Origin of the sequence: Bradyrhizobium sp. LTSPM299 (genome assembly GCF_000938235.1) — a bacterium.
Classification (GTDB): domain Bacteria; phylum Pseudomonadota; class Alphaproteobacteria; order Rhizobiales; family Xanthobacteraceae; genus Bradyrhizobium.
In genome coordinates this window covers 167,349-225,019 of sequence record NZ_JYMU01000050.1, presented here as the reverse complement: position 1 = coordinate 225,019, position 57,671 = coordinate 167,349, and the positions used below count along the sequence as shown (strand labels likewise).

50 protein-coding genes, 1 tRNA gene and 1 pseudogene (2 of these 52 cut by a window edge) are annotated in these 57,671 nt (G+C 63.7%); 28 read left to right on the top strand and 24 right to left on the bottom strand.

All coding sequences use genetic code 11. From position 1 onward, the window contains the following. Positions 1-1,002, top strand: the 3' portion of a protein-coding gene (locus UP10_RS27335; protein ID WP_044585437.1) for an IS110 family RNA-guided transposase. The gene continues 147 nt to the left of window position 1, outside the view; only the last 1,002 of its 1,149 coding nucleotides appear in the window; its start codon lies beyond the left edge, outside the window; the stop codon is at positions 1,000-1,002. A gap of 431 nt (positions 1,003-1,433) precedes the next feature. Here UP10_RS27335 and UP10_RS27330 read toward each other — a convergent pair whose 3' ends face one another. From UP10_RS27330 to UP10_RS27290, 9 genes and pseudogenes are all read right to left on the bottom strand, one after another. Next, positions 1,434-2,303 (bottom strand): MBL fold metallo-hydrolase, encoded by an 870-nt coding sequence (locus UP10_RS27330; RefSeq protein ID WP_044590306.1) that lies wholly within the window; start codon positions 2,301-2,303, stop codon positions 1,434-1,436. 175 nt (positions 2,304-2,478) lie between these two features. Beyond that, positions 2,479-3,090, bottom strand: a complete 612-nt coding sequence (locus UP10_RS27325; RefSeq protein WP_044590305.1) for a glutathione S-transferase family protein — start codon at positions 3,088-3,090, stop codon at positions 2,479-2,481. 143 nt (positions 3,091-3,233) lie between these two features. Further along, positions 3,234-4,076: a fumarylacetoacetate hydrolase family protein gene (locus tag UP10_RS27320; RefSeq protein WP_044590304.1), complete on the bottom strand. Its 843-nt coding sequence runs from the start codon at positions 4,074-4,076 to the stop codon at positions 3,234-3,236. Positions 4,077-4,216: 140 nt separating this feature from the next. Continuing rightward, positions 4,217-5,065, bottom strand: coding sequence for an MBL fold metallo-hydrolase (locus tag UP10_RS27315; protein WP_044590303.1), 849 nt, complete (start codon positions 5,063-5,065; stop codon positions 4,217-4,219). 30 nt (positions 5,066-5,095) lie between these two features. Next, complete coding sequence (locus tag UP10_RS27310; protein WP_044590302.1) at positions 5,096-6,085, bottom strand: NADPH:quinone reductase; 990 nt, start codon at positions 6,083-6,085, stop codon at positions 5,096-5,098. Beyond that, positions 6,082-6,864, bottom strand: a complete 783-nt coding sequence (locus UP10_RS27305) for an SDR family oxidoreductase (protein ID WP_044590301.1) — start codon at positions 6,862-6,864, stop codon at positions 6,082-6,084. The genes UP10_RS27310 and UP10_RS27305 overlap by 4 nt, the downstream gene beginning before the upstream one ends. Positions 6,865-6,995: 131 nt before the next feature. Next, on the bottom strand, positions 6,996-7,511 hold the full coding sequence (locus UP10_RS27300) for a CvpA family protein (RefSeq protein WP_044590300.1): 516 nt from the start codon (positions 7,509-7,511) through the stop codon (positions 6,996-6,998). Positions 7,512-7,662: 151 nt separating this feature from the next. Next, positions 7,663-9,293: pseudogene (locus UP10_RS27295) on the bottom strand (GMC family oxidoreductase). A gap of 100 nt (positions 9,294-9,393) precedes the next feature. Continuing rightward, a complete protein-coding gene (locus tag UP10_RS27290) occupies positions 9,394-10,827 on the bottom strand; it encodes a coniferyl aldehyde dehydrogenase (protein ID WP_044590299.1) in 1,434 nt (477 codons plus the stop codon). A 311-nt stretch (positions 10,828-11,138) separates the two neighbouring features. On the opposite strand from UP10_RS27290, the gene UP10_RS27285 reads away from it, so the two are divergent. Continuing rightward, positions 11,139-11,215, top strand: a tRNA-Met gene (locus UP10_RS27285). 106 nt (positions 11,216-11,321) lie between these two features. Here the strand turns inward: UP10_RS27285 and eutC are convergent. From eutC to UP10_RS27255, 6 genes are all read right to left on the bottom strand, one after another. Next, positions 11,322-12,119 carry an ethanolamine ammonia-lyase subunit EutC gene (eutC, locus tag UP10_RS27280; protein ID WP_197086902.1) on the bottom strand — a complete coding sequence of 266 codons (798 nt, stop codon included), beginning with the start codon at positions 12,117-12,119 and terminating at the stop codon, positions 11,322-11,324. Next, complete coding sequence (locus tag UP10_RS27275; protein ID WP_044590298.1) at positions 12,119-13,516, bottom strand: ethanolamine ammonia-lyase subunit EutB; 1,398 nt, start codon at positions 13,514-13,516, stop codon at positions 12,119-12,121. The genes eutC and UP10_RS27275 overlap by 1 nt, the downstream gene beginning before the upstream one ends. A gap of 11 nt (positions 13,517-13,527) precedes the next feature. Beyond that, positions 13,528-14,355 carry an ABC transporter permease gene (locus UP10_RS27270; RefSeq protein WP_044590297.1) on the bottom strand — a complete coding sequence of 276 codons (828 nt, stop codon included), beginning with the start codon at positions 14,353-14,355 and terminating at the stop codon, positions 13,528-13,530. Positions 14,356-14,361: 6 nt separating this feature from the next. After that, positions 14,362-15,573, bottom strand: coding sequence for an ABC transporter permease (locus UP10_RS27265; RefSeq protein ID WP_063775398.1), 1,212 nt, complete (start codon positions 15,571-15,573; stop codon positions 14,362-14,364). Positions 15,574-15,636: 63 nt separating this feature from the next. Next, a complete protein-coding gene (locus UP10_RS27260) occupies positions 15,637-16,686 on the bottom strand; it encodes an ABC transporter substrate-binding protein (protein ID WP_044590295.1) in 1,050 nt (349 codons plus the stop codon). Continuing rightward, on the bottom strand, positions 16,683-17,840 hold the full coding sequence (locus UP10_RS27255; RefSeq protein WP_044590294.1) for an ABC transporter ATP-binding protein: 1,158 nt from the start codon (positions 17,838-17,840) through the stop codon (positions 16,683-16,685). The genes UP10_RS27260 and UP10_RS27255 overlap by 4 nt, the downstream gene beginning before the upstream one ends. Positions 17,841-18,085: 245 nt before the next feature. On the opposite strand from UP10_RS27255, the gene UP10_RS27250 reads away from it, so the two are divergent. Together UP10_RS27250 and UP10_RS27245 are read left to right on the top strand one after the other, a co-directional pair. Continuing rightward, positions 18,086-19,471: an aminotransferase-like domain-containing protein gene (locus UP10_RS27250; protein WP_044590293.1), complete on the top strand. Its 1,386-nt coding sequence runs from the start codon at positions 18,086-18,088 to the stop codon at positions 19,469-19,471. Between the two features lie 6 nt (positions 19,472-19,477). Next, positions 19,478-20,725 carry an NAD(P)/FAD-dependent oxidoreductase gene (locus UP10_RS27245; RefSeq protein ID WP_044590292.1) on the top strand — a complete coding sequence of 416 codons (1,248 nt, stop codon included), beginning with the start codon at positions 19,478-19,480 and terminating at the stop codon, positions 20,723-20,725. 115 nt (positions 20,726-20,840) lie between these two features. Here UP10_RS27245 and UP10_RS27240 read toward each other — a convergent pair whose 3' ends face one another. Together UP10_RS27240 and UP10_RS27235 are read right to left on the bottom strand one after the other, a co-directional pair. Next, the gene (locus UP10_RS27240) at positions 20,841-21,485 is read right to left on the bottom strand and encodes a putative serine hydrolase (RefSeq protein ID WP_082077270.1); all 645 of its coding nucleotides are present in this window, start codon (positions 21,483-21,485) and stop codon (positions 20,841-20,843) included. 19 nt (positions 21,486-21,504) lie between these two features. Next, entirely contained in the window at positions 21,505-21,924 is a 420-nt protein-coding gene (locus tag UP10_RS27235) for a winged helix-turn-helix transcriptional regulator (RefSeq protein ID WP_044590290.1), read from the bottom strand. Between the two features lie 270 nt (positions 21,925-22,194). Here UP10_RS27235 and UP10_RS27230 point away from each other — a divergent pair, with 270 nt between their 5' ends. Then, positions 22,195-23,316, top strand: a complete 1,122-nt coding sequence (locus UP10_RS27230; protein WP_050043821.1) for an L-dopachrome tautomerase-related protein — start codon at positions 22,195-22,197, stop codon at positions 23,314-23,316. A gap of 4 nt (positions 23,317-23,320) precedes the next feature. Here UP10_RS27230 and UP10_RS27225 read toward each other — a convergent pair whose 3' ends face one another. After that, positions 23,321-23,752 carry a winged helix-turn-helix transcriptional regulator gene (locus UP10_RS27225; RefSeq protein WP_050043820.1) on the bottom strand — a complete coding sequence of 144 codons (432 nt, stop codon included), beginning with the start codon at positions 23,750-23,752 and terminating at the stop codon, positions 23,321-23,323. 147 nt (positions 23,753-23,899) lie between these two features. On the opposite strand from UP10_RS27225, the gene UP10_RS27220 reads away from it, so the two are divergent. Continuing rightward, entirely contained in the window at positions 23,900-24,298 is a 399-nt protein-coding gene (locus tag UP10_RS27220) for a hypothetical protein (protein WP_044590289.1), read from the top strand. Positions 24,299-24,310: 12 nt separating this feature from the next. Further along, positions 24,311-25,975: an amidohydrolase gene (locus UP10_RS27215; protein ID WP_044590288.1), complete on the top strand. Its 1,665-nt coding sequence runs from the start codon at positions 24,311-24,313 to the stop codon at positions 25,973-25,975. A gap of 3 nt (positions 25,976-25,978) precedes the next feature. Here the strand turns inward: UP10_RS27215 and UP10_RS27210 are convergent, their stop codons facing one another. Next, complete coding sequence (locus UP10_RS27210; RefSeq protein ID WP_044590287.1) at positions 25,979-27,133, bottom strand: OpgC domain-containing protein; 1,155 nt, start codon at positions 27,131-27,133, stop codon at positions 25,979-25,981. Positions 27,134-27,488: 355 nt separating this feature from the next. Between UP10_RS27210 and UP10_RS27205 the strand changes: the two genes are divergently transcribed. Beyond that, positions 27,489-28,550: an asparaginase gene (locus tag UP10_RS27205; protein ID WP_245321888.1), complete on the top strand. Its 1,062-nt coding sequence runs from the start codon at positions 27,489-27,491 to the stop codon at positions 28,548-28,550. A 57-nt stretch (positions 28,551-28,607) separates the two neighbouring features. Here UP10_RS27205 and UP10_RS27200 read toward each other — a convergent pair whose 3' ends face one another. After that, positions 28,608-29,858 (bottom strand): ROK family transcriptional regulator, encoded by a 1,251-nt coding sequence (locus UP10_RS27200; RefSeq protein ID WP_044590285.1) that lies wholly within the window; start codon positions 29,856-29,858, stop codon positions 28,608-28,610. A 280-nt stretch (positions 29,859-30,138) separates the two neighbouring features. Here UP10_RS27200 and xylB point away from each other — a divergent pair, with 280 nt between their 5' ends. The 4 genes from xylB to UP10_RS27180 all read left to right on the top strand — a co-directional run bounded on the left by xylB (position 30,139) and on the right by UP10_RS27180 (position 35,194). After that, the gene (xylB, locus tag UP10_RS27195; RefSeq protein WP_044590284.1) at positions 30,139-31,617 is read left to right on the top strand and encodes a xylulokinase; all 1,479 of its coding nucleotides are present in this window, start codon (positions 30,139-30,141) and stop codon (positions 31,615-31,617) included. Then, entirely contained in the window at positions 31,614-33,149 is a 1,536-nt protein-coding gene (locus tag UP10_RS27190) for a sugar ABC transporter ATP-binding protein (RefSeq protein WP_044590283.1), read from the top strand. The genes xylB and UP10_RS27190 overlap by 4 nt, the downstream gene beginning before the upstream one ends. After that, complete coding sequence (locus UP10_RS27185; RefSeq protein ID WP_044590282.1) at positions 33,142-34,179, top strand: ABC transporter permease subunit; 1,038 nt, start codon at positions 33,142-33,144, stop codon at positions 34,177-34,179. Before UP10_RS27190 ends, UP10_RS27185 begins: the two co-directional genes overlap by 8 nt. Before the next feature lie 67 nt (positions 34,180-34,246). Continuing rightward, positions 34,247-35,194 (top strand): ABC transporter substrate-binding protein, encoded by a 948-nt coding sequence (locus tag UP10_RS27180; RefSeq protein WP_044590281.1) that lies wholly within the window; start codon positions 34,247-34,249, stop codon positions 35,192-35,194. A gap of 156 nt (positions 35,195-35,350) precedes the next feature. Here the strand turns inward: UP10_RS27180 and UP10_RS27175 are convergent, their stop codons facing one another. After that, complete coding sequence (locus tag UP10_RS27175) at positions 35,351-36,319, bottom strand: SDR family NAD(P)-dependent oxidoreductase (RefSeq protein ID WP_044590280.1); 969 nt, start codon at positions 36,317-36,319, stop codon at positions 35,351-35,353. A gap of 136 nt (positions 36,320-36,455) precedes the next feature. Between UP10_RS27175 and UP10_RS27170 the strand changes: the two genes are divergently transcribed. The 3 genes from UP10_RS27170 (at position 36,456) to htpG (ending at position 39,925) form a co-directional block, all read left to right on the top strand. Next, positions 36,456-37,055, top strand: coding sequence for a TetR/AcrR family transcriptional regulator (locus tag UP10_RS27170; RefSeq protein ID WP_044538205.1), 600 nt, complete (start codon positions 36,456-36,458; stop codon positions 37,053-37,055). Between the two features lie 84 nt (positions 37,056-37,139). Further along, on the top strand, positions 37,140-37,952 hold the full coding sequence (locus UP10_RS27165; protein ID WP_044590331.1) for an MBL fold metallo-hydrolase: 813 nt from the start codon (positions 37,140-37,142) through the stop codon (positions 37,950-37,952). A 104-nt stretch (positions 37,953-38,056) separates the two neighbouring features. Beyond that, complete coding sequence (htpG, locus tag UP10_RS27160) at positions 38,057-39,925, top strand: molecular chaperone HtpG (RefSeq protein WP_044590279.1); 1,869 nt, start codon at positions 38,057-38,059, stop codon at positions 39,923-39,925. A gap of 92 nt (positions 39,926-40,017) precedes the next feature. Here htpG and UP10_RS27155 read toward each other — a convergent pair whose 3' ends face one another. After that, positions 40,018-40,683, bottom strand: coding sequence for a DUF2278 family protein (locus UP10_RS27155; protein WP_044590330.1), 666 nt, complete (start codon positions 40,681-40,683; stop codon positions 40,018-40,020). A gap of 197 nt (positions 40,684-40,880) precedes the next feature. Between UP10_RS27155 and UP10_RS27150 the strand changes: the two genes are divergently transcribed. Further along, positions 40,881-42,032 carry a DUF3095 domain-containing protein gene (locus UP10_RS27150; protein ID WP_044590278.1) on the top strand — a complete coding sequence of 384 codons (1,152 nt, stop codon included), beginning with the start codon at positions 40,881-40,883 and terminating at the stop codon, positions 42,030-42,032. Positions 42,033-42,209: 177 nt separating this feature from the next. Here the strand turns inward: UP10_RS27150 and UP10_RS27145 are convergent, their stop codons facing one another. Both UP10_RS27145 and UP10_RS27140 read right to left on the bottom strand, forming a co-directional pair. Beyond that, on the bottom strand, positions 42,210-42,653 hold the full coding sequence (locus UP10_RS27145; RefSeq protein ID WP_044590277.1) for a DUF2147 domain-containing protein: 444 nt from the start codon (positions 42,651-42,653) through the stop codon (positions 42,210-42,212). 104 nt (positions 42,654-42,757) lie between these two features. Next, positions 42,758-43,300, bottom strand: coding sequence for a GNAT family N-acetyltransferase (locus UP10_RS27140; RefSeq protein WP_044590276.1), 543 nt, complete (start codon positions 43,298-43,300; stop codon positions 42,758-42,760). Between the two features lie 159 nt (positions 43,301-43,459). Between UP10_RS27140 and UP10_RS27135 the strand changes: the two genes are divergently transcribed. The 12 genes from UP10_RS27135 to ftsH form a co-directional block, all read left to right on the top strand. After that, the gene (locus tag UP10_RS27135) at positions 43,460-44,059 is read left to right on the top strand and encodes a superoxide dismutase (protein ID WP_044590275.1); all 600 of its coding nucleotides are present in this window, start codon (positions 43,460-43,462) and stop codon (positions 44,057-44,059) included. A 250-nt stretch (positions 44,060-44,309) separates the two neighbouring features. Then, positions 44,310-44,696, top strand: a complete 387-nt coding sequence (crcB, locus tag UP10_RS27130) for a fluoride efflux transporter CrcB (protein WP_245321887.1) — start codon at positions 44,310-44,312, stop codon at positions 44,694-44,696. A gap of 1,137 nt (positions 44,697-45,833) precedes the next feature. Beyond that, complete coding sequence (gene tolQ / locus UP10_RS27125) at positions 45,834-46,547, top strand: protein TolQ (protein WP_044590273.1); 714 nt, start codon at positions 45,834-45,836, stop codon at positions 46,545-46,547. Between the two features lie 34 nt (positions 46,548-46,581). Then, positions 46,582-47,049 carry a biopolymer transporter ExbD gene (locus UP10_RS27120; RefSeq protein WP_044590272.1) on the top strand — a complete coding sequence of 156 codons (468 nt, stop codon included), beginning with the start codon at positions 46,582-46,584 and terminating at the stop codon, positions 47,047-47,049. Between the two features lie 35 nt (positions 47,050-47,084). Continuing rightward, the gene (gene tolA, locus UP10_RS27115) at positions 47,085-48,020 is read left to right on the top strand and encodes a cell envelope integrity protein TolA (protein ID WP_044590271.1); all 936 of its coding nucleotides are present in this window, start codon (positions 47,085-47,087) and stop codon (positions 48,018-48,020) included. A gap of 72 nt (positions 48,021-48,092) precedes the next feature. After that, complete coding sequence (tolB, locus tag UP10_RS27110; RefSeq protein ID WP_044590329.1) at positions 48,093-49,418, top strand: Tol-Pal system beta propeller repeat protein TolB; 1,326 nt, start codon at positions 48,093-48,095, stop codon at positions 49,416-49,418. A 185-nt stretch (positions 49,419-49,603) separates the two neighbouring features. After that, positions 49,604-51,928: a putative bifunctional diguanylate cyclase/phosphodiesterase gene (locus UP10_RS27105; protein WP_044539481.1), complete on the top strand. Its 2,325-nt coding sequence runs from the start codon at positions 49,604-49,606 to the stop codon at positions 51,926-51,928. Positions 51,929-52,098: 170 nt separating this feature from the next. Beyond that, the gene (locus tag UP10_RS27100; RefSeq protein WP_044590270.1) at positions 52,099-52,836 is read left to right on the top strand and encodes an N-acyl amino acid synthase FeeM domain-containing protein; all 738 of its coding nucleotides are present in this window, start codon (positions 52,099-52,101) and stop codon (positions 52,834-52,836) included. A 310-nt stretch (positions 52,837-53,146) separates the two neighbouring features. After that, positions 53,147-53,641 (top strand): peptidoglycan-associated lipoprotein Pal, encoded by a 495-nt coding sequence (gene pal / locus UP10_RS27095; RefSeq protein ID WP_044539479.1) that lies wholly within the window; start codon positions 53,147-53,149, stop codon positions 53,639-53,641. A gap of 254 nt (positions 53,642-53,895) precedes the next feature. Next, the gene (gene ybgF, locus UP10_RS27090; protein WP_044590269.1) at positions 53,896-54,918 is read left to right on the top strand and encodes a tol-pal system protein YbgF; all 1,023 of its coding nucleotides are present in this window, start codon (positions 53,896-53,898) and stop codon (positions 54,916-54,918) included. 51 nt (positions 54,919-54,969) lie between these two features. Then, on the top strand, positions 54,970-55,992 hold the full coding sequence (gene tilS, locus UP10_RS27085) for a tRNA lysidine(34) synthetase TilS (RefSeq protein ID WP_044590268.1): 1,023 nt from the start codon (positions 54,970-54,972) through the stop codon (positions 55,990-55,992). A 256-nt stretch (positions 55,993-56,248) separates the two neighbouring features. Next, positions 56,249-57,671, top strand: the 5' portion of a protein-coding gene (gene ftsH, locus UP10_RS27080; protein WP_044539476.1) for an ATP-dependent zinc metalloprotease FtsH. 500 nt of this gene lie beyond the right edge of the window; the window shows 1,423 of its 1,923 coding nt (coding positions 1-1,423); its start codon is at positions 56,249-56,251; its stop codon lies beyond the right edge, outside the window.

Here is a 57,671-nt window from a genome sequence, read left to right as displayed (position 1 = left end):
CACGCCGAACTGCTGGCGTTGATCGAACGGACCCGCGCCCGGGCGGCGGAGAAGCTCGGATCGGTACCGCGGGTAGTGAGCTGCTATGAGGCGGGCTATGACGGCTTCTGGCTGCATCGGCTATTGGAAGCAGCCGGGATCACGAACTTTGTGTTCGACCCTGCGAGCATTGCGGTGGAACAGCGGGCGCGGCGGGCGAAGACGGATCGGATCGACGGCGAGCTTCTGCTGCGCACCCTGATGGCCTATTTGCGGGGTGAGCCGCGGGTGGTTCGGATCGTTCGCGTGCCGAGCGTGGAAGCCGAGGACGCCCGGCGCGCCAGCCGCGAACGCGACCGGCTGGTCACCGAGCAGACGGCCCATACCAACCGGGTCAAGGCGCTGCTGCGCCTGTTGGGACTGGCGGTTGGCAACCCGCGGCGCCGAGACTGGCTCGCCTGGCTCGCGCGACAGCGCGACTGGCAGGGCCAGCCGCTACCGGCACATCTTCTGGCCGAGGCCAAGCGCGAGCATGTGCGGCTGATGCTGGTGCGCGAGCAGTTGGCGGCGCTGGAAGAAGAACAAGCTGCACAAGCCCTTCCCGTTCCGGCACCGATCGCGGAGCGACGAGATCTGTTGCTCCGCCTCAAGGCGCTCGGTCCGGCCTTCACCGCAACCCTGGTGCACGAGCTGTTCTACAAGGACTTCCGCAACAGGCGCGAGGTCGCCGGCTATTGCGGCCTGACGCCCAGTCCATGGCGCAGCGGCGGCATCGATCGCGAGCAGGGCATCAGCAAGGCCGGCAATCGGCGTGCCCGCCACAAGGCGATCGAACTGGCCTGGCTCTGGCTCCGCCATCAGGGTGACAGCGCGCTTAGCCGCTGGTTCCGTACCCGCACGGCCAACGCCGGCAAGCGCGCCAAACGCATCGCCATCGTCGCACTGGCGCGCAAGCTGATCGTGGCGCTGTGGCGTTACCTCACCACCGGCCTGGTTCCCGAGCAGGCAACCATGAAGGCATAAAACAAACCACGTCACCACGCGCCGCGGCTTCGCCGCGCTCCGTGCGGGATGGATGATGACCGTGCCACCCTAGGGCTTCAACCGCCGTTTCGTAGATGGGTCTCATCCTCGCCAGGCTTCCTCGCCGCAAGCATGCGGAAGGTGGGTACGGATCAAACAATCCGACCGGATATGAGGTGATGCAGTGAGCTGCTGCAAACTTCGCAAGCCAATCCTCGCCCGTTGCCCGGTCGTCGCGCTGCGCTACGCATGGCTCCGCGCGCCGCCCTCTTACTCCACAATCCTGATCCAGACCCGAAGGACAGCCTTGACTCACAAATCCCCATATGAGGGTGGGCAAAGGCGCGCAGCGACGTGCCCACCATCGACGCTGTGCTCGGGATGGTGGGCACGCTTCGCTTTGCCCACCCTACGCGCCGACGTTGCCTACGTCACGCCACCTCACACACAAACCCGTTCCCCTTGCGCCGGATCTTCCCGGTCGATGGCGAGGGGAAATGCGCGGTGCAGCACAGCGTCTCGGTGTCGCAATAGCGCTCCAGGAAGCTGCGGCGGGTCTTCGCAGCGAGCGTTTGATCGACGTCGAATTTCGCCGACAGTTCCGGATAATGCGTCTGGATCGGCGAGTGCATCAGGTCGCCTGAAAACACCGCGTCGTCCTTGCCGCGGCCGAAAGTAAAGGCGACATGGCCCGGCGTGTGGCCGGGCGTCGGCAGGATGCGTGTGTGATCGCCGATCGCGAAATCGTGGTGCACGATCTCGGCCTTGTTGGCTTCGACCACCGGAAGCACGCTGTCGACGAACGGCGCGACCTCCGTCTTCGCGTTGGTTTCGGTCCAGTAGTCGAACTCGGCTTTGTCGAACACATAGCGCGCGTTCGGGAAGGTCGGCACCCAGCGGCCTTTCTCCAGCCGCGTGTTCCAGCCGACGTGATCGACATGCAGATGCGTGCACATCACGTAGTCGATATCGCCGACGGAAAAACCCGCGGCGGCAAGTCCGCTCAGATAGGTGTCATCGGTCTTCATGTTCCAGGCTGGCCGCAGCGGCCGCGGCTTGTGATTGCCGATGCAGCTGTCGATCAGGATGGTGTGATGCGGCGTCTTCACGACATAGGACTGGAAAGCCAGGATCAGCGTATCGCTGTCGTCGAGCGCGCCGGCGGCCTTCATCCATGCGCGATTTTCGGTGAGCAGTTCGGGCGTCAGCCCGGGCAACATGTCGAGCGCCGGCAGGAACGTGGTCTCCTGCTCGACGATCCGATGGATGGTGATGTCACCGACGGTGAATTTCAGGCTCATGGCATTCCTTAAGTAGATCAGCGCGCGTCGCGCACGGCGGGAATGACAATTTTGGCAAGGATATCCATCGCCGCAAGGCCTTCCTTCGGTTGGCCGTATCGGGCTGCCACCGTCATCATCACAAGAGCGAGATCGGGAAGCTGTCGCGCATGCTCAACCTCCCACGCCCCCCGCCTTACGCCGCCGGCGGCACCGAGATCTTCACCGACGGACGCTCCAGCGCCTTCTGGTAGAAGGCGTCGAGCTTCGGATAGGCCTTGCGCCAGCCGCAATCGGCGAAGCGGAAGTCGGCGTAGCCGAGCACGCAAACAAGCCCGATCTGCGCGATGTCGAACGAGCCGTTCAGGACCTCCGGCCGGTTCTCGAACCGCGCCATGCCGGTCCACGCCCGGTTCCAGTGGTCGTCATGCCAAGCCTGCCACAGCGTGCCCTGCGGCCGCACCATCTTCTCGTAGCGGCACAGCAGCATCGAATCGAGCATGCCATTGATCAGCGAGTGATCGGTCTTCACCTTCCAGCGCCGCGGGCCGTAGCCCGGGATCAAACCGCCGCCGCCGATCTCGTTGAGATACTCGACGATGACGTAGGAATCGAGAATCACATCGCCATTGTTGAGGATCAGTACCGGCAGCTTCTTCAGCGGCGTGATCTTCGAATATTCGTCATTGGCCTGGCCCGGCGCGACGCTGGCCGGCACGAATTCGATCTTGTCGATCAAGCCCAACTCGATCGCCGCGATGCGCACCTTGCGGGCGAACGGGGAGGCGGGAGAGAAGGTGAGTTTCATGGGATGCCCCTGTATTATCGGATTAGAGCGTCATTGCGAGGAGCGAAGCGACGAAGCAATCCATGCATCCGCACACGTGGAAGAATGGATTGCTTCGCTTCGCTCGCAATGACGTAGTTGGCGCGGGTGTTCGGCGCCGTGCCTCACGCCGCGATGATCTCCTGGCGCTGTTCGCCGAGACCCTCGATGCCGAGCGTCACGATGTCGCCGACATTGAGGAAGGTCGGCGGCTTCATGCCGAGGCCGACGCCGGGTGGCGTGCCCGTGGTGATGATGTCGCCGGGCAGCAGCGTCATGAACTGCGAGACGTAGGAAATGCACTTCGCCATCGTGAAGATCATGGTCTTGGTCGTGCCGGTCTGGCGGCGCTGGCCGTTGACGTCGAGCCACATCGACAGGCTCTGCACGTCGGCGATTTCGTCCCTGGTGACGAGCCAGGGGCCGACCGGGCCGAAGGTGTCGTGCGACTTGCCCTTGGTCCACTGCCCCAGCCGTTCAGTCTGGAAGTTGCGCTCGGAGACGTCGTTGCAGACGCAGTAGCCGGCAACGTGGTTCAGCGCGTCTGCTTCCGAGATGTACTTGGCGCGGGTGCCGATGATCGCGGCGATTTCGACTTCCCAGTCGAGCTTGGTCGAGCCACGCGGCTTTTCGACTGCGTCGTTCGGGCCGCTCAGGGACGTGTTCGCCTTCATGAAGATGATCGGTTCGGTCGGGATCGCTGCGCCGGTTTCCTTGGCGTGGTCGGAATAATTCAGGCCGATCGCCACGAACTTGGAGATACCGGTGACGGGCGCGCCGAAGCGCGGCTTGCCGGAGACGGCGGGCAGGGAGCCGGGATCGAGGGCGGCCAGCTTCTTCAGCACATCAGGCGCGTAGGTCTCGCCGGCGAGGTCCTTGATATGGGCCGAAAGGTCGCGGAGCTGGCCGGATTTATCGATCAGGCCGGGTTTTTCCGCACCCTTTTCGCCATAACGAACAAGCTTCATGTTGATCTCTCCCTACGGTTTCTGACGATCGTTAGCTGGTATACCTCGGCAAGCTTCATGGAACAGCGCGGCGGGAAATTCAATGGCCCTGAGCGCGCTGCATTGCAGCCAAGCCTTATTTCAAGGCTGTTTTGGCCCAATCAACTCAACGCGATGAATTTGAAGGCATCGCCGTCGCGCTTGATATGGCCGGCACCAAAGTGCCCGCCAATCACCAGCGTCGGGGTGTCGACAAAGCGCGCAAACAGCTCGCGCCGTGTCACGGCCGACTGCTTCGGGTCGGAATCGACGGTCGCCGACCAGTCGAGGTGATACATCTGGCACGGGTGATGGGCAGCATCGCCGGTCAGCAGGGCTTGCTGTCCGCCGGAGGCGATGTGGATGCTCATATGGCCCGGGCTGTGGCCGGGGGTGGGGATCAGCGTGATCTCGTCGGTCAGCCTAATGTCGCTCGGCACAAGCTCGGCCTTGCCGGCGTCGGCGATCGGCTTCACGGAGTCGGCGAACACCGCAGCGTGCGCGGGATCATCGCTGTGGTCGCGCCAGTGCTCGAACTCGGTCTTGCCGAACACGTAACGCGCGTTGCCGAAGGTGGGTACCCATTGCCCGCCGACCAGCCTTGTGTTCCAGCCGACATGGTCGACGTGAAGATGCGTGCACAGCACCGTGTCGATGCTGTCAGGCGCAAAGCCGGCCGCGGTCAGCTTCTCCAGGAATGGCTCGTTGCGGTTATTCCAGGTCGGCACATTGCGGCCCTGCTTGTCGTTGCCAAGCCCGGTGTCGACGATGATGCGATGCTCCGGCGTTTCGACCAGCAGTGAATGGATCGACATCTTCAGCCGGCCGTCCGCATTGGCGAAATGCGGGATCAGCCAGGGCAGGTTCTGAATTTCCTCCCGGCCGGCGAGCGGAAGGATGAAGCGGGTGCTGCCGACCGTCTCGAGCTCGACGATCTTGGTGATCCTGACCTTGCCGACCGTCCATTGCATGCGGCGCTTCCCTGTTTGTTATCTCGTTTATTATCTTGCGCAATCGACGATCACGGTACCGATCTTGTCGCCCTTCTCGACCGCGAGATGGGCCAGTGCGGTCTCGGCCAACGCGAATTGTCCGGCGATATTGTGCACGCGGGTGCCCGAGGCGAGCCATTTGGTGATGTCCTCCTGCGCGGCCGCGAGCAGCGGCGGCGGCAGTGCGAACAGCACCAGCGAGCGCAGCGTGATGCACTTCTCCATCAGCTCGCGCATCGGCACGACGGGTGTGCGGTTGCCGTTGGTGGCGTACACCGCGATCGTGGAGTTGAACGCCATCAACTTCAGCGTGGTCGCAAGGTTGCCGCCGAAATCGACGTCGACCACGCGGTCGACACCGCGGTTCTCGGTGAACGCCATCACCCGGGCCACCACGTCCTCGGTGCGGTAGTTGACGACGAAGTCGGCACCGGCCAGCCGCGCCTCCATGTCCTTGACCTCTGAACTCACCGTCGCGATGACGCGTGCGCCGCCCCACTTTGCGAGCTGCACCGCGTAATGGCCGACTGCACCGGCGCCGCCGGTGACCAGCACGGTTTGCCCTGCGATCGGCCCGTCCGCGAACAGCGCGCACCACCCAGTCATGCCGGGGATGCCGAGCGTCGCGCCTGCGGCAAAGGAGACGTCCTCGGGCAGCGGCGTCACCAGATAGTCGGCGAGCGTGATGTATTCGGCAGCGGTGCCGAAGGCCCGGCCGTTGCGCTGGCCGTTGAACAGCCAGACGCGGTCGCCGAGCGCAAAGCGCATCACGCCTTCGCCCACCTGGTCGATGATTCCGGCGCCGTCGCTGTTCGGGATCACGCGCGGAAAGTCCATCGCGCGATAGTTGCCGCTGCGGCGTCCGACATCGGCCGGATTGACGCCGGAGGCCTCGAGCTGGACGCGGACCTCGCCAGGGCCGGCGTCGGGTGTCGGCATCTCGCCGACGGTGAGTACCGTCGGCGCCGCGCCGGTCTGTTCGTACCAGACCGCCCTCACAAGGTGCCCGGGTAGGCGCCGCCATCGAGCAGGATGTTTTGCCCGGTGATGAAGCCCGCCTTGGCGCCGCACAGGAAGGCGCAGGCGTCGCCGAACTCGTCGGGCTGGCCGAAGCGGCCGGCCGGATTCAGCTTGGCACGCTCGGCCAGGATCTGCTCGATCGGAACGTTGCGCTTTTCGGCCTCGGCCTTGCCGGTGCTGCGCAGACGATCGGTCTCGAACGGGCCTGGCAACAGGCCGTTGATGGTGACGTTGTTGATCACGGTCTTGCGCGAAAGGCCGGCAACGAAGCCGGTGAGGCCGGCGCGGGCACCGTTGGACAGGCCGAGGATTTCGATCGGCGCCTTCACTGCCGCCGAGGTGATGTTGACGATGCGGCCGAACTTGCGCGCCATCATGCCGTCGACGGTGGCCTTGATCAGCTCGATCGGCGTCAGCATGTTGGCGTCGATCGCCTTGATCCAGTCGTCGCGGGTCCAGTTGCGGAAATCGCCGGGCGGCGGGCCGCCGGCATTGTTGATCAGGATGTCGGGATCGGGGCAGGCCTTCAGCACGGCCTCGCGTCCGGCCGGCGTCGTGATGTCGCCGACGATCTCGGTGACGGTGACGCCGGGATGGGCCTTTCGGATTTCATCGGCGGTCTGCTTCAGCGCCTCGGCGCCGCGCGCGGTCAGCGTGACGTGGACACCCTCATTGGCGAGCGCGATCGCGCAGGCGCGCCCCAGTCCCTTGCTCGATGCGCAGACGATGGCACGGCGGCCCTTGATTCCGAGATCCACGATTGCACTCCCTTTGATGTCGGGTCAGTTTGTAAAGGTTCGATGGCGCCAGTCTAGCCAGACCCGGCGCTGCCGATAAGGGATGTGCAATGCATAAGTGCATGCCGGGCGGGAAACAGCCGGCGTGCGGCTTAAATACGCCGCTCCCGCCTCAGCCGCTCGATCGCCATGGTGGCTTCGGGCGGCAACGACCGGATTCCGGTCTGGCCGACTGCCGAAAACAGCGGCCGCAGCTGCGAGCCGTTGAGGAATTGCGGCTGGTTGGCCGGTGGCACCAGCTGGTCGAAAACCAGCACGAGGGTGGTCACGACGAGGCCGGTCCTGACGGCCCCAAGCAGCGCGCCGCCGAGCCGGTCGCCGATCCCGACCTCGGAACCGATTGTGTCGTTAAGCATCGTCCGCGCCAGATGTCCGAGCACGACGCCGATCACCAGAAAAAGGCCGAACAACAACACGCCGTTGGACGGAAAGGGCGACGTCGGCAAGTCAGCGATGCGGGGCCCGATCATCGACATCACGGTAACGGCAATCGGCATTGCGACGAGATAGGCCAGGATAGTGACCGCACTGCGCAACAGGCCGGTGCTGAAGCCGGTCACGACCGCGAACAGCAATCCAAGGGAAATGACAGCGTCGAAAGTGTTCATGGAAACCTGCCCGAACCGCCGCGGCACTGAATTGACTTCGTAGCCCTACGCCGCCGTCATTGCGAGCGGAGCGAAGCAATCCATGTCTCCGCTTGCGGCACTATAGATTGCTTCGCTCCGCTCGCAATGACGTGGAAGGACTACCGCAACCTCACCCCGCCCGCATCTCTTCCTTGATCATATCCGCGGCCTTCTCGCCGATCATGATGGTCGGCGCATTGGTGTTGCCGCCGATCAGGGTCGGCATGATCGAGGCGTCGACCACGCGCAGGGCTTCGAGGCCATGCACGCGCAGTTTCGGATCGACTACGGCAAGGGGATCGTCAACGCCCATCTTGCAGGTGCCGACCGGGTGATAGACGGTGTCGACGCGCGCCGCAGGATGTTGCGGATGTCGTCGTCGCTTCGCACGTCTGAAGTGAACATGTCCTTCTGCTGCAGGGCGCGTAGCGATGGGGTTTCCATCAGCCGCCGCGTGGTCTTGTAGCCTGCGACCATCGCCTCGAGGTCGGCATCCTCGCCGAGGAAATTCGGATCGATCAGCGGCGCTTGCATCGCATCGCTGCTCGCAAGTGCGACGCTGCCGCGGCTCTTCGGCCTGAGCAGGCAGACATGGCAGGAGAAGCCGGTGCCGCTATGGCGCTTGCGGCCGTGGTCGTCGACCATGGCCATGCCGAAATGCAGCTGGATGTCCGGGATATCGAGATCGGGCCGCGTCTTCAGGAAGCCGCCACATTCGGCGAAGTTCGAGGTGAGGGGACCGCGGCGCTCCCGTCGGTATTGCAGGATGGCGCGGATCAGCCGCGGCATACCCTTCAGCGAGATGCCGGCGAAGTTCGGATTGTCGGACGCGTAGCCGAAGATGAAGTCCGGATGGTCCTGCAAATTCTGTCCCACGCCGGGCAGATCATGCACGCTGGCAATGCCCTGTTTGCCGAGCGCGGCCGCGTCGCCGACCCCCGAGAGCATCAACAAATGTGGCGACTGGAATGCGCCGGCGGCGAGGATCACCTCGCGCCGCGCGCGGAGTTGCTTCAGCTCCTTGCCTTGTCTGTATTCGACGCCGACCGCGCGCTTGCCCTCGAACAGGATGCGTGTCGCCTGCGCGCCGGTTTCGACGCGCAGATTGGCGCGCTTGTCGATATGCGGATGCACATAGGCGCGCGCCGCGCTCCAGCGTTCGCCGTTCTTCTGCGTCACCTGGTAGATGCCGACGCCTTCATGGTCGTCGGCGTTGAAATCCTCGCGGATGCGGAACTGGGCTTCCTGCGCTGCCTGCAGGAAGGTCTGCTGGATCGGATTGCCCGAGCGCAATTTGTTGACCGCGAGCGGCCCGCCTTTGCCGTGATATTCGCCGTCGAAATCGGAATTGTTCTCCGAACGCTTGAAATAGGGCAGCACGTCGTCGAACGACCAGCCGCTGTTACCGAGCGATGCCCAATGGTCGTAATCCCAGCGATGGCCGCGGATATAGACCATGGCATTGATTGCCGAGGAACCGCCGAGCCCCTTGCCGCGCGGCTGGTAGCCGGTGCGGCCGTTGAGGCCCTTCTGCGGCACGGTGTTGAAGACCCAGTTGTTGACGGTGCCCGCGACCATCAGCACCAGCGCGCCCGGCGTGGTGACGACCCAATTGTCGTTCCTGCCGCCGGCATCGAGCAGCGCGACCGACGTCGCCGGATCCTCCGACAATCGCCCCGCCACCGCGCAGCCGCCGGAGCCTGCGCCTACCACCACGAAATCGAATGTCTCAGTCACGTGTCCCCCAGTCTTCTTTGTCATTCCGGGGCAATGCGAAGCATCGAGCCCGGGATCCATTTAGCCACCAAGTCTGCGGCTTGATGGATTCCGGGCTCGCGCTGCGCGCGCCCCGGAATGACGACTACGACAACAACCGCATCAGCTTCTCCAGCCGCGCGATCTTCGCGCCATAGGGCGGATAGAGATCGGCCAGCCGGTTGAAGCGCGAGCGATAGAACACCGGTTTCAGCTTGGTCAGCGTCCGAAATCCCCATTCGCCGTGATAGGCGCCGGTGCCGGAGGCGCCGACGCCGCCCATCGGCTGGTGGGCCTGTGCGAAGTGGAACAGGCAGTCGTTGACGGTGACGCCGCCGGACACCGTGCGCGCCAGCACCTCGTCGCGCGCGGCGTTGTCAGTGCCGAACCAATACAGCGCGAGCGGGCGGTCGTGCCTGTTGATGTAGGCGATCGTATCAGGCGCATCGCGGTAGCCCATGATCGGCAACAGCGGTCCGAAGATCTCCTCCTGCATGACAGTCATGTCAGGCGTCGCATCGACAATGATGGTCGGCGGAAACTTGCGCTTGCTCTTCCATTCGGGATCGTTCGGCGCGGCCGGCTGCAGGATGGTCGCGCCCTTGGCGGCGGCATCGGCCACCAGACTCTCAAGTCGCGCGTAATGGCGGTCCGAAACGATGGAGGTGTAATCGGGATTGACCGGATCAGTACCGAACATGTGCTGGATATGGCCGTTGAGCCGCATCGCGAACGGCTGCACGGAGGCTTCCGGCACCAGCGCATAGTCGGGCGCGATGCAGGTCTGGCCAGCATTGAGCAGCTTGCCATAGGCAATGCGCTGGGCCGCCTCGTCGATGTCGGCGGAGCGGTCGATGATCGCCGGCGACTTGCCGCCGAGTTCGAGCGTCACCGGTGTCAAATTGCGTCCAGCGGCCTCCGCGACCAGCCGGCCGACCCGGGTCGAGCCGGTAAAGATCAGATGATCGAACGGCAACGCGGCAAAGGCCTTGGCGATGTCGTCGTCGATGTCGGTCACGACAAGCTCAGTGGCGTCGAATTTCCTGGAGACGACCTCAGCCAGAAGCTCGGAGAATCGCGGCACCAACTCGCTCGGCTTGATGATCGCGCGGTTGCCGGCCGCGATCGCGGCCACCGCGGGCGCCAGCGTGAGCTGCAGCGGATAGTTCCAGGGCGCGATGATTCCGACCACGCCGAGCGGCTGCGGGATCAGGCGATTCCGCCCGGGTGCGAATTGCACCGTGGTCGCAATCTTCTGCGGGGTTATCCAGCGCTTGAGGTGCTTGGCGGCGTGCTTGATCTCGCCAAGCACCAGCATGGTTTCGGCGATCACGGTCTCGACGGTGCAGCGATGGCCGAAATCGGCCGAGATCGCGGCCTCGAACCGCGTCTCGTTCTCGGTGACCGCGGCCCGCAGCCGTCTCAGCCGGTCGAGCCGCGCCTGCAATGTCGGCGCAGGCTCGCTCCGCGATAGCTCGATCTGGCGTTGGAAGGTATCTTCGAGCGCGTGCAGCCCGGGACTCTTCAATGGCCGGTCCATGGCATTTCCCCTCGGATGACGTTTCTTGGGCGTTTTGTTGCTGCCAAGCTCCGCTTTTGCGCGGTTTCTGGCAAGGCCTGGTTCCCGGAGGCGATTATGACAGGAAACCGGGCGATTTCCGCGTCACAAAAACCTCAAAAACCCGCTCGCGGGGCTTTCCAAACCACACCTGCGTTGGTACATACCCCTCGCACCCGATGGCTTCGGCCCGGGTCGCCTTCTCAGGAAGCCCTCCGGATGGATCGATCGGCGCAATTAGACGCGTTGGCCGACCGCCTCAGGCCCTCTTCTGCAAGGCACGCACGGTTTAACGCGGGGTGGAGCAGCCCGGTAGCTCGTCAGGCTCATAACCTGAAGGTCATAGGTTCAAATCCTATCCCCGCAACCAAGTTGATAAAAAACCCCAGCAATCTCAAATGATTGGCTGGGGTTTTTGTGTCGAATATCGACCGGACCAACATCAATAACTTGGCCCGTGGGTTCGGCCCATTCGCTTATTCTCGCGGTCCGGCCACCAGGATTGGTTCTGCTGCGCGCAAATCGTTCAATTGGACGCCCGTCACGGCATGCTTGAACGCGAGTTCGATCAAGCCGACGATCTGCATCGCCGCGTCTTCCGGCGCCAGGCCAGCCGGACGGATATTGGATATGCAATTTCGGCTCGAATCCATCAAGCCGATCTGAGGCCGCCACGTAATATAGGCACCGAGCGAGTCGGCCGCCGACAGACCCGGACGTTCGCCGATCAGGACGACGACCAGCTTGGCGCCGAGCAGTTCACCGATCTCGTCACCGATTGCGACCCGCCCCTGTTCGACAAGAACGAGTGGTCCGATCGTGAGGCCTTGGGCCAACAAAAATCGCTGCAGATGATCGAGCAACGGCAGAAGATTGACCTCGATGGCCGATGCGGAGAGGCCGTCGGCGGCGACGATCGCGATATCGTTGCCGCGTTGCTGGCCGTCGATGGCAAGACGCCCGGTGGGTGAAAGGCGACGCCCCAGATCCGGGCGGCGCAGATATTCTGCCCGATCGGCAGCGGCGCTCCGCACTCGAACGACACTCCAGTCTCGTTCCCGAAGCGCTTGCCCGATAGCCTCGAAATCAAGCGTGGCGTGAACGGCGTCACGCGCGCGGGCGTGATCGAGCATGAACCGAAGGCCCGTCGCAGTCAGTTGTCCGGATCCGGCTCGCCCGAGCGCGATGCGCGCCGGCGTGAAGCGGCGCAGGCGCGCCAGTTTGTCGGTCGTTACGAGCGGATCGGTCTGATCTGGAGGGTCGTCCGGCATCATCAGGCTTTCATCGTTTCGATCAGCGCAATGGCCGGGCCGATCGCTCCGGACGCCGCCTTCTCAAGCAGACGGCCGTCCCCGTCGGCGAGGCCCATCCGACGCAACCAATCCTCGAACTCAGGAGCGCATCGCCGACCGAGAGTCTGGCGAACGTAGAGGATGTCGTGAAACGCCAGGCTTTGATAATTCAGCATGACGTCATCGGCGCCGGGCACCGCAATAACGAAGGTGACGCCTGCGGCGCTCAGCAGCGTCAGCAGCGCATCCATGTCGTCCTGGTCGGCTTCGGCATGATTGGTGTAGCAGACATCACATCCCATCGGCACGCCGAGCAGTTTGCCGCAGAAGTGATCCTCGAGCCCGGCCCGCGTGATTTCCTTGCCGTTATAGAGATATTCGGGACCTATGAAGCCGACGACCGTGTTGACGAGCAGCGGATTGAACCGCCGCGCAATGGCGTAGGCGCGCGCTTCCATCGTCTGCTGGTCGATTCCAAAATGCGCGTTGGCGGATAATGCGCTGCCTTGCCCGGTTTCCAGATACATGACGTTCTGGCCGACCGTGCCGCGCCGCAGTGAAAGCGCGGCATCATGGGCCTCCGCGAGGACCGACAGGCTGATCCCGAAGCCTCGATTGGCTTTTTCCGAGCCCGCTATGGACTGAAAGACGAGATCAACCGGGGCGCCGAGATTGATGGCCTGGATCGCGGTCGTTACATGGCCCAGACAGCAGGTCTGTGTCGGAACATCGAGGCGTTCCCGGATATTATCGAGCAGGCTGACGATGCGTACATAGTCCTGCAAACTATCGGTCGCGGGATTGACGCCGATCACCGCGTCGCCGACTCCGAACAGGAGCCCGTCAAGCAGGCTGGCCGCAATTCCGCGGGAATCGTCGGTCGGATGGTTCGGCTGCAGTCGCGTGGAGAGTCGGCCGGCTGATCCGATCGTGTTGCGGAAGGCTGTAATGACGCTGCATTTTGCCGCGACCACGACGAGGTCTTGCGCACGCATGATCTTGGATACCGCGGCGGCCATTTCCGGGGTCAGGCCGGGGGCCAGCGCCGTCAGATGGCTTGTCGTGGTCCGCATGTCGAGCAGCCATTCGCGGAACCCACCGACGGTCAGATGCGACACCGGTTCGAATGCCGTCAGAACATGGCTGTCGAGGATCAGACGAGAAACCTCGTCCTCCTCATACGGCACGAGATCGACATTCAGGAAGGTTTTGAGAGGAAGATCAGCCAGCGCCATCTGGGCGGCGACACGCTCGATGGCGCTCTGCGCCGCGACGCCGGCCAGAGCATCACCGGAGCGGGCTGGCGAAGCTTTGGCAAGCAGCGTCTTGAGGTCGTGAAAGGTCCAGCGCGTACCGTCAACCGTCGTGTGATAAGACATGCAACGACGCCTCACTCGGCCAGGGCGCTGGCGTTCTGTCGCGATCGACGGGCGAGCAGATTGGCGACGATCAGCAACAGGATCGACAGGCCCATCATCAATGTGGCGGCCGCCGTGATCGCCGGGCTCAATTGCTCCCGCAGGCCCGTGAACATTTCGAGTGGCAGGGTGCGCTGCTGGGCATTGGCTAGAAACTGCACGACGACGACCTCATCGAAGGACGTCACAAAGGCGAAAGCGGCGCCCGACAATACGCCGGGCAGGATCAGCGGCAGCATGACCCGGAGGAATCCGGTCAGCGGTTTCGCCCCGAGAATGGAAGTCGCCCGCATCAGATTGCGGTCGAACCCCGTGAGGCTTGCGCCGACGGTCACCACGACAAAGGGGCTCGCCAGAACGGTGTGGGCGAGGATGATGCCGAAGTAGGTGTTGGCTAGCCCGACGCGCGCATAAAACAGATAGGTGCCGACCGCCGTCACGACGACCGGGACGATCAGAGGCGAGATCAGCAAAGGCACGACGAACCGCCGCGCCGGGAACTTGGGGTCAGACAGGCCGATCGCGGTCAGCGTTCCCAGTACGGTCGCCAGGACGGTTGCGCCCAATCCGATCAGCAGGCTGTTGCCGATGGCGGCGCGCCAGCGCGGCGTCCCCAGCACGACTTCGTACCACCGCGTCGAAAAGCCGGCGAGCGGGAAGGTGAAGAACGAACCGCTGTTGAAAGACAGAGGCACCGGCACGAAAATCGGCACGACGAGGAAGATCAGCACCAGGACGCACCAGAACCAAAGCGCGGCGACGCGGACCCATTCGGCGGTCGTTGGGTATGGCGACAACATGGCGTTTCATCCCATCTTGAAGAGATCGAGACCGAGGTATCGCGTCAGGGTCACGTAGAGGCCGAGGGTGGAGGCGAGCAGCACGAAGCTCAACGCCGCCGCCATCTCCCAATTGAGTTCGACGTTGACGTAATTGGCGATGAAATTGCTGATCAGCTGGTCGCTCGCTCCGCCGATCAGCACCGGCGTGATGTAGTAGCCGAGGCACAGGATGAAGGTGAGCAGGCAACCGGCGAGAACGCCCGGCATGACTTGCGGCAGATAAACCCGCCAGAATGCGGTGAAAGGCCGGGCCCCGAGCGATTGGGCCGCTCTGACCAGCGAAGGCTTGACCGAGCGCATCACGCTGTAGATCGGCAGCAACGTGAAGGGCAGCTGGATATGCGTCATCGCGATGATGAGCCCGGTGCGGCTATACATCAATTCGAGGCGGTCCGACGTCAGGCCGAGCCAGAGCAACAGGTCGTTGAGCAGGCCAAATTTTTGCAGAATCACGGTCCAGGCGGCAGTGCGCACAAGGATCGATGTCCAAAACGGCAGCAGCACGAGAACGAGGACGACGCCGGCAATCGCGGGGCGAAGACTGGTGATCACGAAGGCGAGCGGAAAGGCAAGCGCCAGCGTTGCGAGCGTGACAATCGTTGCGATCAGAAAGGTCCGGCCGAAGACGCGGAGGAAGACCGCCTGGTCGGCGGGAACCGCGCCGATGGTTCCCCGCTCGGTCCATCGCAGGTCGAAGGCGCTGAGGAGATAGAACGAGGTGAACCGGTTTGTGCCGGTGCGGATCGCCGCCCAGCTTTGCTCTTCACCCAGAAGCGGCGCGGCCTTGATCATCGCCTCCTTGCCCGCGGCCTGATCCTGCGCGGCAATGCGCGCTGCACGGAGCACCTGGCTGCGCGCGCCGGGCAGGCGGGTGTTGAGGGCCTTGGCGAATTCATAAACGGCGCCCGCCGCCTGCGCCTGCTTCAGATCGGCCGCCCAGGCGAGGAAGACCGGCTCGCCGGGCACACCCGCGCTACTGTCCTGTCGCAGCGCCTCGGCGGTGCGGGGAAGCGCGTTGGCGATGGTCGGCTCGTAGACGGCGCGTGACAGCAGCGCGATGATCGGCGCGCCGAAACTGAACAACAGAAGCAGGAGGAGCGGGGCCGCCAACGCAAGCGGACGCAGGCTCTCCCGTTGATCCGTCGCGCTGATCCTCGGCATGGCAATCGATGACATGAGGCGCCCCTCGTGTGGCGTTAGGGATCGGGCGGCGCCCGATCGGAGTTTTGCCGCAGTACCCTATTGGGCGAGCCAGGCGTTGAAGCGCTTCACCAGATCTTCGCCATGGTCGCCCCAGAATTCGACGTCGCCGACCAGATAGAGCTTCATGTGGTCCGGCGCGGTGGGCAGCTTCGGAAGGACGTCCTTGGGGACGAACGGCGTCGCATCCGACAGCACCGGACCATAGGGGATGAAGCGGCCGAGCTGCGCGCCCACCTCAGGTTGGGCTGCATAGGCGAGATATTTGTAGGCGAGATCGATGTTCTTGGCGCCCTTCGGAATCGCGATCATGTCATATTCGACGATCTGGTTGTCCCAGACGATCGCGAATGGGCGCTTTTCCTGATCGATCGCGCTTTGAATGCGTCCGTTCCACGCCGTCGTCATCACCACTTCCTTCGAGGCGAGCAGTTGCGGCGGCTGTGCGCCGGCATCCCACCAGACGATATCCTTCTTGATCGTATCGAGCTTCTTGAACGCACGGTCGACGCCGGCGGGCGTCGCGAGCACTTTGTAGACGTCGGCAATCGGCACGCCATCGGCCATCAGCGCCCATTCGAGGTTTTGCGCCGGCGCCTTGCGCATGGCGCGCTTGCCCGGGAATTTCTTGGTGTCGAAAATATCGAGCACCGAACTCGGCGCCTCTTTCAGCACGGTCGTGTCATACGCCAACACGTCACCATAGACATCGATGCCGACGCCGCAATCGAGCGCCGTGCCTGGCAGGAATCTCGAACGATCGGCGATCTTCGAATAGTCGAGGCGGATCAGAACGCCGGCGTCGCAGCCTTGCAGGACCGTCGAGGTCTCGACCGTCACGAGGTCGATCGGCACATTACCGGTCTCGACCATCGCTTTGATCTTGCCGAGTTCGCCGGTGTATTCCTGTTCGTTGAACTTGATGCCCGTCGTCTTGGCGAACGGCTCGAACCAGGCCTGCCGTAGCGCCGCTTGCCATGCGCCGCCGGTCGCCATGACAGTGAGCTCTTCGGCGCTGGCGGGCTGTACTTGCGAAATGATCGCGGCGCTCGCCAAGGCAAGCAAGCTCGTCCTGCATACTCGTTTCATGAAACGCTCCCTGTGTTCGCTGTGTTGCCGTCCGGCACGGCGCCTGCCGGAAAAGCCCGGCAATCGGCGGCAGGCCAGCAGAGGTCGATCGTTTCGCCCGCCGTCATCATTGCTTCGGGTCCGACTTTTACGGTCAGGACCTGCCCGCTCGCCAGCCGGGCGAGCAGGCGCTGATGGTCGCCGTGATAGATTCGGCCGTCGACCGTTGCCTGAAACCGGTTGTCCGATTCCGCGCCGGCGCCCGACAGCCCGATCCGCTCGGGCCGGATCGTCAATTGGACCGGCGCGCCGGGACGAACGTCTCCGATCGCCATGGCGGTCGTCTTCAATCCGGTCGGCAGCGCGACTAGACATTGATCGCCGACGACGCGTTCGACGACACCGTCCAGCGCGTTGTTTTCACCGATGAAGCCCGCGACGAACGCGGTCGCCGGCTTGTTGTAGAGTTCTTCCGGCGTTCCGATCTGGTCGATGGCGCCGTTTTCGAAGATGGCGACGCGATCCGACATCGTCAGCGCTTCGCTCTGGTCGTGCGTCACGTAGACGATGGTGACGCCGAGCATCTGGTGGATCTGCATCAACTCGATCTGCATATGCTCGCGCAGCTTCTTGTCGAGCGCGCCGAGGGGCTCGTCCATCAGAACGAGGGTTGGCTGGAAGACGAGCGCGCGGGCGAGTGCGACACGCTGCTGCTGACCGCCGGAGAGCTGCGCCGGCTTGCGATCCTTGAAGCGCTCCAACTGCACCATTTCGAGGGCGCGCACGACGCGCGGCCCGATCTCGGCCTTCGGCATCTTTCTCACGGACAAAGGGAAGGCGACGTTATCCGCCACGCTCATATGCGGAAACAGCGCGTAGTTTTGGAACACCATGCCGATGTTTCGCTCATAGGGCGGCAGGCGGTCGACCGATTTGCCGTCGAGCGTAATCACGCCCTGGCTGGGCCGTTCGAAGCCGGCCAGCATGTTCAAGGTCGTGGTCTTGCCGGAGCCTGACGGTCCGAGGAACGTCAAAAACTCGCCGCGGCCGACATTCAGATTCAACCGGCGGACGGCGTGAAAATGGCCGTACATCTTCTCGACGTCGATGAATTCGACGAATTTGGCATCGCCTTGTCCCGCGTTCTTGCGACCGTCGATTGGCTTGCCTGTCATCACAGCACCCGTCCCTCGGCCGTCGGTGGCCCCCAGCCGCTCTTATATGATCACACAATAGGCAGTTGGGTGACCATACAATACGAGAATTTCGTCGTCAAGGCCATCGCGTGACACAATTTTCGACATTACAATGCAGATATTGAAACCGTTGTGCATGCATACAAGTCCGATTGTGTGATGCTTTTCTCCATGTTATGAAGGTCTTGGTGAAGTCAAGAATGCCCCGGGGCGCCAAAGCCGTAATGCTCGAAAATCTGCAATTGCCGGACAACGATCGACCAATTTATCAGCGTTTGGCGGATGCCATCGGTGAGCGCATTGCCCGCGGCGAACTGGCTGAGGGCGACAGGCTGCCGCCGCATCGGGAAATTGCGCGCCTGCTCGGCATCAATGTCACAACCGTCACCCGCGCCTTCTCGGCATTGCAACAGCGCGGCCTAGTTGAGGCGCGTCCTGGCCGCGGAACACTCGTCGCTGCGAAGGAGACGGAGGACGGCGCCTTCAAATCCGCTCCCAGCGACGAGGCCGGTCTGATCGATCTGTCCGTCAACAGGCCGGCGACTTCGGCCTATCGCGAAGCGCTGGCGCTTCTTCTGCCGTACATCGCAAAGGATCGCCGATTTAGCGCCTTACAGGACTATCATCCCCCTGAAGGCCCGCTATGGGCGCGCGCTGCGGTGGCGGATTGGCTCAATGGCGTAGCGGGCGATGGTGACGCCGGTCGTGTCGTTCTGACCGACGGCGCCCAACATGGCCTTGCCTGCGTGTTACGGGCTTTGACGCAGCGCGATGATGTCGTCCTCGCCGATTCCATCACCTATCAAGGCATCAGCGCCCTTTGCCGGTCACAAGGCGTCGACCTGCGCGGCGTGTCGATTGACCGCGAGGGTATGCGGCCGGATGCTTTCGAGGCGGCTTGCTCGACCTTGCGCCCTCGCGCGGTTTTCCTCGTACCCAGCTTGCACAACCCGACAACCGTCACATTGAGCGAAGAGCGCCGGCGCGCGCTCGCGGCGATCGCGCGCCGCCACAACGTGCTGATCATCGAGGATGATGTCTACCGTCCGCTGCTCGATCGCGCCGTTCCATCTTTCGCCGCCCTGGAACCCGAACTCACCGTCCACATCAGCGGCCTGTCGAAATGCATTGCGCCCGGCCTGCGCTATGGGTTTGTCGTCGCGCCACGCGCGGTTTTAGGCAATGTCGCGGCGGCGTTGCGGATCGATTGCTGGAGCATCAGTCCCCTCACAGCACTGGTTGCCACCATTCTGCTGGAAGAGGGAACTGCGAGGCGGATCATCGAATTCCAGCGCGAGGAACTGCGCCGGCGGCAGGCCATCTTGCGCGATGCGCTCGCGGCATTCGATGTTCAGACGCAGGAGACGTCGCCGCACGCCTGGTTGCATTTGCCTGAACCCTGGCGAGGCGCCGCTTTCGCGCGCGCCTGCCGTCAGCGCGGCGTCGGCGTGCTTCCCGCGGATGCGTTCGCTGTGGGACGCGAGACTCTCGCCCATGCCGTGCGCATCAATGTGGGCGCCGCGCCGTCATCCGGCGAATTGCGGCAGGCGCTTTCGATCATGGCCGACCTGCTGAATGCCGGTCATTTCGAAATCTCGGGCGCGGTCTGAGGCGTTATGGCGGAATTGATCAAGACGGACATCGCGATCGTCGGGGCCGGAATCATCGGGCTTGCGATTGCATTTCGGCTCGCATCGGATGGCCGTGAGGTCGTCGTCATCGACCCGAACGAGCCGGGTTCGGGCGCCTCTTACGGCAATGCCGGGACATTGGCGCCCTACGCCTGTGCACCCGTCGGCAACCCCGACGTCTTGCGGAATCTGCCAAACCTGCTTGTCAATCCGGATAGCCCTCTCGCCGTCAGGCTGGCCGCCGTGCCGGCGCTGATTCCCTGGCTGTCGCGCTTCGTTTGGCAATCCATGCCACTCCGCGCACGCCGCAACGGACACGCGCTGGCGGATTTGCTGAAGGACGCGATGCCGGTTTGGCGTGAACTCGCCGAACAGGCTCGACTTTCGGACCTTCTTCGCTATGACGGCTGCCTCTATCTCTATCGCGGGAAAATGCCGCGAGAAGACGGTGAGTGGGGTGCCCGGCTGCGTAACGAACTCGGCGTTCGACAGGAGCGCTTGACCTCGGAAGAGGTCGCAAAGCTGGAGCCCGCCCTTCCTCGCGCTGCCGGAGGCATTTTTTTCCCCGATGCCGCTCACACCGTCGATCCTGCTGCAATGACCGGCCGACTTGCTGCTGCGACCGCGGCAAAAGGCGCCTTGTTCGAACGCGCGCGTGTTGATCGGCTGGAACCGCAGGACGGAGGACGAATCCGTTTGATATGCGGCGATCGCGCGATCGAAGCGCATACGGTTGTCCTCGCCGCCGGCGCCTGGTCGAAGTTTCTGGCCGAACAAGCCGGCGAGGACATCCCGCTCGATACGGAGCGCGGCTACCACATCGAATTTGCCATGGAGGCCTGTCCGATCAAGAGGCCCGTCAGCCCAGTCGATCTGGGCTTCTATGTCACGCCGATGGCCGGTCGCCTGCGGGTCGCGGGAACGGTCGAACTCGGTGGCCTCTCCGCGCCGCTCAATCCAAACCAGATAGCCCTTCTGGAGCGAGGCGTTCGCAAGCTCTTCCCGGATCTCGGAGCCGTTCAATCGCGATGGCTCGGCTTTCGTCCCTCGCTTCCCGATTCACTGCCGGTCATTGGACCCAGCCGTCGCCATCCAAACCTGATCCATGCTTTCGGTCATGGGCATCTCGGCATGACGTTAGCCGGCGTAACGAGCCGCATTGTTGCAGGCCTCATCGAGAGACGGAACGACGTTCCGAACCTTGAAGCATTCCGGCCCGATCGGTTTGGTTGAGTAATTCTCCGCGACTTCGCACGTAGCAGGCTTATTGAAAATTCAACTTGAGCATCGCTTATTTTTGGACGCCGCTACAATCTGGCATCATGCAAAGCGCGGATCATGTTGCTCGTCATGGGCTTCCATCCGCCAGGTCGGCCTCGCGCGCTCTTTCTTGCAGGAAAGCGATGAAGCCACTTCGCACCTGCGGGTTGCCGGGAATGATGTGCCCGCCCGAATGGCGCAAGATCAGGGGATTTTTGAAGGTGCTCGCAAGGCGGTCGGAGCTGCTGCTTGGAACGACGAGATCCGACTCGCCGATGATGTGAGCCGAGGGCAAACCGTATTCTGATTCCCGTCGATATAGGTTCGCATGGCTGCCGTCGTTACTGACAAATCCGCCGACCATCACGGCGAAATCGAACGAGATACGGTCCTCCGGCTCACGATTTCGCAAGCCGACCAGCAGGGATGTGAGCGCTGCTCCCTGGCTGAAGCCGAACACACCGTCGAACGGCGGACTTTGCTGGAACAGCGAAATCAGCCACGTCTTCGTTTCCGGCCAGCCTTTGTATCGCATCGCAGGCTGTTCCGGGTCGTCGACGTCGTTTGAAACGGCATGCCACCAGCCGAAGTCTCCCGTTGCCAGTGACGGCGCGTCGACACACACGAACTCCGCAAGCTGCTCCAATCCTTGCGTCAATGGCCGCATTTGCCTCTGGAGTGTTTTTGCACTCCCGCGATATCCGTGGAGGCAGAGAATCCGAAGCTTGCGCATTTGCGCCCAGGGACGTCGGTTATCGTGCCGCCCGAACGGCGACAACAGGCTGATGCTGCGGTTCGACACGCTCGACCACGCCTGGATTTGTGGACCCCTGGCTTCGTTGAGCGAGATGCGCGTCACCCCAAACCCACAAGGCGCGGATCACCGGTTCCAATGATTGTCCGTGAGGCGTCAGCGTATATTCGACGCGGGGCGGGACTTCCGCAAAGATCGTCCGGCTAACGAGGCCGACCTCTTCGAGCTCACGCAGTTGCCGGGTCAACATGCGCTGCGTTATTCTCGACAGGCGGCGTCTCAACTCATTGAAGCGCAGTGTCCCCTTCAGGAGATGATAGAGGATGATCGCTTTCCATTTTCCGTCGATCAGATCCAGGGTTGCTTCCACGGGACAGCCGGCTGCGCAATCGTACTTCTTTGCGAACAGGTCTTGCATGGTTCACTCCGTGATACCTAGTGCCAACGCTGTGCGTACTTGCTTGATCTAACTCTAGCGCGCTATCTCAGTCATGCAAAGCAGACACTCTTTGCTGCGGCCTCGATCGGCATCATTCGCGCGCGGTCGACGATGTGTGAGATGCCCAGCGTTCGATAATCAGGCTCTCTGCCTTCTAGCTTACTGACAAAGCCCCCGACGGAGCGACGACCGCGGCGGGCATAAAATCAACTCGTCGAGCGTGGAAACCCTTCAACGAGGAAGATTGAAATGCGTATCAACGTGCCCGCACTCATTGTCGCGCTGGCGGCGGCGACCCCCGCTTTTTCGCAGCAACAAACCAGCACCGTGACTGCCGAGATATTTGCCAGATTACCGCAATCCGTCGGCAACGTCGCATTCACGCCCGACAATCAGGTGATTTTCAGTCATCATCCGTTTTACAGTCCCGACGTGCGGGTGGCGCAGCTCACGTCGGCGACGACCTTCGAGCCGTTCCCGAATGCGCAATGGAACACGCCACGAGAAGGCAGCGATCAGTATCTGAACAATGTCCTGGGGTTGCGGTCCGACGAGAATGGCGTCGTCTGGATTATCGATATGGGCTTCCGCACCCACATCACGCCGAAACTGGTCGGTTGGAATACGCATGCTAACAGGCTTGAGCGCATTTACTACTTGCCTCAGCCTGTGACGCTGTCCGGATCGCAGCCGCAGGACATCGTCATCGACCACAAGAACCACAAATTCTACATCGCCGACGAAGATATCGGACCAGGCGGTGACGGTTCGCAGGCCGCCATCATCGTGATCGACATGGACACCGGACGCGCCCGGCGCGTTCTCCAGGGCGACAAATCGACCATTCCAGAGAACGTTCCGATCACCGTCGACGGCAGCGACCTGACGGTTCCCGGCAAGGACGGAAAGCCAGTGATCATCAAGGTCGGTTGTGACGGGATCACCATGGATGCGAAATCCGAATGGCTTTACTACGCGCCGCTGAGCGGCCGCAGTCTCTATCGGATCCGGGTCGCCGATTTGAACGATGAGAGCCTTTCGAATACCCAACTGAGCGCAAAAGTGGAGCGTTACTCGGACAAGCCGAACAACGGAGGGCTGTCGATCGACTTCGCTGGAAATATCTATCTGACGGCGGTCGAGTCCAAATCGATCGGTATCATCACGCCGGATCGCAAATATCGCACGCTCACCAGCGACCCCGACATGGTGTGGCCTGACGGTATTTCATATTCGCCGGACGGCTACATGTACGTATCTGCATCGCAGGTTTCCGCTGCCGCAATGTTCCACGGCGGCAAGGCCGAGAACAAGACGCCGTATCTGATCTATCGATTCAAACCATTGGCGGCGGGGATCGTCTCTCGCTGACCGATCATCGTTGGACATCCTGCGCGGACGAACGCCCCGATGGTCGGTAGGCCTCTTCCCGGCCGCCATTCTGGGCGCTCCGCCGCGGCTCGGGCGGCTGCCACGTGACGCCTTGTTCGGCGAGCAGGTGGTTGCCCCATTCGGCCAGCGGTGTCAGCAGCACAACCAGCTCGCGTCCTCGGTCCGTCAGTGCGTAAATCGATCGCTCGGCCGACATCTTGCGGTGTTGGACGGCGCCGTCGGCCATCAGGTCTCGCAGCAGGCTGGACAACACCTGTTGACGAACGCCAGTGATTGAATTGCGCAACTCGCCGAAGCTGAGTTCGTCCAGCGACAGGAGATGGAGCACCCGAACCTTCCATTTGCCCGAGACGATCTTGAGCACCGTCTCGACCGGGCACGGATCCGGAGCAGGGCGCTTGCGCTGGTAGGCCATGGTTTTCCTCGGTCAGAAATTAATGTGTCTGGCTGGTCTACAATCGATGTGGGACCATGAAATATCAGGCGCGGCGGCAACAGCCCGCCAATGCCGATACGTGTGTCTTGCAAGGTCTGTCATGCAACGTTTGTCTTGGGTGCCTCGATGAGCGGTCGGATTCTCAACCTGCTTCTATGGGCCGGCGTGGCCTATTTCTGCTGCATGGCTATCGCGCATTTCTTCGGAATCAAGCTGCCGATCCTCTTCGTCTATTACGATACACCCTTTTATGCCTATCAGGACAAGATCATCGCGTTCGCGGTCGTCGCCTATATCTGCCTGTTTGCCTCCGCGGCGCGTTCACCCGAAGCCGTGTTCGCCGCATTGGTCGCGATCTGGGTCACGGTCGCGGGCCTCTGCGCGGTCAATGTCTCGGATGCGCTGCAGAGCGTTCTCTATGGCAAGTCGACGCTGGTCTATTGGCTGCAGACGGCCGCAATCGCGATCTATGCGCTGTGCCTGACTGTTTTCTGGCGGCAGTCGCGGTATTCTGCGTCGCACTGAGGACGGACAGCGATGACGCGACCAGAGCGTATCCTCCATAACGGCAAAATATTCACTGCGGATGCTGACCGCAGCCGAGCCCAGGCGATTGCGGTGGCCGGCGGCGCTTTCGTCGCGGTCGGCAGCGATCTCGACGTCAAAGCTCTCGCCGGTCCGGGCACCGAGATGGTGGATCTGCGCGGCCGCATGCTGCTGCCCGGCATCGTCGACGTGCACAATCACCATCTCCGCGGCGGGCAGGCCGATCTCTACGAACTGAAGATATTGCCGACGATGTCGCTCGACGCGGTGCTCGATGCCGTTCGCGCGCGATGCGCGGTGACGAAACCGGGCGAGTGGGTGTTTGGCGGCATCTGGGGAAGCCATCTGGTCGAGGCGATTAGCCAGGCAAGCGCCCTGGCTGCGCTTGATGCCGTCTCCGCTGCGCATCCGGTGATGCTGCGGGACGACAGCCAGCACAACCGCTGGGTCAATTCCCGCGCGCTGGAGCTGATCGGGATCAATGCTGATACGCCCAACCCGCAAGACGGCGAAATCCCGCGTGATGCCGAGACCAAGGCCGCAACCGGCCTGTTGCTGGAACGGGCCTCGGGGCTTGCCGAACAGGCGGTCGAACGAAGCATTCCGGACCTTGCGGCGCGCAACAAGGCGTCGTGCCGCCGCGCGGTCGAAATTCTCAATGGCTACGGTGTCACCGCCTTTCAGGACGCGACCACGGTGCTTCCGTTCCTGGAGGCGCTGGCCGCGCTCGATCGCGCGAACGAACTCAACGGCTGGTGCGTCACCTCGTTGCCTGGACAGCGGACGCTGTCGGGCGCCGATCTCGTCGGGGACGAACTGATCGCGCGTCGCGAGGCCTATCGTACGCGCCACGTGCGCCCTGATTTCATCAAGCTTTTCATGGACGGAGTGCCGACAACGCGCACCGCCGCCATGCTGACGCCCTACCGCGCCACGCGCCTGCAAGGCTGCTGCTTTTGCGGCGATCCTCTGATCTCGATCCCCGCTCTGGTGCGGTGGATCGCAAAGGCCGAGAAACATGGCATGCGGGTCAAGGTGCATTGCACCGGTGATGCTGCGGTTCGGGATACGCTCGACGCGATCGACGTGGTGCGCAGCTTCAACGGACCTGGAAACGGACCAGGACCGGTCCACCATATCGCGCATGCGGGCTTCGTCGCAGCAGCCGATATTCCACGTTTCCGCGCGCTCAACGTTGCGGCGGACCTGTCGCCGATCATCTGGTATCCGGGCCCGATCCAGCAAGCGATCCGTGCGGCGATTCCACAGGAGCGCGCCGACTGCTATTGGCCGCTTCGCGATCTTTACGAGGCCGGTGCGTTGATGGCGGCCGGATCGGACTGGCCGGTCGTCGCCAACCCAGATCCCTGGCTCGGGATCGAGGGCATGATCACCCGCCGCAATCCGCGCGGCGGATATGATGGCGCGCTGTGGCCGGAGCAGGCTCTCGATCTCGAAACGGTGCTGCGCATCTACACCATCAATGCCGCGCGTGCGATGGGCCTGTCTGATCTCACCGGATCGGTCGAGGCTGGCAGGTCGGCAGATTTCATCGTGGTCGATCGCGATCTGTTCGCGAACGCGCCGGAACAGCTGTCGCAGACCAAGGTGCTTTCGACATGGTTCGAGGGCCGGCAGGTTCACGAGGCGGGATGAGACTTACCCCGCCGCCACCGTACTCGCCGGCGCTTTCGCGGGCGCCTTGTCGACCTTCTTCGACCATGAGCGGTAGTAGGCGAGCACGGTCATCAGCACGATGCCGACGGCGCTGACCAGGATCTGCATCCAGATGCTGTTGGAGACCTCGACGAGGACCAGATGTGCGATCACGGCGAGGAAGATGCCCGAGCAGAACACCTCGAGCGATTGCTGGCCGCACTTGATCACGGGGCGGAAGATTGGCCATTGCAGACCGGCCCAGTCCTTCGGCAGGAAGCGCGTGACGAAAAACGCAAGGACCACGAAGTGCAGGACGCGATAGGGTGCGAGGTTGGTCTTGTCGTTCGGGTTGAACGCATCGTAGAGCCAGGGCGGCATCGCCTGGGCGAGTTCGGGGATGCGGCCTGCCAGCGTCATCACCATCGCAAACAACAGATAGGCCACGCCGAGCACCAGGAACGGACGCGAGCGGATCACCGACATCGATTCGCCGGCGCCGCCGAGCGCAAACCAGCCGCCGAACACGAACAGGAACTGCCAGCAGAACGGGTTGAAGTACCACGAGCCGCCCGGATAGGCCGGCAGGTTCCAGCCGAAATGCCGTGCCGCCAGATAGAGCAGGAATGATGCCGCCAGCGTCAGATTGAGCCGCCGCAACATCACCCAGAGCACGACCGGGTACACCAGCATCAGCGCGATATAGAGCGGCAGCACGTCCATGTTGACCGGCTTGAACGCCAGGATGAGGCCCTGATAGAGCGTCTCAGCCGGGTTCTGCATGAAGCCCGCGACATTGAACTCGTTCTGCAGGTTCGGGTCGTGATAGCGCTGGGAGAGATAGCCGATCTCGGCGATATAGATCACGAACAGCATGACGTGCGCGACATAGATCTGCCAGGACCGCTTGATCAGCCGGGTGGCGCCGATCACGGTGCCGCGTTCGAGCATGATCCGTGCATAGACGAATGACGCCGTGTAGCCGGAAATGAAGATGAACAGGTCGGCGGCATCGCTGAAGCCGTAATTCTTCTGCGTGATCCAGTTCACGGCGTTGTTCGGGATGTGATCGAGATAGATCGCCCAGTTAGCGAACCCGCGTAGCAGATCCAGTCGATAGTCACGTCCGCGCGGCGGAAGCACAGCCCTGACGTCCATCGGTTTCGCTCCCTCGTCCCGACTCCCGGCGAAATCTCAGTTCGCAGGGAACACCCGACATCATACTAGAACATGATCCGGAAAACCGTGTAGCGATTTTCTGAGAACGATCCTGCTCAAACGAGAAGCTATGTGACGAGATGATGATGCATCCTTGGTGCAGGCGTCCGGCATTTGGCTCCAAATGAAATCAAAACCGAAATCGTGCTGCTTCCCGGCAGCGGCTTCGGGGTTCGGCTTCTTTGCGGTCGCGCTTCGCTGGCCAATCTGAACGAATGCCAGTACGCTGCGATCGGGTCCGACGCAGACGAAAGGAAGACAGATGACGCCGCATTCGCTTCAATCGAGCCGTTCCATGCTGGCCGCCATCGGCCTCGCCTTCGTCCTCATGATCGGGCTGTTTGCGCCGCCTGCGGCCGCACAGAAGACGGATGCCTTGCCGCGCGTGCTTGTGCTCGGCACCGGCGGCACCATCGCCGGCCAGGCCAGCGCCCGTGCCGGCAACGCCTACGATTCGGCCAAGGTGAGTTCGGCTGATCTCATCGCCGCCGTTCCGGGCATGGACAAGCTCGCCCAGATCTCGGTCGAGCAGATCTCGTCGATTGGCTCGCAGGACATGAACGACAAGGTCTGGTTCGCGCTGGCCAAGCGCATCCGCGCCGCGATCGACAACAAAGAGGCCGATGGCGTCGTGATCACGCACGGCACCGACACGATGGAGGAGACGGCGTTCTTCCTCCAGAACGTGTTCGATACCGACATTCCGATCGTGCTGGTTGGGTCGATGCGTCCCTCGACCGGGATCGGCGCCGATGGTCCGGCCAATTTGTACGAGGCGATGCGGGTCGCGTCAGCGCCGGAATCGCGCAGCCGCGGCGTGCTCGTGGTACTCAACGATACCATCCACGGCGCGCGTTGGGCGCAGAAGACCAACACCACGAGCGTCGACACATTCCGATCGCCCAATGCGGGGCCGGTCGGCTATGTCGATACCGGCTCGCTCCGCTATTTACAGCCGGCCGTTGCTGCCAAGGGGTCGAAGCTGAAGCCGCCGGACGCGGCGCCGCTGCCGCGCGTCGACATCATCTATTCGCACGCCAACATGGACGGCTCGGAGATCGAGGATGCGGTCAAGCGCGGCGCCAAGGGCCTCGTGCTCGCAGGTGTCGGTGATGGCAATTCGTCCAAGGGCGCGATTGATGCGCTCGCGGCCGCTGCGAAGCAGGGTGTCGTCGTCGTGCGCTCGAGCCGTGTCGGGACAGGCATCGTCAACCGCAATGTCGAGGTCGAGGACGATACACTGGGCTTCGCCGTCGCGCTGGACCTTAATCCGCAGAAGGCGCGCGTCCTGCTTGAGCTCCTGATCGCCAACGGCATCACCGATCCCAAGGCGGTGCAGCAGGCGTTCGCCTGGTAGTGATCGCAGAGCAAGTGAGGTGAGCACCCAGGTCGGGCGTCGTGCGAGGGATTCTGCTCAGCTCTGGCCGGCGAGCGCTGAAAGCTTGCCCAACAGCTTTGTCCTGTCCTTGCCGATCATCAACACGCTGCTATCAGGTGCAAACAGCGCCGAGAACGGCAGCATGGCGGCCCCGATCGGCGAGGCGTCGGGGCCAAACTGGCCGGGCACGATCTCCGGCGCGACGATGCCGGTGGCGGTCACACGGCTGAATTGACTTTGCGCCTTCGCCAAAAGCTCCAGATGAATTGACCGCGGCAAGATGCTGTCGAGCACGATCGCTTCGATGTCGATGACCGAGGCGACGGCGATGATCGCCTCGACCAGCGCGTTGGCGCAATCCTCGATCCATTCGAGCAGCGGCTCCCGCGCACCTGAAGGTATCGGGTCGAGCTCCCGCACCCGCGTGATCTCGATGCCGCGCGACTTCAAATGATTGACCAGCACATAGATCGAGGCCCGGTGCAGCAGGCTCGGGTAGCGCCCCGGTCTGGCCGCCACCGAATCGAGGCTTGACGGGGAGACGGGTATCGGGCCGAGCGCGGCGCTGTTGCCGTGCGGGCCTGGCTGCACCTTGCCGTTTTGCACCAGGCCGCCGCCGACGAAGGTGTCGATCGAGATGTGCATGAAATCGCGGAAGCGCGCGCCGGCACCGTGTATGAGCTCGGCCAGCGCCGCAGATGTGGCGTCGTTCTCGATGAACACCGGCGTCTTCGCTGGTGTCGCGAACAGCGTCATGAGCTCGATCGCTTCCCAACGGTCGCCAAGGTCGGCTGGAAAGCCGAGTTCCTCGATCCAGCCGCCGAGGAAGAACGGTGAAGCGATGCCGACGCCGACGATGGAGGCGCCGTCGAGGCCGTTCACCAGCGCGTCGAAACTGGCGAGGGAGGCGTTGCCTGCCTTGCGGACCAGCTCCGGGTCCGGATAGCGGTATTCGTGCGACTCGCGAGCGCGTAGCTCGCCGGCAAAGTCGACCAGCACCGCCTCCAGCGCGCGACGGCCGATCTTGATGCCGACGCTGTAAATGCGGTCCGGCATCAGCCGGTAGAGCACGGACGGCGATCCGCGCTGCCCGAATCTTTTTCCGACTTGCTTTACGAATCCTGCCTGTTCGAGTCCGTTGACGATGCCGGCCACGGCGGCCGGCGTGAGGTGCGCTGCGCGCGCAAGGTCAGACTTGGACGCCTCCTTGAGACGGCGGATGGCGTCGAGCACGAAGCGTTCATTGTAGTGGCGAAGCTTGACTGAATTGCTGCCCTTTCCCGACAAGCGGTCATCTCCAATCAAGCCATCATCTTCAATCAAGCAATGGCGGCTGCTTCCGGCTCCTGTTGCGATGGTTTTCCGATCGCGATGGAACTCGGCACGGCATTTGGCGTCGCTCTTGTGGAAGCCAATTTTCCCGTTGCAGCAGGACTATAATATAGTAAATTAAAAAAATAAATATCCGTTGACGGAAAAAGCGGGCAGGGGGAGGCAATTCCGGTCCTGTTGGCCACTAACGGCCTCGGCACGTGCGTGCCGAAATTGACAACCGGCAGGGAGCATCATGTTTCTCGGCATCGATCTCGGCACCTCGGCGGTCAAAACCGTCCTCGTCGATGACGCGCAGCGCGTCATCGCCAGCCGGAGCCACGCGCTGTCGACGGCCTCGCCGCGCCCGGGCTTCTCCGAGCAGGATCCGGGCCTTTGGATCGAGGCGACGTTCGCGACGCTGGACGCGCTGAAGGCGGATCACCCTCGTGAGCTGGCCGACGTCGCGGGCATCGGCCTCTCCGGCCAGATGCACGGTGCGACACTCCTCGACGCCGACCTCAAGCCGTTGCGCCCCTGCATTCTCTGGAACGACGGCCGCTCCGCCGCCGAATGCCGTGTGCTCGAACAACGCTGGCCCGCCTTGCGTGCGATCACCGGCAACAAGGCGATGCCCGGCTTCACCGCGCCGAAGCTGCTCTGGGTCGCGGCGCACGAGCCGGAGAACTTTGCGGCGACGCGGCTCATCCTGCTGCCGAAGGCCTATCTCCGGCTGGTCCTGTCCGGCGAGGCGGTCGAGGATGTCTCCGACGCCTCGGGATCGCTGTGGCTCGATGTTGTCAAACGCGACTGGTCGGATGACGGCCTTGCCGCAACCGGACTTACGCGCACCCAGATGCCACGGCTCGTCGAGGGCTGTGCGCCCGCGGCGCGGTTGACACGCGAGCTCGCGCAGCGCTGGGGCATGGCCAAACAGCCGATGATCGCGGGTGGCGCGGGCGACAATCCGGCCGGTGCCATCGGCATCGGCGCGATCCGACCGGGAACCGCGTTCATTTCACTCGGCACGTCAGGCGCATTGTTCACTCCGACCGAGAAGATTGCAGCCAATCCCGATCGCGCCGTGCACATCTTCGCGCACGCAATCCCGGCGATGTGGCTTCAGGGCGGCGCGATCCTCTCGGCCGCATCCTGCCTTGCCTGGATCGCAAGGCTTTTTGGTGCGCCGGAAGCCGAGTTGCTGGCGCCGCTTGGCGCACGCCCGCATGCGCCGTCGCCTGTCAGCTTCCTGCCGTATCTCGCCGGCGAGCGCACCCCGCATGATGACCCAGATGCGCGCGGCATGCTCGATGGCCTGAGCCATGGCACCGATCGCGCTGCGGTCGTGCAGGCCGTGCTCGAAGGCGTCGCCTTCGCACTTGCGGATTGCCGCGACGCGCTCGCGAGCGCCGGTGTTGTCGTGGCCGAGGCCGATGTGATCGGCGGTGGGGCGCGATCGGGCTTCTGGCTCTCGGTGCTGGCGAACGTCCTCGACATTCCGATCAGCCGCCTTGCCGATAGCGACGTTGGTGCGGCATTCGGTGCGGCGAGATTGGGGCGCCTTGCTGTCACCGGCGAGCCGGTCGCGGCAGTCTGCACGCAGCCGCCGCGCGTCGAGACCTTCGAACCCGAGCGTGGTCTTGCCGATGCCTATGCCGCGCGGCTTCCGGCATGGCGCGAGCTGTATCGGCCGCGCCGCGGATCGGAAACGCCTCATGCGAGGGAGGCAAGATGAGCGCCCCGATCCTCGAGATGCGCCGGGTCTCCAAGTCGTTCTTCAGCATCAAGGCGCTGCGCGACGTCGACCTCACCGTCTATCCCGGCGAGATCCACGCCTTGATGGGCGAGAACGGCGCCGGCAAATCGACGCTGATGAAGATCTTGTCGGGCGCCTACCGGCCCGATCCGGGCGGCGAAATCCGCATCGAGGGCAAGCCCGTGAACATCAACGGCCCGGAGGGCGGCCGCGCGGCCGGCATCGCGATCATCTATCAGGAACTGTCGCTCGCCCCCAATCTCAGCGTCGCGCAGAACATCTATCTCGGCCGCGAAGTCTCGCGCTTTGGGATGTTGGCGCGCGAGGCGATGGAGACCCGCGTCGGCCCGATCCTGGCGCGGCTCGGTGCGGATTTCACGCCGTCGACGCTGGTGGCCGGCTTGTCGATGGGCCAGCGCCAGCTGGTCGAGATCGCCCGCGCGCTGCACGCCCGCTCGAAGATCCTGATCATGGACGAACCGACCACGGCGCTGTCGGCCGGCGAGAGCGAGCGGTTGTTCGTCCTGATCCGCCAGCTCCGCGCCGAAGGCCTCGCCATCATCTACATCTCGCATCGCATGGATGAGGTTTACGCGCTCGGCGACCGCGTCACGGTGCTGCGCGACGGCACGCTGGTCGGCTCGCTCGACAAGCCCGAGATCCGCGCCGACACCATCGTCCGCCTGATGGTGGGGCGCGACGTCTCGTCCTTCTACAAGAAGGAGCACGATCCCACGGACGATGCCAAGGCGCGGCATGGCGGCCCCGTGCTCGCGGCCGTCGACATCGCCGACTCCAGGCGCGTCAAGGGTTGCTCCCTGACCGTGCATGCGGGCGAGGTCGTCGGCCTCGCCGGGCTGGTTGGTGCCGGCCGCACCGAGCTCGCGCATCTGATCATCGGCGCCGCGCCGAAAACCTCAGGCCATGTCGAGCTCGAAGGACGCAGGGTCGAGATCCGTAACCCCGGCCAGGCGCTCGAGGCGGGCATTGCCTATTTGACCGAGGACAGGAAGGCGCTCGGCCTGTTCCTTGACATGTCCTGCCTCGACAACATCAATCTCGCGGTGCTGGGCCGCGATGCCAGACTCGGCGGCATCCTCGACCGGGACAAGGCGCGCGACCGAGCCCGCAGGGCATTTTCGGCGTTGGGCATCCGCGCCGCCGATGTCGGCGTCCCCGTGGGCGGCCTCTCCGGCGGTAACCAGCAAAAGGTGCTGCTGTCGCGGCTGCTTGCGATCGCGCCAAAGATATTGATCCTCGACGAGCCGACCCGCGGCGTCGACGTCGGCGCCAAGTCCGAGATTTATTCGATCATCGACAACCTAGCGAAGTCGGGAACGGCGGTGCTGGTGATCTCGTCGGACCTGCCCGAGATCATCGGCATCTGCGACCGCGTCCTCGTGATGCGGGCGGGACAGATCGCCGGCGAGATCAAGCGAACGGCGACTGCGCCGCTCGGCCAGGAGGAGATCATGGCGCTTGCAACCGGAATGGAGCAGCTCGATGCCTGATGAGGTTGTTTCCGCGAAAGCCGCAGCCGCGCCCGGCCTCGCAGCCGCGCAAGAGAGCAGGCGCCAGCGCACGCGGCTTGTGATTCGCGCGGTCGGCATGCTGCCGGTGCTGCTGCTGTTGTGCGTTGGCTTTCATCTGTTCTCGGACGGCCGCTTCTTCACTGCGCAGAATCTCGGCATCGTGGTGCAGCAGTCCGCCGTCAACACCGTGCTGGCGGCCGGGATGACCTTTGTCATCCTCACCGGCGGCATTGATCTCTCGGTCGGCTCCATTCTGGCGGCCGCGGCGATGGCCGGGCTGATCGTCTCCAAATTTCCCGATCTCGGAGCATTGTGGTTGCCGGCCGCAGTGTTTACCGGCGCAGTCTTCGGCATCCTAAATGGCGGCTTGATTGCGCTCTTACGCCTGCCGCCCTTCATCGTCACGCTGGGGTCGCTCACCGCCGTGCGCGGCGTGGCGCGCCTGTTGGGTGCCGACACCACGGTGTTCAATCCGTCGATGCCCTATGCTTTCATCGGCAACGGCTCACTGACGCTCATTCCCGGCGTGCTGTCGATGCCCTGGCTCTGGGTGATCGCGTTGCTCGTGATCCTCGCCTCCTGGCTGCTGCTGCGTCGTACCGTGCTCGGCGTGCATATCTACGCGGTCGGCGGCAATGAGAGCGCAGCCCGGCTCGCCGGCATCAAGGTCTGGGCGGTGCTTATCTTTGTCTATGGCGCGTCGGGCCTGCTCGCTGGCCTCGGCGGCGCCATCCAGGCGGCGCGGCTCTACGCCGCCAACGGCCTGCAGCTCGGCCAGTCCTACGAGCTCGACGCGATCACCGCCGTGATCCTCGGCGGCACCTCCTTCGTCGGCGGCATCGGCTCGATCTGGGGAACGCTGGTCGGCGCGCTGATCATCGCCGTGCTGTCGAACGGCCTTATCCTCACCGGCGTGTCCGACGTCTGGCAATATGTGATCAAAGGCCTCGTCATCATCGGCGCGGTGGCGCTTGACCGCTATCGGCTGCAGGGCTCCGCCCGCACGTGAATCAAAAGAGTCCGTCGCGATCACTGGTCGCCGTGCCGGAGTTTTGAACAGACCAGGGAGGAAGCCAATGTTGAAGACGATTTCGTTTGCCGGCGCCGCCACGGCGCTCGTGCTGAGCTCCGCCCCGTCCTTCGCCAAGGAGCTCAAGTCGATCGGTATCTCGCTGGGCTCGCTGGGCAACCCTTTCTTCGTCGCTCTGTCGAAGGGCGCCGAGTTCGAGGCGAAGAAATCCAACCCCAGCGTCAAGATCACGACGGTCGGCTTCGAATACGACCTCGGCAAGCAGGTGACCCAGATCGACAATTTCATCGCCGCCGGCGTCGATTTGATCCTGCTCAACCCCGGCGATCCCAAGGCCATTGGGCCGGCGATCAAGAAGGCGCAGGCCGCCGGCATCATCGTCGTTGCCGTCGACACCGCAGCTGATGGCGCCGATGCCACGGTGACCACCAACAACGTCCAGGCCGGCGAGGTCTCCTGCCAGTACATCGTCGACAAATTGGGCGGCAAAGGCGACGTGATCATCGAGAACGGGCCGCAGGTCTCGGCGGTGATCGACCGCGTGGTCGGCTGCAAGAACGTGTTCGGCAAGACCCCCGGCATCAAGGTGTTGTCCAACGACCAGGATGCCAAGGGCTCGCGCGAAGGCGGCCTCACCGTGGCGCAGGGCTATCTGACCCGGTTCGCCAAGATCGATGCCATCTTCGCCATCAACGACCCGCAGGCGATCGGCACCGACCTCGCGGCGCGCCAGCAGAGCCGCAGCGGCATCGTCATCACCGCGGTCGACGGCGCGCCCGACATTGAGGCCGCACTCAAGGATCCAGGCTCCGCGCAAATCCAGGCCTCCGCCTCGCAGGATCCGTTCTTCATGGCGCGCCGCGCCGTGCAGCTCGGCGTCGGCCTGCTCAACGGCGAGAAGCCTGCCTCGACCGTCGAGCTGTTGCCGTCAAAACTCGTGACGCGCGACAATGTCGCCGAGTACAAGGGCTGGACGTCGGACCGGTCGCAATAGCGGCCTCTCTTATTTCCTTCGTTCGTTTCGGAGGAAGTTTCGGGGTGGCACCTGCCAATATGCAGATGGAGTTTGGGTGCAAGCATTGAAGAGCTCTCGCCCGTGGGCTTCTACGGCCGATGAAGAGCACCGCTCCTCATCGGCCGGAGCGTGCGATCAGAAGCGTTCGCCGACCATCTCCTCGCTCTTGGTCCACAGCGCCTTGGCGCGTGCGGGATCGAGCGCGTACGACCTGACGCCGGGGCTGACCGGGCTGGTCGGCCCTTCGATGATCTCAGACACCTGGCAATTCTCGCTGTAGCGTCCGCCGACATCCTCGACCGGAGCGACGAAGGCCGCCCAGACCGATGTTGCGGCGCCCTGGGGGATCGTCTTGAACTGGAACGGCGGCTGGCCCGCCGCCGCGAGCTGGACATTGATCTGCGCCACGAGATTTTCAAGCTCGCCGAACGCCATGTGACGGTCGAGCTCAGTCTTGATGCCGCCCGGATGCACCGCTGTCGCTCGCACGCCGCGTGCCTTGTGGCGCCGGTCGAATTCCACGGCGAACAGGATGTTGGCGGTCTTGGACCGGCCATAGGAAATCATCGGGTCATACGGCGTGCGCGCGAAACCGGGATCGTCGAGGTCAACGTCCGAATAGCGGTGACCTGACGAGGCGACGTTCACCAGCCGTCCACCTGGCGCGATCAGATCAGCGATGCGGTTCGCCAGCACGAAATGGCCGAGATGGTTGGTGCCGAATTGCGTCTCGAAACCATCGGCGGTGTGCCCGAACGGCGTTCTCATCACGCCGGCATTGGCGATCACGGCGTCGAAACGCCGCCCGTCGGCTACCAGCGCATCCGCGCAGGCGCGCACGCTTTTGAGCGAGGCGAGGTCGAGCTCGACCAGTGTGAGGCCGCCGCCATTTGCGGCCTGCGCGCGGACTTCGCTGGTCGCCTGCTTCGCCTTGGCCAGATCGCGCGCCGCGCCGACCACTTGGGCGCCGTGCGCCGCCAGCACACGCGCCGTCTCCACGCCGAGCCCGGCCGATACGCCGGTCACCAGCACGCGTTTTCCGCTGAGATTGATCCCTGCCAGCACCTCGTCGGTGGTGGACGTCGCCCCGAAACTATCGCTCATAGCCAACTCCTTTGTCTCTGGCACAGCTCTCCCTTTGGCGGCAAACCCTTGTCTGCCAACCATTTTTCGCGTAAGAGGAGAGTGTCTCCGTTTCAAATACGGAGACACTCTCCGTTTATCAAGGGGTATCTTCACCGTGGGCGATGAGAAGGCCGCTGCCGCACGCAAGCCGCGCGCCGATGCGCAGCGCAACCGCATCCGCCTGCTCGAAACCGCGAAGGCCGCGTTCGCCGAAAAAGGGCCGGGGGCCAGCCTCGACGAGATCGCGCGGACTGCGGGTGTTGGGGCCGGGACGCTCTATCGTCACTTTCCGACCCGCGACACGTTGATCGAGGCGGTCTACCGCAACGAGACCGACCAGCTTGTCACCGCCGCGACACGGCTGGCGGAGACGCAGTCTCCGGTTGGCGCCTTGCGCGAATGGCTGCTGGTGTTCGTGGATTACATGGCCGCCAAGCAGGGCATGTATGCGGCGCTCAATTCGCTGGTCGGCGGCACGTCCGAACTGTACTCGGCATCGTCTGACCAAATGAAGCGCGCACTCGCAATGCTGTTCGATCGCGCTGTGGCGAGCGGCGACATCCGTCCGGATATCGAGCCGTTCGACCTGCTGCGCGCATTGGCTGGCGTGGCGAACATCGGCGCGGGAGCGGATGCCAAGCAGGCCGCGAAACGCATGGTCGACATCCTGGTCGCGGGGATGCAGATTCGGAAAGCAACGTCTTCGATCGATTGAATCGGTGTTTCACCTGACATGACGCGCCCGCGATTTGGCGGGCCTTTTGTTTTGCGTTATCCCGTCATCGTGGAGGACCGTCCAATGCCCCTGTGGAGCTGCGAACAATGCGGTGCGCAATTTCCTGAAACTGCCGCGCCGCCGCCGGCCTGCCCGATCTGCGAGGACGAGCGGCAATATGTCAACTGGAAGGGGCAGGCCTGGCTGACGCGCGAGGAGCTCGCGCAGCGGCATCGACTGGTGTTTCGCGACGATCTCGGCCTTGTCGGGATCGGGCTGGAGCCGTCCTTTGCTATCGGGCAGCGCGCGCTGCTGGTGCCCGATGGTGGCGGCTGCGTGATGTGGGATTGCGTGCCGCTGGCGACGCCTGAGGCAATCGCGCATGTCGCCTCGCTCGGCGGGCTGACGGCGATCGCGATCTCGCATCCGCATTATTATGGTGCGGTCGCCGACTGGAGTGCGGCATTCGATAACGCGCCGGTCTATCTGCATGGCGACGACGCGCAATGGGTGACGCGGCAGCACTCCGCGATCGTGCCGTGGCGGGGCGACAGCCATCGTATCTCCGACGACATCCTGCTGGTGCGCCCCGGCGGGCATTTTGCGGGTGCTACCGTGCTGCATTGGCGCGCTGGCGCGGAGGGCCGCGGCGCGCTGTTGACCGGCGATGTCGCGATGGTCGCGATGGACCGCAGCTCGGTGAGCTTCATGTACAGCTATCCGAACTACATCCCGCTCAACGCTGCCGCGGTCCGCACCATCGCTCGGGCCATCGCGCCGCTCGCCTTCGATTCGCTTTACGGCGCCTGGTGGGGCAAGAACATCGCCTCGGATGCGAAGGCGGCGTTTGATCGCTCGGTGCAGCGCTACATCGCCGCCATTTCCGACCGCGGCTGAGGTTTCAGCCGGCCGCACCAGGCACCGCGATCACAAATCTTGCCACCTGATGGGTCTGCGCTATATCAGAGCCTTCCCACCACCCCGGATTGTCCGAGTTCCCCATGACCACTGCTGCCGCCGCCGAATCTCAGCCGTTCCAGGCCGAGGTTGCCCAACTGCTGCACCTGATGGTGCATTCGGTCTATTCCGAGACCGACATCTTCCTGCGCGAACTGATCTCGAACGCCTCGGATGCCTGCGACAAGCTGCGTTACGAGGCGATCGCCAACCCCGATTTGATCGCCGACGGCGCGCCGCCGGAGATCAGGATCGTCCCAGACAAGAAAGCCGGCACGCTCGCCGTGGTCGATACCGGCATCGGCATGGACCGCCAGGAGCTGATCGATAATCTCGGCACCATCGCGCGCTCCGGCACCAAATCGTTCCTCTCCAAGCTGACCGAGGCCAAGGATGGCGCCAACCTGATCGGCCAGTTCGGCGTCGGCTTCTATGCGGCCTTCATGGTCGCCGAGAAGATCGTCGTCACCAGCCGCCGCGCCGGCTCTGGCGAGGTGTGGGTATGGACGTCGGCAGGCGGCAGCGGGTTTGAGATCGCGCCGGGCGGCGAGGACGATGCCAAGCGCGTCGCGCGCGGCACCGAGATCGTGCTGCATCTGAAGCAGGACGCAGCGAAATATCTCGAAGCTTACGAGATCGAGCGCATCGTCCGTGCATATTCCGACAACATCCAGTTCCCGATTCTCTTGGTGCCGGAGGAGGGCGAGCCGCGCCAGATCAATTCGGCGAGCGCGCTGTGGCAGCGCTCGAAATCCGAGCTGACGGCTGACGATTACAAGCAGGCCTATCAGCAGATCGCCGGCGCCTTCGACGAGCCGGCGATGACGCTGCATTACCGCGCCGAGGGACGGCAATCCTACGCCGTGCTGCTGTTCGCACCGTCGACCAAGCCGTTCGACCTGTTCCAGGCCGAGCGCAAGGGCAAGGTCAAGCTCTACGTCCGCCGCGTCTTCATCGCCGATGACGCCGAGCTGTTGCCGGCTTATTTGCGCTTCATCCAGGGCGTGATCGACAGCGAGGATCTGCCGCTCAACATCTCGCGCGAGATGCTGCAGAACAATCCGCAGCTGGCGCAGATTCGCAAGGCCGTCACGACCCGCGTCGTCGGCGAGCTGGAAACGCTGGGCGAAAAGGAGCCGGAGGCGTTCGCAAAAATCTGGGACGCCTTCGGCCCGGTGATCAAGGAAGGCCTGTATGAGGATTTCGAGCGCCGCGACAAGCTGCTGGCGCTGGCGCGCTTCACCACCACCGCGGGTGAGAATCGCTCGCTGAAGCAATATGTCGACGATCTCAAGCCGAACCAGACCGAGATCTATTATCTGGTCGGCGACAGCATCGAGCGGCTGAAGGCGAACCCGAAACTGGAATCGGCGCGCGCCCGCGGCATCGAGGTGCTGCTGCTGACCGATCCCGTCGACGCGTTCTGGACCTCGGCGCCGCTCGAATTCGGCGGCAAGCCGCTGAAGTCGCTGAGCCAGGGCGATATCGATCTCGGCCTGGTCCCGCTCACCGATGAGAAGTCCGACGACAACAAGGACGAGCCTGCGGCCGACGCGGCGACGACGATCGCGCTCATCAAGGATGCGCTCGGCGAGCGCGTCTCCGACGTGCGTGCCTCGCAGCGGCTGACCTCGAGCGCGTCCTGCCTGGTTGCCGGCGGCGATGCGCGCGACCGCGCGCTGGAGCGGCTGCTCGCCCAGCAAAATCGTGGCGCGATCACCAAGCCGATCCTCGAGATCAACCTGCGCCACCCGCTGGTCGCAGCCCTTGCGACCGACCCGGCGCAGGCCAGGGACCTGTCCTTCCTGCTGCTCGAACAGGCGCAGATCCTCGACGGCGAAATGCCCGATGACCCCGCCGCATTCGCCGCCCGGCTCAATCAGCTGGTGCTGCGCGGGGTGGCGAAGGGATAAGGGCGTAGCCCGGATGGAGCGCAGCGCAATCCAGGGACTTCGCCACGCGGATGAACTGCCCCGGATTGCGCTGCGCTCATCCGGGCTACGGGCTACGAAATCGTGGCCGCGTCGGGCAGCGGATTGCCGAGGTCGTCGGTCGGCACCAGCTGCTGGTTGAAGGCCGAGACATACGCCGCCCATTCCGGCTCGCCGAGATCGACCATCACGGCGCCGTCCTGCCAGACATCATTGTGGTCGTTGGAATCATCGCCTGGGCGATGGACGAAGCCCTTGCTCGAACCCTGGTTGAGATGGACGTCGTGCAGGCCGTCGCCCTGTTCGAAAAAGCGGCCGAAGATGTAGACGTCGCGGCTCTCCTGGTGCGCGCGCGACAACAGCCGCTTCAGCGACGCCGCCGGCTCGATGTCATCGGAGCCGTCCATCACATCGCTGTCGCGCCACTTGCCGGTGTTGGCGAGCAGATCGCTGCGCAGGAAATCGAGCGCGGGCAGCGCCTTCTGTCCGGTCAGCGCCTGCGAGCCGCTATTGGCCGCCGCAAGCGTCTGGATGATCGGATGGCGGAAGTCGAAGACCAGCTTGTATTTCAGCAGATCGTCCGCGTCATTGGTGCCGACATTGATGGCGACGTCCCACTTCGCGCCATCGACGTCGAGATTGCAGTGCAGGTGAAACTGCGTCTCGTGTCCGCGATGCGACGGCTTCATCTTGGGCTCGGAGGTCACCTTGGTCTTGACGAATCCGTAGACGAGGGTCACGGCGCGATCCTTTCGGGTTCCGGCGAGTGTCTGTCCGACCATACAACCTGAGATGAGACGCGCGTGTGAAACAGGACACAGTTTTGCCTGCTCCGAAGACGGCCGGCAGCCGTATTCGCGCTACGCTTCAAAACCGGATTCCAAACCGCCGCGTATCTGCTAATGAGTTTTCCAGGGCGGAACGGCGCGGCGGTGCGATGGAAGGCGGCAGCGAGATCTTCTACGGCGGCATTCCGGTGTTTCGCAGCTTCGCGCGCCTGATGGATCCCGCGATGTATTCGCCGCTGCCCGACGACTGGACCGTCGGCGTCGCCGACATCGTGGAATCGACCCGGGCAATCGCGGCGCAGCGCTACAAGGCGGTCAACATGGCCGGCGCCGCGGTGATCGCCTCCGTCGCCAATGCGCTGGAGGGGCGCGAATTTCCCTTCGTGTTCGGCGGTGACGGCGCGAGCTTCGCGATCGCGCCGGGCGATCTCGGCAAGGCGCGCGAGGCGCTGGCGGCAACCGCGAGCTGGGTTCGCGACGATCTTGATCTTGTGCTCCGGGTCGCTCTGGTGCCGGTCGTGGCGATCCGCGCCGCGGGCACCGACGTCCGCGTCGCGCGCTTCGGGCCGTCGGCCAATCTGTCCTATGCGATGTTCTCCGGCGGCGGGCTCGCCTTTGCCGATGCCGCGATGAAGCGCGGCGAATTCACCCTCGATCCCGCGCCGCCGGGCACGCAGCCCGATCTGTCGGGCCTGTCCTGCCGCTTCGAGGAGATCCCGTCCACCCGCGGCGTCATCGTGTCGGTGCTGGTGATGCCGGTGGCAGGCGCCGATCCGGCCGCCTTCCGCAAGGTGATCGAGGACGTCATCGCAACTGTCGAGACCAGCCCCGATGCCGGGCGGCCGGTGCCGGCGAGCGGTCCGCCGCTGCGCTTCCCGCCGCAAGGGATGGATTACGAGGCGCGCGCCACACGGCGGGGCGGCTCGCTCGCGATGCGGCGCGCCGTCGTGCTCGGTTTTGCGTTCTGGACCTTTGTCGTGTTTCGCCTCGGCCTCAAGGTCGGCACCTTCACGCCGAAGCGCTATCTGCAGCAGGTGGTCGAGAATTCCGACTTCCGCAAATATGACGACGGCCTGCGCATGATCCTGGACTGCACGGGCGAGCTCGCGGCCGCGCTCGAGCAGCGGCTTGCGGCCGCGGCCGCGCAGGGCATCGTGCGCTACGGCCTGCACCGGCAGGATGCCGCGATGATGACCTGCTTCACGCCCTCGGTGATGCGCGCCGACCACGTCCATTTCATCGACGGCGCCCGCGGCGGCTACGCTTCGGCCGCCACCGCGCTGAAGGCGAGTGCGGCGTAAGGCGGCGCTTTCTTACCTCGCCCCGCTTGCGGGAGAGGTCGGATTGCGCAGCAATCCGGGTGAGGGGGTACAGGTCTCAATAATCCGCGCGCTTGCGGATAGAGCTCCTCACCCCAACCCTCTAAGAGCGAGCTTCGCTCGTCTCGACCCCGCAAGAGCGGGGCGAGGGAGAAGAGTCTACCGCCCCACCCGTGTCCAGGTCTCGCCGCCGCAGAGCGCGCCGACGCAACCCTCGACCCGCAATGTGCTGTCGCCGGTCACCGTGATGCTGCTGGCGTAGGTGCCGCCGTCGTCGGCGTTGTAGATCTGGCCCGACCATTTGCCCTCGGCGACAGGGCGCATGCCGGAAAACAGCGGCAGCCCGATGATCGGCCGGTTGGCCAGCGACGGGTTGGGATTCTTGTTGTCGACTTGCGGCTTGCCGGTCATGGGATCGATCGGGTCGCGCAGGCTCACGACCACGCCGCAGATGCCGCCGCCGCATTTGCTGACCTTGACCCGGGCATCGCCGGCCTGGGTCTGCCAGACGCCGACCGGCTCAGGCGCGCTTTGCGCATGCGCGGCAGGCGCGGCGAGCATCGTCACAATGATTGCGGCAACATGTCCAAATCTGCAGGCCATGATTCATTTCCCAAAGGCGGGCCTGCATAACAAGTCGGAAGATTTCTGCAATGTAATATTTGCGCGATCACCGAAGCATGATGGCCACCCCTGCCGGTGCATGATCACCACGGCAGGCCGCACAGGTCGATCTTGCCGTCGCGCGGGGCGCGGACGATGTCGTAGACGAACGGCGCCATCGCCTCGAAGCGGATTTGCCCGGAAGGCTGCGCGCAGTAAACCTCGCCGGTGAAAGGATGCCAGCCGCGCGCCTGGTAGAAGGCGAAATTATGCGGCTCGCAGACCAGCAGCGCGAATTTCACCGCTTCATTGGCGCGGATGGTGTGCACGGCGGCATCGATCGCGAGGCTCGCATAGCCGCGCCGCCGGCAGTCCTCGCGGGTCGCGACCCCGCCGATGCCGCCGATATGCACCTTGTGGCGATTCCAGGTCACGGTCCGGAAGTAGATACCGACATGGCAGGCAAGCCTGCTGTCGTCGGGCGCGTCGATCAGCACGCGCAAATCCGCATTGGCCCACTCGATATCCGCCCAGGGCGGCCTTTTGGAAGGCGGTGCCACGACATGGCGGCCCCACACCGCCCGGTGCAAGGGCTCGGCGCGCTGCCATGACGCGTCGCCGTTGAGGATGTCGATTTCGATGCCCATATTGCCGCCTCTTCGCCCCGAACGACCGTCACAAACGCTGTCTGCGACAGCGTTACAGCAAGCGGTCGGGCTTGCCAAAATGCGGTGTCTCTCCGCGATGGAACCTTCTATAAGGGGGTCTCGTTAAGAGTAGTCTCCCACCACTGTTGGACATCCCCCATGACCTTCACGCTTCCCGATCTGCCCTACGCCCATGACGCCCTTGCGCCCTACATGTCCAAGGAAACGCTGGAATTTCACCACGACAAGCATCATCAGGCCTACGTCACCAACGGCAACAACGCGATCAAGGGGACCGAATTCGAAGGCAAGTCCCTCGAAGAGATCGTGAAGGGCTCGTTCGGCAAGAACGCTGCCGTCTTCAACAATGCCGGCCAGCACTACAATCACCTCCATTTCTGGAAGTGGATGAAGCCGAATGGCGGCGGCAGCAAGTTGCCCGGCCGTTTGGAAAAGAAGATCAACGAGGATCTCGGCGGCTTCGAGAAGTTCAAGACCGATTTCGCCGCCGCCGGCGTCGGCCAGTTCGGTTCCGGCTGGGCCTGGTTGCAGGTCAAGGGCGGCAAGCTCGAGATCGCCAAGACCCCCAACGGCGAGAACCCGCTGGTCCATGGCGCGACCCCGATCCTCGGCGTCGACGTCTGGGAGCACTCCTACTACATCGACTACCGCAACCGCCGTCCGGACTATTTGAAGGCGTTCGTCGACAGCCTGGTCAACTGGGACTATGTCGACGAGCTGTTCGGCAAGGCCGGCTGATCGCAGTACGCGGTCGTCACTTCACGTACGGCTCTTCACCCTCCCCTGGAGGGGGAGGGTCGACGCGAATGAAATGAGCGGCGGGGTGGGGTGACGGTCTATCCGCGGGAAACACTGCCCGTGTTGAGAGATCACCCACCCTGTTTCGCATTCCGCTTCGCTCCATGCGAACCGACCCTCCCCCTCCAGGGGAGGGTGAGTTCTGAGCAGCGCGGACTGAGACTTCTCTTCACACCACCCGGGGGCAATGGTGGGTAACGCAACGAGCTTCGTTCTGGTCTTCTTCGGCGGGGGACTCGGCGCATCGCTGCGCCATCTGATCAACCTCACTTGCGCCCGCTGCATCGGCACCGCATTTCCCTGGGGCACCTTCATCATCAACATCACGGGCTCGACCGTGATGGGCCTGATCGCGGGCTATCTCGCCTTCAAGGGCGAGGCCTCGCAGCCGTGGCGGCTGTTCCTGATGACGGGAATCCTCGGCGGCTACACCACCTTCTCCGCCTTCTCGCTCGACACCGCGCTGCTCTACGAGCGCGGCGAGCTCGGTCTTGCGGCCCTCTATGTGCTGGGCTCGGTGATCCTCTCGATCGCGGGCCTGTTCGCCGGGCTCACGATCATCAGGCAACTGGCGTGAGCCGAAGCGGCCTCGGCGGAGCATCTCTCCGTCGTCATTCCGGGGCGACGCGCTAGCGTCGAGCTATGATGCGCAATTGCGCACCGGGGAATGACGAGTATGATGGAGTTTGCCGCTAGCAGTGAGTTGCCCGACATGGCAAGCCCTCCGTGCAAAAATATTTCGCTTTATCCGAAGCGCAACTCAGTGTATAGATATGCCCGTCCCACCCGATGAGAGGGGCGTGCACACGTCACGAACGCGCGGTGGGATGCGGTGGCCGCTGATTGCGCAACTGACGAGAGCGCATGAGGCGGACGGTGAAGTCGTGTGGTCCTGACGCCCCAGTGGCTGGTGTCTCCCGCGAGATGCGAAGCATCTTCGCGAGACGGTGACAAGAAAGCCCGGTCTCGCCGGGGAGCACGTATAAGCCGTAAAACCATCGCGCAGGGAAAGCCGGAGTGCCTCCGCTGGACCTGTATGCTCGTGTGCGCTTCTCTTTCTACCATTGCACACGAGACCGCGGGCGCAGCGTGCACCCGGCTTTCCCTGCGCCCTGTTTCGAGAGGGCGAAACGAAATGCAAAGCTCGGACAATTGATGTCGCGAGAACGCGGGATCGCGCCTCATATCACGCTGTCATCGCCCGGCCTGTGCGCAATTGCGCACATGGACCGGGCGACCCAGTACGCCGCGGCCCATCGGCTTAATAACAACCGTCTCTGGAATACTGGATCGCCCGGACAAGCCCGGCGACGACACCAATTTTGGTTACCGCGATTTTGAGCCATCACGACCAGGTCCGCTGGGCCGCCAATGCCTGTGGCTGCCCATTACGCCGAGCGCGGTGCCGCCGGCGAGGCCGCGCCCATGGAACCACGCAACCCGCTCACCCCGCGGTGTTTCCCGCCCCGGAATCTTCCTTTGGTAACTTCGCCTTAACCATGATTAGCGTCTGGTTAGGGTCGGAATGCCGCGCGAAAAGCCCTCGTTTTGACATGTTGGCAGGGGAAGCAGGGCCCGGCTTTGGACGGGCCCCCCAATGCGACAGATGTAAAAGGCTCTCGCGCAGTTTTTGCCGCGCCCGGCGCGATGCCGTGGAACCGCTACCGATTTGCGGACCGCCGATGGGGACACTTGCGTTGAGAGGAAATTGCCGATGAATCCCGCCGACGTGGCTCAATCTGCTCTGCCCCTGGCATCGAGCGATGTGTCGCTGATCGCCTTGTTTTTGCAGGCCCATTGGGTCGTGAAGGCGGTCATGCTGGGATTGTTGGCCTGCTCGGTCTGGGTCTGGGCGATCGCGATCGACAAGATCCTGCTTTATGCCCGCACCAAGCGCGCCATGGACCGCTTCGAGCAGGCGTTCTGGTCCGGCCAGTCGATCGAGGAGCTCTACCGGACGCTGTCGGCCAAGCCGACCCAGTCGATGGCGGCCTGTTTCGTGGCGGCGATGCGGGAATGGAAACGCTCGTTCGACGGCCAGTCGCGCTCCTTTGCCGGCCTTCAGGCCCGGATCGAGAAGGTCATGAACGTCTCGATCTCCCGCGAGGTGGAGCGGCTGGAGCGGCGGCTGCTGGTGCTGGCGACCGTCGGCTCGGCCGGCCCCTTTGTCGGCCTGTTCGGCACCGTCTGGGGCATCATGTCGAGCTTCCAGTCGATCGCGGCCTCGAAAAACACCTCGCTGGCGGTGGTGGCGCCCGGCATCGCGGAAGCGCTATTTGCCACCGCCATCGGCCTGATCGCCGCAATTCCGGCGACTATTTTCTACAATAAGTTCATTTCCGAGGTGAACCGGCAGGCCCAGCGCCTGGAGGGGTTCGCCGATGAATTCTCCGCCATCCTGTCGCGTCAGATCGACGAACGGGGTTGAGGGACAGAATGATTAGCCTTGTGAGCGCACGATCATGGCGATGAGCGTAGCAGGTCCGTCCGGCCGTGGCGGACGCCGCGGGCGCAAGCCTGTGATGGCCGAGATCAACGTCACGCCGATGGTCGACGTGATGCTGGTGCTGCTGATCATCTTCATGGTGGCGGCGCCGCTGATGACCTCGAGCATCGACATCGACCTGCCGATCGCCAGCGGTGGCAAGTCAATCTCGTCGAACGCGCCGCCCTTGACGCTGTCGGTCAAGCGCACCAGCGGCAGCTGCAATTCAAGCGTCGATCTTTATCTCGGCGATGCGCCGATCGCCGCAGCCGATCTGCTGCCCAAGATCAAGGCAATCCGCGAGACCCGATCGGACGCCGAAAGCGTGGTTTACCTGCGCGGCGACAAGGACGTCTGTTACACTGACATGATGAAATTGCTCGGGGAGATCCGGGCCGCCAACTACAAGGCGAACATCGTCATCATCCCGGAAGGCGGGTCTTAAGGCCATGTGCGGCGAGCGGCACGGGGAAGCCTGATTTGAAGGTCAAGGTCGACAAGACACTGGCGGCGTCGATTGTCCTGCACCTCGTCGTGATCGGGTGGGGCCTCGTGACGTTTTCGACCAGGGCCTTTGTCATGCCGGAAGAGGACACCGTCGCGGTCGACGTGATCGACGCCAATCAGCTCTCCAAAGCCATGTCCGGCCAGAAGGACGGCAAGAAGGACAATCCGAAGCCGCTGGTCGAGAAGGTCGCCGAGGCCAAGCCGGTCGACGATGCGGTCGGCAAGATCGAGGATAAGAAGCCGCCTGTTGTGACCGACACTGCGCCACCGCCGACGCCGAAGGTGGAGGAGAAGCCGGAAGAGAAAAAACCGGATCCGCCGAAGAAGGTCGAGAACAAGCCAAAGGAAGAGCCGAAACCGGTCGAGAACAAGCCCGATCCGGTGAAGCCCGACCCGATCGCCGAAGCGATCAAGAAGGAAGAGAAGAAGCCGCCGCCGAAGCCGGTTCAGCAGGCTGCCAAGCCGCCGCCGGAACAGAAGCCGAAGGAGCGCACCTTCGACCGGAGCAAGATCGCCGAACTGCTCGACAAGCGCGATCCGACGCGCGCGGCGGCGACCGGCGACACGCTGAATTCCAACGCCTCGCTCGGGACGTCGAAGGGCAAAGCCGCCGACAATTCCGCGACCTGGGGCGCGATGTTCAAGCAGCAGGTCGAACGCTGCTGGAAGAAGCCCTATGGCGGCATCGAGGCACAGCAGACAGAGGTGTCGTTTGCGATCAAGCTGAAACGCGACGGCACGCTGGAGGGCATGCCGGTCCCGGAAGGCGCCCCGGGAACGCCCTATCTGCGCGTCTATCAGGAGAGCGCGCTGCGGGCGATCATCGAATGCCAGCCGTACAATCTGCCGGCGGCGTTTTTCGACGAATGGAAGTATTTCGCGCCGGTGTTCACAGAACGAAAGACCTGAGGACAGCGGTGTCGCTTGGCCAATATCAAACAAAGTCTACGGACAATGACCGACAACAATGATTTGCGCGCGATGACATTCCGCCTCGACCGCCGGCAATTGATCTCCGGAGTCGCCGCTCTCGGCGTGCTTGCTGGAAGTCGTAGCGCGTTGGCGCAGAAGAAGGTGGTCGTTCAGGAAGGCGATTTTGCGCCCGTGCCGATCGCGATCCCGAATTTCGCCGCCGGCACGCCCGGCGACACCGAGGTCGGCGTCGGCGTCGCGCAGGTCATCACCAACAATCTGAAGCGCAGCGGATTGTTCGCGCCGATCGATCAGGCCGCCTATCTCGAAAAGCAGGTCAATATCGACGCGGCGCCCAACCTCAACAACTGGAAGAGCATCAGCGCGCAGGCGGTGGTGATGGGACGCATGACGCGGCAGGCCAACGGGCGCGTCAAGGCGGAGTTCCGCCTCTATGACGTCAACACCGGCCAGCAGCTCGCTGGCAATGCTTACGACACCTCCGCCGATTACTGGCGGCGCATCGCGCACATCATCTCCGACCAGATCTATGAACGGATGACCGGCGAGAAGGGTTATTTCGACACCCGCGTCGTCTTCGTCGACGAGAGCGGCGCCGCGGAGCGCCGCGTCAAGCGGCTGGCGCTGATGGACCAGGACGGTGCCAATGTGCGCTATCTGACCCGCGGTGCCGAACTCGTGCTCACCCCTCGGTTCTCGCCGTCGACCCAGGAGATCACCTATATGGAGTTCGGGCAGGGCGACCCGCGCGTCTACCTGCTCAACATCGAGACCGGCCAGCGCGAGGTCGTCGGCAACTTCCCGGGCATGTCGTTCTCGCCGCGGTTCTCGCCGGATGGCCAGCGCGTCATCATGAGCCTTCAGCAGGGCGGCAACTCCAATCTGTTCGTGATGGATTTGCGCTCGAAGTCGCTGACGCGGCTGACCGACACGCCGGCGATCGACACCTCGCCGTCCTACGCGCCCGACGGCTCGCGGCTCTGCTTCGAATCCGATCGCGGCGGCAAGCCGCAGATCTATGTGATGGCGGCAACCGGCGGCGCAGCACAGCGCATCTCGTTCGGCGACGGCACCTACTCGACGCCGGTGTGGTCGCCGCGCGGCGACTACATCGCCTTCACCAAGCAGGGCGGCGGGCAGTTTGCGATCGGCATCATGAAACCCGACGGCTCGGGCGAGCGCATCCTGACCTCGGGCTTCCACAATGAGGGCCCGACCTTTGCTCCGAACGGGCGCGTCGTGATGTTCTTCCGCGATCCCGGCGGTAGCGGCGGACCGTCGCTGTTTACCGTCGACGTCTCCGGCCGCAACGAGTTGAAGGTGCCGACGCCGGGCTTTGCGTCCGATCCCGCCTGGTCGCCGCTGTTGTCGTGACGCGAAGCGGATGAGGCACGAGGGAACCCGGTCGTTAACAGGCAGTTCTTGCCTACCTGATTGATATTTCAGGTAAGTTTCTGTATTGCGCGGTCCGCGACAATGACTCGCTAACGATGTTCCCTCAGAAAGACTTCATCTGCGGCGCGTAGAAGTGCGACGTGACAAGGACGCGCGCCCCCACAATGCAGTTTGCAAGTCAGACGGGAGAACCGGACCAGTCGATGTCGCCGACGATCTCCGCGGCGCTGGTCGATTCCCTGTTCATGAATCCTGCGCCGATGATTTTTGGCGCCTTCGGCCCCGCGATTGCCGGCGCGGTGATCGCGGCCGTCACCGGCGATCTGCTGTGCTGGCTGTGCGTGCCGCTGTTCATCGTGGTGGGGTTGGCGCGCGCGCTGCAGATGTACCGCTACAAGCAGCGCAATTCCCGTCTCACCGTCGAGGAGTCGGTGGCCTGGGAAAGGCGTTATAGGATCGGCTCGATCGCCTATGGCGTTGCGCTCGGCATCTGGGGCGCGACCGTGCTGCTCACGACCAGGGATTCGGCCGCCCACATGCTCTGTGTGACGACGGTGGTCGCCTATACGTCGGCCGGAGTGGGACGTACCTTCGGCCGGCCGCAGATATTTCATCTTCATCTGTTGCTGTCGATCGGTCCCCTGATCGCGGCGCTGACGTATGTTGGCGGTGCCTATTACATCGCGCTCGCGCTGCTCAGCTTTGTTTTCTTCAGCGCCATCCGGCACCTCACCTCGAGCCTCCAGCGCATCTACGTCAACGCCTGGATCGCCAAGGAGCGCGAAGCGGCGCTGGCCGGGCAGTTCGATACTGCCCTGAACAACATGCCGCACGGATTGTGCATGTTCCGCGCCGATGGGCGTCTTGCGGTGATGAACCACCGCTTCATCGAGATGATGCAGCTGTCGGAGGATTTCGTGCAGCGTAGCGCGGGCGCCTCTGACGTCTGCAATGCCTGCGTGCTGTCCGGCTCGATCTCGGCCGCGACCGCCAGGCAGATCCTCTCCGAGATCGAGAGTTCGCAAGCCGGTGACATCGTCACCAGCGATCCCGACGCGAGCAAGAACCGCGCGTTGTCCTGGACCTTCCAGCCGATGAGCGGCGGCGGCACCGTCGTGCTGGTCGAAGACATCACCGAGCGCAAGGATGCCGAGGCCAGGATCAGCCACCTCGCGCGCTATGACGAACTGACCGAACTGCCCAACCGCGTCAATTTCCGCGACGAGATCGGCCGCCTGCTTGCCCGGCATGGCGGCGACCAGCGCTCGGCCCTGCTGTTCGTGGACCTCGACCAGTTCAAGCAGGTCAACGATACGCTCGGCCATCCCTGCGGCGACCAGCTCTTATGCGCGGTCGCCGAGCGGCTGCGCGAGATGCTGCGGCCGGAGGATTTTGTCGCGCGGTTCGGTGGCGACGAGTTCGTCGTGTTCCAGCAGAATATCCATTCGCACGAAGATGCCGCAGGGCTCGCGCGACGCATCGTCGACCGCCTGAGCGAGCGCTACAAGATCGACAACCATCTGGTCGAGATCGGCGCCAGCGTCGGCATCGCCATGGCGGCGCCCGGTGTCAGCGCAGATACACTGCTCAAGAACGCCGACATGGCGCTCTACCGCGCCAAGGCCGACGGCCGCGGCACCTTCTGCTTCTTCCGCGAAGAGATGGCGCAAACCGTCGAGGCCCGTCGTATCCTCGAACTCGACCTGCGTAAGGCGCTGGCCAACGAAGAGTTCGAGCTGTTCTATCAGCCGCTGATCAACCTGAACTCCGGCAAGGTGACCACTTGCGAAGCGCTGCTGCGCTGGAACCATCCGGTGCGCGGCACGGTCTCGCCGGTCGACATCATTCCAGTTGCCGAGGATATGGGCCTGATCGTCGACCTCGGCCGCTGGATCCTGCGCAAGGCCTGCATGGAATGCATGAAGTGGCCGGACGCGGTCAGCGTCGCCGTCAATTTCTCGCCGCAGCAGTTCCATCAGCGCGACGTGCTGAGCGAGGTGCGTTATGCGCTGGAGGTCTCGGGCCTACCGGCGCACCGACTCGAGATCGAGATCACCGAATCCTCGCTGTTGCACAACACCCAGTTGACCCACGACGTGCTGTCGCAGTTGCGGACACTCGGCGTGCGGATCTCGCTCGATGATTTTGGCACCGGCTACTCGTCGCTCAGCTACCTGCACAATTTCCCGCTGCAGAAGGTCAAGATCGATCGCTCCTTCCTCGAAGGCATCGACAGCGACCGTCCGCTGACGCTGCTGCGCGGCGTGGCGCGGCTGTCCGCGGACCTCGGCATGGCGGTCGTGGTCGAGGGGATCGAGACCAACGAACAGCTCGAGCTGATCAGCGCTGACGGCGCAGTGACGGAGGCGCAGGGCTACCTGTTCAGCCGGCCGGTTCCCGCGGTGCGCATCCGCCAGCTGCTCAACGCGTCGCACGGCCGCCGGACCGACGAGCAGCTGCACGTGGTTCCCTCGCGATCGATCGCCTGACCCGGAACCACATCCTCAATTAATGGTTGTAGTAAGTTGTGGCCGCACGGAGCAGAATGCACTCTTGCGGTCACAGGTTAACTGTATTGCGGCGATTGCTTTGACGAAAATTAAGAAGCTGTTAATCTTTTTTGACGCGCGCGTAAGTTGTTGAATGTCAGGAGTACCACATGAGGTCCGCGGCAGAAGTTATCAAGCCCGCGACAGGAAGGCTTGCGGACCCACTGGACCAAGTCGACTATCGCCTTGCCCAAACTCCGGAGCAGAAGGACGAGATTTACCGGCTCCGCTACCGTGCTTATTTGCGTGAGGGCGCGATCCGGCCGTCGGCGGACGAGCGGGTTGTCGATCAATTTGACGACGCACCGAATGCCTGGGTCTTTGGCGTTTACCTGCAGGGCGAGCTCTGCAGCTCGATTCGAATCACTGTCGCGACGCCGGAGTTGCGCACCTCGCCTACGGTCGAAGTGTTCGGCGACGTGCTCCATCCCAAACTCGATCAGGGCCTGGTCTTCATCGATTCAACGCGCTTTGTCGCGGATCCCGAGAAGGCGCGCAGCTTTCCGGAACTGCCCTATGTCACGGTACGCCTTGGCTCGACTGCCGGGGTGCATTTCAATGCCGATTACGGCCTGGCGCCGGTTCGTCCCGAGCACATGGCCTTCTACCGTCGGGTATTCCTGCACGAGACCTGGTCCGAGGCGCGTCTCTATCCTGGGCTGGTGAAGCCGGTTGGGCTGATGGCGGCGCATCTGCCGTCGGTGCGGGAGAGGGTGCTTGCCCGCTATCCGTTCCTGCGCTCGAGCGCGTTCGAGCGGCGCATGTTGTTCGAACGCAGCGAAAGCCGATCCCTGCCCGACGGCCTTGTCAGGCCGTTCGAGCGGGCCTCGATCGTGCCTAATTCCTGAGGGGAAGCCGCCGGCGGGCGCCGATCTCGTTGCGGCCGCCCGGCCTCACGTGAAACGCAACTATCTGTCGCCCAGTGACCGTTCGCGGGCTCGAAATTGCCTGCAAAAGCGATCGGTTCCGGCGAAGCTTGCCTTCTCTTCACCGTCGCGCCACATTTGCCACCCATTAACCATCGGGGGCGCTTTTCGTCATTGCCCGGCATTTGACGGGGTCTGGCAAGGTTCCATCAAGGTTGACGGAACGTTCGCTTAACCATCGCCCTGTAGACCGGATGGACAGTACGAAGAGCGTGAGCGTGGAGGCTCCCGAATGAAATATCAAATGCGTATCCTCCAGGGTATGAAGCTGGCGGCGGTTCTTGCCGTGGCGCTGTCGATGGGTGCGTGCGCCAACAAGAATGGCATGGGCGCCGATGGTGCGATGGCGAGCGCCGCGACCCCGGGCAGCCAGCAGGATTTCGTGGTCAACGTCGGCGACCGCGTGTTCTTCGAGAGCGACCAGACCGATCTCAGCCCGCAGGCGATTGCGACCCTCGACAAGCAGGCGCAGTGGCTGCAGACCTACAACCGCTATGCCTTCACCATCGAAGGTCACGCCGACGAGCGCGGCACCCGCGAATACAACATCGCGCTCGGTGCCCGTCGCGCCCAGTCGGTCCGTGCATACCTCACCTCACGCGGCATCGATGCGAGCCGCATGCGGACCATCTCCTACGGCAAGGAACGCCCGGTCGCGGTCTGCAACGACATCTCCTGCTGGTCGCAGAATCGCCGTGCCGTCACGGTGCTGAACGCGAGTTCCTGAGCGATCATCTCGGCCAATCTCTCAACCGGCGCCTTCGGGCGCCGGTTTTGTTTTGGGGCCTGCGATAGCGGAGCCAGCGTTCCGTCAGCTTGATGAACGGAGCTGTGCGCAACTGCCCGCTTGCTTGTTCCGTTTCTGGCACTAAACCATACCCCTGCAATGCAGCGCCGGGTTCGGAACGCCAGTCACAATTCCGGCGTACTCCGTCCCCCAATGTGACCAGCTTTTCACGTCGATCTCGTCGTCAGGGCAAAATGTCATCCAGGCTTCTTTTCCTTTCTTCCGCCGCGGCGATCGCGGCGATGTTTGCCGTTTCCTCGCCGGCCTTTGCGCAATCAGATGACTCCGATGCCGAGATGCGGATCGAGCGGCTCGAGAACCAGCTGCGGCAGTTGACCGGACAGAATGAGGAGTTGCAGTACCGCAACCGCCAGCTCGAGGACCGGTTGCGCCAGCTCGGCGCCCAGCCTGCGGGTCCGGGCGGGCAGCCTCCCGCGGCCCAGCCGAATGTCGCGGCGGTGCCGCCGGCCCAACAGCCGCAGGCCTATCCGCAGGTCCAGCCGGGCTATGGTCGGCAGCAGGGTGGTTATGACCAGCAGCAGCAGATCGCGGCGCCCGCGCCGATCGTGCAGGAGCCCGCGCCGGCCGTAGTTCCCGGCCGCCGCAGCCGTGGCGATGCGTTCGATCCGAACCAGAACCCGAACGCTCCGGGTGCGCCGCGCGCGCTGGGCGGCGGCCAGCTGCCGGTCTCCAATGACGCCGCGGTCGGTGCTCCCGGCGGCCGCGCACTGGGCGAGCCGCTCGATCTCGGCAATACCAGCCCGCGCGACGCGGGTGGTCCGCCGCAACGCGCCCCCGGCGCCAGCGCCGCCCTGACCACGCTGCCGCCATCGGCCACGCCAAAGGACGAGTTCGACCTCGGCATCGGCTACATCCAGCGCAAGGACTACGCGCTCGCCGAAGAGACGATGAAGAATTTTTCGCAGAAATATCCCGCTGACCCGCTGGTCGCGGATTCGCAATACTGGCTCGGCGAGACCTATTTCCAGCGCCAGCAATATCGCGACGCCGCCGAGACCTTCCTTGGTGTCACGACCAAGTTCGACAAGTCGGCCAAGGCGCCCGACGCGCTACTGCGGCTCGGCCAGTCGCTCGCGGCGCTGAAGGAAAAAGAAGCCGCCTGCGCTGCGTTCGGCGAGGTGTCGCGCAAATATCCGCGCGCATCCGGTGGCGTGAAAGCCGCCGTCGACCGTGAGCAAAAGCGGGTGAAGTGCTAAACCAGCGACGGGGAGGTTGTTTCCGGCCTCTCACGACATGCTGGTCCTGCGATGCCTGACGACCAATCCGCCATCCCGGCAAGAAACGCCAAACGGCTGTTCGCGGGCCTGGCGTCCGCGCCCGCGATCGTGCTCGCGGTGTCGGGCGGTCCCGATTCCGTGGCGCTGATGTGGCTTGCCGCACGCTGGCGCCGCGCCCTCGCACGCGGGCCGCGATTGATCACCGTCACCGTCGATCACGGCCTGCGCAAGGAGGCCGCCCGCGAGGCCCGCGACGTCAAACGGCTGGCGCAAAGTCTGGAGCTGCCGCATCAAACATTGCGCTGGACCGGCGCCAAGCCGAGCACCGGATTGCCGGCGGCCGCCCGCGAGGCGCGCTATCGCTTGCTGGCACAGGCCGCGCGCAAGCACGGTGCCACCCACGTCCTCACCGCGCATACCCGCGACGACCAGGCCGAGACGCTGTTGATGCGGATGCTGCGCGGCAGCGGCATCGCGGGCCTGGCGGCGATGGCGCGCGAGACGGAGCGGGAAGGGGTTCGGCTGGCGCGGCCCTTGCTCGATATCTCCAAGGCACAGTTGATCGCAACGCTGAAGAAGGCTGGCGTCGGTTTTGCCGACGATCCGACCAATCGCGATCCAGCCTTCACGCGTCCGCGGCTGCGGGCGCTGATGCCGGCGCTGGCGGAAGAGGGCGGTGACGCACGGAACCTGGCGCGGCTCGCGGCGCGGCTTGCGCGCGCCAATGCGGCCGTGGAGGTGCTCGCCGACGGCGCCGAGCGCTATCTTGCGTTGAAGGGCGAAGGTGCCGCTCGCGCCGGCTTCGACGCAGTGTTGTTTACGGCGATGCCCGAGGAGATCCGCCTTCGCCTCCTGAAGCGCGCCATTGACCGGACCGGACACGAAGGGCCTGCCGAGCTCGGCAAGGTCGAAACCCTGCTTGCGGCTTTGGATCGCGCCGTGGCGGAGCGCGGGCCAAGGCTGAAACAGACCCTGGCGGGGGCGGTTATCAGCGTTGCCGGCGGCCGTATCCGGGTCGAGCCGGCGCCGCGCCGCCGCACGCGTTCCGGGTGAGTTTGGCCGATTGTTTCAATCGCTGTCATAATCCGGTGGGGAGGCTTAACTAACCCCGGAAAACACCAGATTTGGCGCCATTATTTGACCGGGAATCGCGCTAGGATGCGTTAAATAGTCCTGCGTGGTTCCCTTGGCATCGACCCCTGCGGCACCTAAATTGATATCATCGACGGGATAGATTCCTCGGGGATTCCCACAGAGCCTGCCCAAGGATAAGTAGAGGCCGCGATCCGCGCGACCACGAAGGAAGACAATGAACGCCAATCTGCGGAATTTCGCCCTCTGGGTCATTATCGTTTTGCTGTTGCTGGCGTTGTTCACGCTGTTCCAGAATCCTGGCCAGCGCACCTCCTCGCAGGACATCTCGTTCTCGCAGCTTCTGACCGAAGTCGATCAGGGCCATGTCCGCGACGTCGTGATCCAGGGGCCGGATATCCACGGCACCTTCACCAACGGCTCGAGCTTCCAGACCTATGCGCCGAGCGATCCGACGCTGGTGAAGCGCCTGTATGACGGCAAGGTGCAGATCACCGCGAAGCCGCCGGGCGACAACGTGCCGTGGTTCGTGTCGCTGCTGGTGTCTTGGTTGCCGTTCATCGCGCTGATCGGCGTCTGGATATTCCTGTCGCGGCAGATGCAGGGCGGCGCCGGCAAGGCGATGGGCTTCGGCAAGTCACGCGCCAAGATGCTGACCGAGGCGCATGGCCGCGTTACCTTCGAGGACGTCGCCGGCGTCGACGAGGCCAAGCAGGATCTGCAGGAGATCGTCGAGTTCCTGCGCGACCCCGGCAAATATCAGCGGCTCGGCGGGCGGATTCCGCGCGGCGTGCTGCTGGTCGGCCCTCCCGGCACCGGCAAAACCCTGATCGCGCGTGCGGTCGCGGGCGAAGCCAACGTACCGTTCTTCACCATTTCGGGTTCGGACTTCGTCGAAATGTTCGTCGGCGTCGGTGCTTCCCGCGTCCGTGACATGTTCGAGCAGGCCAAGAAAAATGCGCCGTGCATTATCTTCATCGACGAAATCGACGCGGTCGGCCGCCATCGCGGCGCCGGCCTCGGCGGCGGCAATGACGAGCGCGAACAGACGCTCAACCAGTTGCTGGTCGAGATGGACGGCTTTGAGGCCAATGAAGGCGTGATCCTGATCGCGGCGACCAACCGTCCCGACGTGCTAGATCCCGCGTTGCTGCGTCCCGGCCGCTTCGACCGTCAGGTGGTGGTGCCGAACCCGGACGTCGTCGGCCGCGAGCAGATCCTCAAGGTTCACGTCCGCAAGGTGCCGCTGGCGCCGGATATCAACCTCAAGACCATCGCGCGCGGCACCCCCGGTTTCTCCGGCGCCGATCTGATGAACCTCGTCAACGAGGCGGCGCTGACCGCGGCGCGTCGCAACAAGCGCATGGTGACCCAGTCCGAGTTCGAAGAGGCCAAGGACAAGGTCATGATGGGCGCCGAGCGCAAGTCGCTGGTGATGACGGAAGAAGAGAAGATGCTGACCGCCTATCACGAAGGCGGCCACGCCATCGTCGGCCTCAACGTCGTCGCGACCGATCCGATCCACAAGGCGACCATCATTCCGCGCGGCCGTGCGCTGGGCATGGTGATGCAGCTGCCTGAGCGCGACAAGCTGTCGATGTCGCTGGAGCAGATGACCTCGCGTCTCGCCATCATGATGG

Excerpts from the sequence above, each read along its gene's own strand:
- UP10_RS27330 (WP_044590306.1), bottom strand. The coding sequence starts at position 2,303 with ATGAGCCTGAAATTCACCGTCGGTGACATCACCATCCATCGGATCGTC.
- UP10_RS27325 (WP_044590305.1), bottom strand. The coding sequence starts at position 3,090 with ATGAAACTCACCTTCTCTCCCGCCTCCCCGTTCGCCCGCAAGGTGCGC.
- UP10_RS27320 (WP_044590304.1), bottom strand. The coding sequence starts at position 4,076 with ATGAAGCTTGTTCGTTATGGCGAAAAGGGTGCGGAAAAACCCGGCCTG.
- UP10_RS27315 (WP_044590303.1), bottom strand. The coding sequence starts at position 5,065 with ATGCAATGGACGGTCGGCAAGGTCAGGATCACCAAGATCGTCGAGCTC.
- UP10_RS27300 (WP_044590300.1), bottom strand. The coding sequence starts at position 7,511 with ATGAACACTTTCGACGCTGTCATTTCCCTTGGATTGCTGTTCGCGGTC.
- UP10_RS27290 (WP_044590299.1), bottom strand. The coding sequence starts at position 10,827 with ATGGACCGGCCATTGAAGAGTCCCGGGCTGCACGCGCTCGAAGATACC.
- eutC (WP_197086902.1), bottom strand. The coding sequence starts at position 12,119 with ATGATGCCGGACGACCCTCCAGATCAGACCGATCCGCTCGTAACGACC.
- UP10_RS27275 (WP_044590298.1), bottom strand. The coding sequence starts at position 13,516 with ATGTCTTATCACACGACGGTTGACGGTACGCGCTGGACCTTTCACGAC.
- UP10_RS27270 (WP_044590297.1), bottom strand. The coding sequence starts at position 14,355 with ATGTTGTCGCCATACCCAACGACCGCCGAATGGGTCCGCGTCGCCGCG.
- UP10_RS27265 (WP_063775398.1), bottom strand. The coding sequence starts at position 15,573 with ATGTCATCGATTGCCATGCCGAGGATCAGCGCGACGGATCAACGGGAG.
- UP10_RS27260 (WP_044590295.1), bottom strand. The coding sequence starts at position 16,686 with ATGAAACGAGTATGCAGGACGAGCTTGCTTGCCTTGGCGAGCGCCGCG.
- UP10_RS27255 (WP_044590294.1), bottom strand. The coding sequence starts at position 17,840 with ATGACAGGCAAGCCAATCGACGGTCGCAAGAACGCGGGACAAGGCGAT.
- UP10_RS27250 (WP_044590293.1), top strand. The coding sequence starts at position 18,086 with ATGCTCGAAAATCTGCAATTGCCGGACAACGATCGACCAATTTATCAG.
- UP10_RS27245 (WP_044590292.1), top strand. The coding sequence starts at position 19,478 with ATGGCGGAATTGATCAAGACGGACATCGCGATCGTCGGGGCCGGAATC.
- UP10_RS27240 (WP_082077270.1), bottom strand. The coding sequence starts at position 21,485 with ATGCGCAAGCTTCGGATTCTCTGCCTCCACGGATATCGCGGGAGTGCA.
- UP10_RS27235 (WP_044590290.1), bottom strand. The coding sequence starts at position 21,924 with ATGCAAGACCTGTTCGCAAAGAAGTACGATTGCGCAGCCGGCTGTCCC.
- UP10_RS27230 (WP_050043821.1), top strand. The coding sequence starts at position 22,195 with ATGCGTATCAACGTGCCCGCACTCATTGTCGCGCTGGCGGCGGCGACC.
- UP10_RS27225 (WP_050043820.1), bottom strand. The coding sequence starts at position 23,752 with ATGGCCTACCAGCGCAAGCGCCCTGCTCCGGATCCGTGCCCGGTCGAG.
- UP10_RS27220 (WP_044590289.1), top strand. The coding sequence starts at position 23,900 with ATGAGCGGTCGGATTCTCAACCTGCTTCTATGGGCCGGCGTGGCCTAT.
- UP10_RS27215 (WP_044590288.1), top strand. The coding sequence starts at position 24,311 with ATGACGCGACCAGAGCGTATCCTCCATAACGGCAAAATATTCACTGCG.
- UP10_RS27210 (WP_044590287.1), bottom strand. The coding sequence starts at position 27,133 with ATGGACGTCAGGGCTGTGCTTCCGCCGCGCGGACGTGACTATCGACTG.
- UP10_RS27205 (WP_245321888.1), top strand. The coding sequence starts at position 27,489 with ATGCTGGCCGCCATCGGCCTCGCCTTCGTCCTCATGATCGGGCTGTTT.
- xylB (WP_044590284.1), top strand. The coding sequence starts at position 30,139 with ATGTTTCTCGGCATCGATCTCGGCACCTCGGCGGTCAAAACCGTCCTC.
- UP10_RS27190 (WP_044590283.1), top strand. The coding sequence starts at position 31,614 with ATGAGCGCCCCGATCCTCGAGATGCGCCGGGTCTCCAAGTCGTTCTTC.
- UP10_RS27185 (WP_044590282.1), top strand. The coding sequence starts at position 33,142 with ATGCCTGATGAGGTTGTTTCCGCGAAAGCCGCAGCCGCGCCCGGCCTC.
- UP10_RS27180 (WP_044590281.1), top strand. The coding sequence starts at position 34,247 with ATGTTGAAGACGATTTCGTTTGCCGGCGCCGCCACGGCGCTCGTGCTG.
- UP10_RS27175 (WP_044590280.1), bottom strand. The coding sequence starts at position 36,319 with ATGAGCGATAGTTTCGGGGCGACGTCCACCACCGACGAGGTGCTGGCA.
- UP10_RS27165 (WP_044590331.1), top strand. The coding sequence starts at position 37,140 with ATGCCCCTGTGGAGCTGCGAACAATGCGGTGCGCAATTTCCTGAAACT.
- htpG (WP_044590279.1), top strand. The coding sequence starts at position 38,057 with ATGACCACTGCTGCCGCCGCCGAATCTCAGCCGTTCCAGGCCGAGGTT.
- UP10_RS27150 (WP_044590278.1), top strand. The coding sequence starts at position 40,881 with ATGGAAGGCGGCAGCGAGATCTTCTACGGCGGCATTCCGGTGTTTCGC.
- UP10_RS27145 (WP_044590277.1), bottom strand. The coding sequence starts at position 42,653 with ATGGCCTGCAGATTTGGACATGTTGCCGCAATCATTGTGACGATGCTC.
- UP10_RS27140 (WP_044590276.1), bottom strand. The coding sequence starts at position 43,300 with ATGGGCATCGAAATCGACATCCTCAACGGCGACGCGTCATGGCAGCGC.
- UP10_RS27135 (WP_044590275.1), top strand. The coding sequence starts at position 43,460 with ATGACCTTCACGCTTCCCGATCTGCCCTACGCCCATGACGCCCTTGCG.
- tolQ (WP_044590273.1), top strand. The coding sequence starts at position 45,834 with ATGAATCCCGCCGACGTGGCTCAATCTGCTCTGCCCCTGGCATCGAGC.
- UP10_RS27120 (WP_044590272.1), top strand. The coding sequence starts at position 46,582 with ATGGCGATGAGCGTAGCAGGTCCGTCCGGCCGTGGCGGACGCCGCGGG.
- tolB (WP_044590329.1), top strand. The coding sequence starts at position 48,093 with ATGACATTCCGCCTCGACCGCCGGCAATTGATCTCCGGAGTCGCCGCT.
- UP10_RS27105 (WP_044539481.1), top strand. The coding sequence starts at position 49,604 with ATGCAGTTTGCAAGTCAGACGGGAGAACCGGACCAGTCGATGTCGCCG.
- UP10_RS27100 (WP_044590270.1), top strand. The coding sequence starts at position 52,099 with ATGAGGTCCGCGGCAGAAGTTATCAAGCCCGCGACAGGAAGGCTTGCG.
- pal (WP_044539479.1), top strand. The coding sequence starts at position 53,147 with ATGAAATATCAAATGCGTATCCTCCAGGGTATGAAGCTGGCGGCGGTT.
- ybgF (WP_044590269.1), top strand. The coding sequence starts at position 53,896 with ATGTCATCCAGGCTTCTTTTCCTTTCTTCCGCCGCGGCGATCGCGGCG.
- tilS (WP_044590268.1), top strand. The coding sequence starts at position 54,970 with ATGCCTGACGACCAATCCGCCATCCCGGCAAGAAACGCCAAACGGCTG.